The following is a 53,859-nucleotide window of genomic DNA, read 5'->3' as shown; positions in this document are numbered from 1 at the left end:
CGTAGGGTTGCGCGCGGCGCAGATCCCAAGCGACGCCCGACCCGCGCAGCACCGGGCCCGAAAAGCCCCACTGCCAGCACTCCTCAGCCGTCACGATGGCAATATCGACGTTGCGCTGCCTGAAGATGCGATTCTCAATGAACAGCGCCTCCAGATCGTCGCACAGCGCCAGGAACGGGTCGCACCAAGCGCAGATGTCGGCGACGAGCTTCTCGGGAAGGTCCTGATGGACGCCGCCGGGCCGGAAATAATTGGCGTGCATGCGCGCGCCCGACGCACGCTCGTAGAACACCATCAGCTTTTCACGCTGCTCGAAACCCGACAAAGGCGGGGTCAACGCGCCCACGTCCATCGCCTGCGTGGTGACGTTGAGCAGATGCGACAGGATGCGTCCGATCTCGCTGTAGTGCACGCGGATGAGCTGGCCGCGGATCGGCACCGTGATGCCCAGCAGCTTCTCCATCGCCAGGCAATAGGCGTGTTCCTGGTTCATCGGCGCGACATAGTCGAGCCGATCGAAATACGGCACCGCCTGGAGGTAGGTCTTGGCCTCGATCAGCTTTTCCGTGCCGCGATGCAGCAGGCCGATATGCGGATCGACGCGCGCGACGATCTCGCCGTCGAGCTCCAGCACCAGGCGTAAAACGCCATGCGCTGCCGGATGCTGCGGCCCGAAATTGATCTGGAAATTGCGCAGGTTCGGTTGGTCAGTCATGCGCAACTCCAAAAGGCGAGTAGCGAGTAGCGAATAGAGAGTAGCAGATTGTCGTCATGCCGGCTTCGCCTCCGTCCGGTTCTGCAGCGAACGAATGAGCGCGCGCAGCATGCGGCCAAGCTCGTCGCACTGGCCGAGCAGAACATCCATGTTCGTGGCCAATCCGACGCGGACTGCCAGAATCAGATGCGTCTCCAATTCCTTGAGAGAACCCTGAGCAATGCGGAGAAACTGAACGAACGCCCCTGTCTGCTGGCGGCCGTGGCCCTCAGCAATATTGGCGGCGATCGATGAAGCCGCGCGCCGGATTTGAGCCGTCATTCCGTACATTTCGTCCTTCGGAAATTCTCTTGTCAGCCGGTAGCAGGCCTCGGCCAAGTCCATCGCTTCTTGCCAAACCCGCAGATCGCGATAGGACTCGAATTTGGTTCCCGCCACCCTGCTACTCGCTATTCGCCACTCTCTATTCGCTCTTCAAACCTTCGCCTTCTCGTCGCCCGGCAGCACGTAATCCGTGCCTTCCCAAGGCGAAAGGAAATCGAAGTTGCGGAATTCCTGAGCCAGGCGCACCGGCTCATAGACGACACGCTTCTCCTGATCGTCGTAGCGCACCTCGACGAAGCCGGTCAGCGGGAAGTCCTTGCGCAGCGGGTGGCCCTCAAAACCGTAATCCGTCAGCAGGCGGCGCAGATCCGGATGCCCGTCGAACAGGATGCCGTACAGGTCATAAGCCTCCCGCTCGAACCAGTCCGCGCCGGGAAAGATGCTGGTGATCGAGGGCACCGCCGTCACCTCGTCGGTCTCCACCTTCACGCGGATGCGCCGGACATGGCGCGGGCTGAGCAGGTGGTAGACCACGTCGAAGCGCTTCTCGCGGGACGGATAGTCCGCGCCGCAGACATCGGTGATGTTCCAGCACAGGCACTTGTCGTCGTCGCGCAGGAACTGCACGACCTCGACGATGTCGGCCGCCTCGGCATGCACCGTCAATTCGTTGAAAGCCACCGTGACGCCGGTGACGCGGCCGGGCAGAGCGGCGGCGATATGCGCGCCGAGGGTCTGAAGATCATCGCTCATCGCTTCACCCTCAGCGCTCGATCGTGCCGGTGCGGCGGATCTTCTTCTGCAGCAGCAGCACGCCGTAAAGCAAGGCTTCCGCCGTGGGCGGGCAGCCCGGCACATAGATGTCGACCGGCACGACACGGTCGCAGCCGCGCACCACCGCGTAGCTGTAATGATAATAGCCGCCGCCATTGGCGCAGGAGCCCATCGAGATGACGTAGCGCGGCTCCGGCATCTGATCATAGACCTTACGCAGCGCCGGGGCCATCTTGTTGGTCAAGGTGCCGGCGACGATCATCACGTCCGACTGGCGCGGGCTGGCGCGCGGCGCGAAGCCGAAACGCTCGACATCGTAGCGCGGCATCGAGACCTGCATCATCTCGACCGCGCAGCAGGCGAGGCCGAAGGTCATCCACATCAGCGAGCCGGTGCGCGCCCAGGTGATCAGATCGTCCGTCGCGGTGACGAGAAAGCCCTTGTCGGCGAGCTGGTTGTTGATCTCGACGAAGAACGGATCGGTCGAGCCGACCGGCTTGCCGTCAGGCCCGAGCAGGCCGCGCGGCGCGGGCGCGGCGATCGCGGCGCCGCGATCGGTAGCGGTCAATCCCATTCCAGCGCCCCCTTCTTCCATTCGTAGACGAAACCGATCGTCAGCACACCGAGAAACACCATCATCGACCACATGCCAAGCCAGCCCACTTCCTTGAAGGCCACGGCCCAGGGAAACAGGAAGGCGACCTCCAGATCGAAGATGATGAACAAAATAGCCACGAGGTAAAAGCGGACATCGAATTTCATGCGCGCATCGTCGAAAGCGTCGAAGCCGCATTCGTAAGCCGAGAGCTTTTCCGGATCGGGGTTCCGATAAGCGACCAGAAACGGCGCCACCAGCAACGCCAAACCGATCACGATCGCAAGGGCAATGAAAAGAACGAGGGGCAGGTAATCGGCGAGGAGGTTTTGCATCAAAGGCAAGCCCGGTTTCATGTCTGCCGCGGCGCCACGAAAACGCCACCACACTGTTGCTGCTCTAAACTAGCCCTGTGACAGGCGCAAGGCGCAGACGTGTCGCAGCGCAGCATAGCGGAAATGCGGCTGGCGCGCGCGGGTCCGCCGAGCCTTTTTGGCGCGCCGGGGAAGCCAAATCGCCCTTGGGATTTCCGGGGATGACGCTATTGTGACGCTGGTGGAGGGGGAGCCCGGCGTGGCGCCAGCCAAATCCCGTTTCGACGCGGAAGCTTTCATCCGGGCGCGCATGCATGTCGCCCCGCTCTCCGCCGTGCCCGAGATTCGCCTTTACGTGGCGCATCCCGGCAGCCGGCTTTCGCTGCTTGCCAGGCCGGGCGAGGCCGGAGCCGGATCGCCGCCGCCTTATTGGGCCTACCCCTGGGCAGGCGGGCTGGTGCTGGCACGCTATTTCCTCGATCGGCCGGCAACGGTGCGCGGGCGCCGGGTGCTCGATCTCGGTGCCGGTTCGGGGCTGGTCGGCATCGCGGCGGCCAAGGCGGGAGCAAGCGCCGTCATCGCCACCGAAACCGATCGCAACGCGCTCGTCTCGATCGACCTCAACGCCCGGGAGAACGGCGTCGCGATTCAGATTCTCGGCGAGGACATCACCGGCGATCCGCCGCCGCCGGTGGATCTGCTCGCGGTCGGCGACATGTTCTACGATCCCGCGCTGGCCGAGCGCGTCACGGCTTTTCTCGGCCGCTGCCTGGATGCCGGCATCGAAGTGCTGATCGGCGATCCGGGGCGGGCCTATCTGCCGCGTGCCCGCCTGCGCGCGCTCGCCGAATATCGCGTGCCCGATTTCGGCACCGTCCGGCAGGCCGAGAGCAAACCCAGCACCGTCTTCACGCTGGAGCCGAGCCGGTGAGCCGCGCCAGGACCTTCCCGGAACCCGTTTATCCCTCCCCCTTCGACAAGCTCAACATGAGGTCGAAGGGCTTTCAAATATAGAAGCCTCTCAGCCGCCTGCCGCTGCGGCGACCGCCGCCTTGCCGGTCAGCCCCTGGACCTTGCGCTGGTGGGCCGTGGCGGCGCGGGCGGCCTCGGTGTGGGTCAGCAACTCGCGCACCTCCGCCTCCTCGGCGCCGACCGGCGTCAGCGCGGTGTCGGTATAGCTCCTCGCCTCCGGATCGAAGCGAAGCTGCTGGCGGATGCGATGATATTTGAGGATCATCTTCGCCATGGCCCAGTGTTTGCTCACGGTATGGGCGACGAACTTGGGATAGAAGGCCCAAGCCGGCTCGATCGGCAGGCCCTGGCGGCGGTCCTTGCGGAATTTCATGCGCAGCAGACCGCCTTCGAGCGGGTGGATCCTCTCGTAGGTGATACAGCCGTAGAAATACAGCATCAGGGACAGGATCTTGCCGGCGCTGATCCGGCAGGCGACCGCCCGGCGCATGACGCGCTCGATATGATCCGGCGTGTAAAAGGTTTCCCAGGCCAGGCGATAGGCGCCCTCCCACTCGACTTGCGTCATCTTGGCATGGCCAGTGACGACATGCTCCAGGTCGTATTTGTTCATGTCCGGGTCCATCGCGACGCCCTTGGCGGCGAGCTTCTGGTGGTCCTCGGAGCCGGGCAGCGGCGTCAGGCAGAAGAACTCCAACAGGTCGATCGGCAGCTCGCGCTTGATGATCTCGATGTCGCGGATGATGGTCTCGGGCGTGTCGTTCGGGAAGCCGAGGATGAAGCCGGCATAGGTGATGATGCGCTGCTTCTTCCAGGCCAGCAGCATCTGCCGGTATTCCGTGATCTTGTTCTGGCGCTTCTTGGCGGCGATCAGGTTCTCGGGATTGATGTTCTCCAGGCCGATGAACACGCTGGAGACCCCTGCCCGGCCGCATTTCTCGATGAAATTCGGGATGCGGTGGCAGAGCGTGTCGACCTGGATGACGAAGCGCAGCTTCTTCTTCTCGCCCTCGCGGATCGCGATGATCCGGTCGAGGATGATCTCCCAATCCTTGTTCCGCGCAAAATTGTCATCGGTGATGAAGAACTGGCGGATGTTCTGCGCGATGTTCTCGCGGATGATGCGCTCGACGTCATCAGGCGATCGGCGGCGGGATTTCCGTCCCTGCACGTTGATGATGGTGCAGAACGAGCATTGATAGGGGCAGCCGCGGCCGGCGTCGAAGCTGGTCTGGGTGTTGTAGGTGCGCTGCAGGAACCGCTTCGGCAGGATCGGCGACGGCGCACCCTCCAGCGACGGCAACTCGTTGAGATAATTGTACAGCGACTGCAATGTGCCGCCCGCGGCATCGCGCAGCAGCGCGTCGCAGCGGCCTTCGAGTTCGCCGGCATAGAGCGTGATGCCGAGATCGAGCGCTTCTTGCAGGTCCGGCTGAATCCCTGGCAGCATGGCGAGGCAGCCGGAGACGTGGAAGCCGCCGATCGCCACCGGCACGCCGGCTTGGCGCAGCGGCCGGGCGATATCCAGCGCGCGGGGAAACTGGTTGGATTGCACGCCGACCAGGAATACCAGCCCGAAATTGTCGTGGGCGCGGAACCGCTCGATGATCGCGCCCGGCTTGATCCTTGTGTTGATCTCGTCGGCCGCGGTGATGTCGATGGCGATGTCGTCGCCGAGCGCGCCGCGTTGCCGCGAGTCTTCCACCAGGCTGTAGACCACCGCCAGCGAATTCGACGGGACGAACGAGCGGAACCACTGGATCACGTAGCCGTCGTCGTCGTAATGCGATGGCTTGATCAGCGCGACCTGGAAGTGCCTGGGGTTTGGCGGCGCGGCCGCGGACGCGGCGGAGGGCGGCGATGAAATCTGCGATGCAGTCAAACCAATCTCCAATCCGTCTCAAGGGGCTGCAGATGTGTTGAAGGTGTCGCGGGTCGTGGCCTCGTTGATCGTGGTCGTGATGCGTCGGGCGCCGCGCAAAGCCGCGGGGATCGGCCGACAGGGTGGTTCAACCTGTTATTTCAGTGCGACGCGATCGAAATAGATCGGCGTCATCGGCAACCGGCAACGCGAACGCAACCAGCCGGTCCCCGTGGAGCCGGCTGGTTGACAATGTGGCGCAAAGCCGGACGGTTTAGCAAGCCCCCCGCCTGGATGGTCAGGGCTGGAGCTGCTGCGAATTACCCTGATACGCGGTTGCAGGCGAGCCTGGAGCGGCGTTTGGTTCCCGGCGCCGGTGCATGACGCGGCGCCGGGGCGGCTTTTGCTTGCTACGCGGCGCGTAGCGCCTCGAGGAACTGGCCGACTTCGCGCTTCAAGAGGTTGCTGTCGTTCGACAGCGACTTTGCCGCCGACAACACCTGGGCCGAGGCCGAGCCGGTCTCGGTGGCGCCGTGCTGCACGTCGACAATGTTGCTGGACACCTGCTGGGTGCCTTGCGCGGCCTGCTGCACGTTGCGGGAAATTTCCTGGGTGGCGGCGCCCTGTTCTTCCACCGCCGAGGCGATGGTGGAGGAGATTTCCGACATCCGGCCGATGGTGACGCCGATCTCCTGGATCGCGCCCACCGATTCCTGCGTCGCGGCCTGGATGCCGGTGATCTGCTGGCCGATCTCGCCGGTGGCCTTGGCGGTCTGCTCGGCCAAGGCCTTGACCTCGGAGGCCACCACGGCGAAGCCGCGGCCGGCGTCGCCGGCGCGGGCGGCCTCGATGGTGGCATTCAGCGCCAAGAGATTGGTCTGGCCGGCGATGGTGTTGATCAGCTCGACCACGTCGCCGATCCGCGCCGCCGCCTTGGCCAATTCGCCGACCCGCTCATTGGTCTTTTTGGCCTGGTCCACCGCTTCATTGGCGATCCGCGCGGATTCTTGGACCTGCCGGCTGATTTCGTTGACCGACGAACTCATCTCCTCGGTGGCGGAGGCCACCGACTGCACATTGGTCGAGGCCTCCTCCGAGGCCGCCGCGACCATCGTGGTGAGATCCTGCGAACGGACCGCGGTCGCGGTCAGCGTGCCGGCGGAGGCTTCCAGCTCGGTCGAGGACGACGAAAGTGAATCCACCAGTTCGCCGATCTGCGATTCGAAGTTGCGGGTGATCTTATCGACCCGGTGGCCGCGTTCGATCTTGGCGTTGGCCTCGAGCGCGGCCGCTTCGTCGGCCGCCTTCTTGGCGATCAGCGCCTGCTTGAACACCTGCAGCGTATCGGCCATCGAACCGATCTCGTTGCGCTCACCCTGATGCGGCACTTCGGCGGCAAGGTCGCCCTGGCCCAGCGCCTGCATCGGCTTCACGATCGAGGCGATACCGCGGGAGACGTCGCGCACCAGATAGATCGCGATGCCGGCGCCGACCACGATCGACACGCCGAGAATGGTCGCCAGCAGCATAAAGGCGAAGTTGAAGGTTGCGGTGGCCGCCCGACCGGCCGCGTCGGCACTTGCGTTGCTCAGCTCGATATTCTTGTTGAGCAGATCATCGGCATCGCGTCCGATCGGCATCACCTTGTTTTCGTTCAAGTCCTGCGCCTCGCGCGAGGTCTTGCCGAGGCTGTTGCGCGACAGTTCGAGCACCTGTTGGACGCTGGCCTTATAGAGGTCCCACTGCTTTGCCCACGAATTATAGAGCGCCCGTTGCTCGGCAGATTTCATCAGGCTCTCATAGATCTGCCGGTTCTTGACGTTGCCAAGGATCGTCGTCTCGAGCCGCTTTTCCGCGGCGGCTTTGCCTTCGGCGGTGTCCGACAGCAAATGGCCGCGGACGATGTTGCGATAGGTCCCAACTGCGGTGCGGATTTCCTCCAGCGCGCGAACGCTCGGCAGCACTTCGCTCTGGATCTCGACGGCGGCTGCGTTGATCGTTTGCATTTTGACAACCGCTAATAGACCCATTCCCGTCATCGCGACTAACAGAGCCGCCACGACGACGATGATCTTGGCGCGAATAGTAAGGTGCTTAAGCATGGTGCAGTGTCCCTCGGTCATGGACCGTTGGTTGGCGACGCGAAGGGGGGATCGAAAAGGCGCGGCGCAGGAGCGGTTGGTCACGCCGACAGGCGGCCAGCCCGGTGATGGCTTTTGCGAGCACCCTCGTCCCTGCGGAATGAATTTGGAGTAAATTGAAACTCTGGCATCTGCCGAAAATGCACATTCCGGAGTGCTCGCGGGGCAGTCATGCATATTCACGTCAAGCCCGACGCCGACCGGATAGTTTCGCCGACGCTGCAGACTACTCGATCGGTCGATTGAGTCTGACCTTTCGGATAGCCGGCGTCGCCTTTTCGGGATCATGCTCCAAGCAGCGGCGGTCCGGCGGCCGCGAAGACGTAGTGACCGCCGCAAAGTCCGACCGAACAAAGAGTCTCGAAAAAGCGATCGGCGCCATCGGGCGTTCAACGCGTCATGTGAGGAGTTATCATGACAACGCAATCCAGCGTACCGTGTGAGGCAGCTGGATTGCTTAGCTTCTCGGGGCGTGGCCGGTGTCGAGCTACGCCACGCGCAGCGCCTCGAGGAATTGGCCGACCTCGCGTTTCAAGAGGTTGCTGTCGTTCGACAGCGACTTTGCCGCCGACAAGACCTGCGACGAGGCCGAGCCGGTCTCGGTGGCACCATGCTGCACGTCGACGATGTTGGAGGACACCTGCTGGGTGCCGTGCGCGGCCTGCTGCACGTTGCGGGAAATTTCCTGAGTGGCGGCGCCCTGTTCTTCCACCGCGGAGGCGATGGTGGAGGAGATTTCCGACATCCGCCCGATGGTGTCGCTGATCTCCTTGATCGCGGCGACCGAGCCTTGCGTCGCGGCCTGAATGCCGGTGATCTGCTGGCTGATCTCGCCGGTCGCCTTCGCGGTCTGCTCGGCCAGCGCCTTGACTTCGGAGGCGACCACGGCGAAACCGCGGCCGGCGTCGCCGGCGCGCGCCGCCTCGATCGTGGCATTCAGCGCCAACAGATTGGTCTGGCCGGCGATGGTGTTGATCAGCTCGACTACGTCGCCGATCCTTGCCGCGGCTTGCGACAATTCCTCGACCCGATCATTGGTGGTCTTCGCCTGCACCACCGCCTCGTGGGCAATGCGCGCGGATTCCTGCACCTGCCGGCTGATTTCATTGACCGACGAACTCATTTCCTCGGTCGCCGAGGCCACCGACTGCACATTGGTCGAGGCTTCCTCGGAGGCTGACGCGACCATCCTGGTGAGCTCCTGCGAACGGACCGCGGTCGCGGTCAGAGTGCCGGCGGAGGCCTCCAGTTCGGTCGAGGACGACGACAGCGACTGCACCAGTTCTCCGATTTGCGATTCGAAGTTGCGGGTGATCTGGTCGACGCGATGGCCGCGCTGAATCTTGCTGTCGGCCTCCAACGCTGCGGTCTCGTCGGCGGCGCGTTTGGCGATCAGCGCCTGCTTGAACACCTGCAGCGTATCGGCCATCGAGCCGATCTCGTTACGCTCGCCCTGATGCGGCACTTCGGCGGTGAGGTCGCCCTGGCCCAGCGCCTGCATCGGCTTCACGATCGAGGCGATGCCGCGGGAGACGTCGCGCACCAGGTAGATGCCGACGCCGACCCCGATCACGACGGCGAGGCCGAGAATGATCAAGGTCAACTGAAAGGCCGAGTCGTAGGTCGCGATTGCCGCCGTGCCCGCGGCGTCGGCGGCCTTGTTGTTGAGATCGATATCCCGCTGCAGGATGTCGTCGGCCTTGATCGCGATCGGATTGACCATCTTGGTGTTCAACGCGTGGGCCTCCGTCGGAATCCGGCCGATGCTGTCGCGCGACAGCGCCAGCACTTCCTGGGTGCCGCGTTCATACTTGACCGAGGTATCGATCCATTCGTTGAAGATGGCGCGTTCTTCCGGCGACGAAATGGCCGCCTCATAGGCGGTGCGCGCCTTCGCGATGCGCTGGCTCACCGTGGCCAGCGTGGCCTCCGCGGCGCGTTTTTCGTCCGCGGTGTCCGACAGCATGTGTTCGCGGATCACATTGCGATAGGTGACGACGCTGACGCGCAGGTCGCCGAGTAGCCGCACGCTGGGCAGCGAATCGGTTCGGATCACGCTGGCGCTGGCGTTGATCGACTTCATGCTGGTGACGGCGAGCAGGCCGAGGCCGGCCAACGCGATCAGCAAAAAGGAGATCACGATCGAAATCTTGGCGCGGATCGAAAGCTGGGCAAACATATTGAAGTATCCATCGGTCGTGGACCGTTGTTCGTGGCGCCATGACCTGCCGGACGAAGCACGACGACGATGAAATGTAGCAATCAGCAAAGACCCTGACTTACCTATGGGTGAGATAAATTCACACACAGGGATACCTTCGATCGGGTGACGTAGCCGTGAACGAGAACGATGAAAATTGCCTTAATGTCGGCTCCACGGGCAAGCGGGAGAGCGAACTGACATGGCCTGCATCCGCTCGGCGGGACTATCGCGCGGACCGATTGTAGTCGGCCGAGATGAGCGATCTGTGAATCAAAAACGCCGCGATGGCCGAACCGACACGATCGGATGCACGTATCTTTGCGGGGAAAACCCGCTGCGGCCGCGGCCTGCATTGGCCGGCGATTGTTGCCGGGATCCAACCCGTCTCAGTCCGCGGTGACGTCGACCGCGTCCTGCTACGAGGATTCAGTCACAGCCGATACGCGGTGCGGAAGCCGCCCCAATGCCGGCCGCGGACCCGGATCGGCACGTCGATCTCGCGCATCATCACGGTGTTGCCGTTGCCCATGTCGCGGGCGTAGCTCTGGATCAGGTAGCTGCGGGTGTTGCGGCCGGCGGCAAGGCCCGCGGCATCGTTGAAGATCCGCCGGTTGCGGCAGTTCGCGGTGTTGAAGGCGAGGTCGCCGGGGCGCTGCGGCTGCGAGTAGACGGTGTTGTGCACCGGCAGATAGCCGTTGTGGTCGATCATCGCGCAGAACGCCATCCGCGGGTCCTTGGCCAGGAACGCCTCCTGGAACGGCGGCAGCGCGCGATCCGCCCAGTCCAGGATCCGGGTGCGATGCTGCAGCGGATTGGAGCCGGCGATCTCCACGTAGTTGTCGTCGAACATGTCGTCGAGCGAGATCGCGCCGCTCGCCACGCCGTCTTCGAAGATCTTGGTCAGCGCTACGCCGGCTTCCATCGCCCTGGTGACGAATTCGGTGTTCTCGTCGTGCAGCGCCCACAGCTTGTCCTCGATGCGGTCGCGCAGCGCGGCATCCGGCGCGTGGAAGCGCGCCCGCAGCCCGGCCGGGCCGCGCTCGCCGATCCGGATCCTGCAGGGCCCGACGCCGTCCAGCGTCGCCGCGAGAATCTCGGAGGCCGGCAGCGAGGCCAGATTGGGCCCGGAGAGCAGGATGTCCTCCATCGAGATTTCATACACCGGCGCCTTGATCAGCACGCCGGCTTTGTCGATTTCGATGCCGAGATGGCACGGCAGCGGCTTGCGGCCGTGATCGCCGCCGTTGCGGCCGAGCAGCACCGCGGTGCGGGTTTTCAGCTTTTCGGCAAACAGGGTGACGCTGGCGCCGGCCCGCGCCACTTCCTCGCCGTGGCTCTCGGCCTCGCGGGTGGCGCTGACGATCTCGGCGGCGCTGTCGCCGACCGATTCGATGAAGGTCGACGCCGACGCGGCGTTGCTCGACATGTCGCTGGTGGTTCGGTTCTGCTCGGCCACCGCGCCGTTGACGTTCTCGAACACCGGCCGGATCGCCTCGATCGCCTGCGAAATGCGGTGCACCGCGGCGACCGAACTGGCGGCGTCCTTCTGCAGCGCGTCGATCTTCTGCTTGATCTCCTCGGTGGCGGCCTGGGTCTGCACCGCCAGCGCCTTGACCTCGGTCGCCACCACCGCGAAGCCGCGGACGGCGGCGCCGGCGCGCGCCGCCTCGATGGTGGAATTCAGCGCCAGCAGCGTGGTCTGCTTGGCGATCTTGGCGATCAGGTCGACCACATTGCCGATTGCTGCGGAGGAATCCCGTAAGCGATCGACATTGGCGCTGGCCTCGGTGGCGGCGGCGCTGGCCTGGTCGGCCAGCGTCGAGGCCTGCCGCACCTGGGCGCCGATGCCCTCGGCGGAATGGGTGAATTTGTCGGCCGCCTGGGAAAACGTCGTGGCGGTGGATTGCGCGGCGCTGGTGCGCCCGGTCAAGGCGTCGGAGCGCTCGCGGATGGTGTGCAGCGTGGCGGCGGTGGATTGCGCCCCGCCTGCCACCGAGCTTGCGGCGCGCTCCAACTGGCGGATCAGCCCGCCGAGTTCGAGCTCCAAAAGACCCAGGATATCGCTGGCCGAATCGCCGGCTTCGGGCTCCGGTGCCGGCGGTGGGGCGGCTATTGCAGGCTTCGCCGGCGTCTGCGGCACTGCCGGGAGTTGTCGCGGCCGACGAAACACAGCAAACAGCATGGCACTCTCTTGACGGGGGCAATGGCCGCCACCCTGGCATCGCTCCGTGAAATGCCGGTTAATTTTCCCGCCTGGAGCGACGATCAGCCTAAATGCCACCCTGTTTCGGCGCCCGGCGGTTTTGATTTTGCCGGGGCCGCAGCCTATAACGCCGCGCGCCCGACAATGACATTTCGACGAACCCTTTAGAGAGACCGCATGGCCGGACATTCCCAGTTCAAGAACATCATGCACCGCAAGGGCCGACAGGATGCCCAGAAGTCCAAGCTGTTCTCCAAGCTGGCGCGGGAAATCACCGTGGCGGCCAAGCTTGGCACGCCGGACCCGGCGATGAACGCGCGGCTGCGCTCGGCGATCATCGCGGCGCGGCAGGAAAACATGCCGAAGGACAATATTGAGCGCGCGATCAAGAAGGCGATCGGCAGCGACGGCGAGAACTACGACGAGATCCGCTATGAGGGTTACGGCCCGGGCGGCGTCGCGGTGATCGTCGAAGCGCTCACCGACAACCGCAACCGCGCCGCCTCCGACATCCGCTCCTATTTCACCAAATCCGGTGGAAATCTCGGCGAAACCGGCTCGGTCGCCTTCATGTTCGACCGCACCGGCATCATCGAATTCGACGCCAAGGTGGCCTCGGCCGACGACATGCTGGACGCCGCTATCGAGGCTGGCGCCGACGACGTGCTGTCGTCCGATGCCGGCCACGAGGTCTATGCCGCGCAGGATTCCTTCCGCGAAGTCGCCAAGGCGCTGGAAGCCAAATTCGGCGAGGCCCGCAAGGCGGCTTTGACCTGGAAGCCGCAGAACACCGTGCCGGTCGACGACGAGACCGGCGAGAAGCTGTTGAAGCTGATCGACCTTTTGCAAGAGCACGATGACGTGCAGAACGTCTACGCTAATTTCGAGGTCTCCGACGCCTTGATGGCGAAGCTGGGCGGCTAGGCTAGCATCGCGATCCAAGGCTCTCCGCGGCCAAATTCTCATCCCGAGGAGCCCGGCGAAGCTCGAAGAGCGAGGCCGGGCGTCTCGAGGGATGGCGATTTGTCCCGGACGCCGGCCTCGCGCTTCCTTCACCTTTCCCATCGGGAGAGCTCGGATCGCTCTTGCGATCCGGGTGAAGGGTTTTTACCCTCTCGATAGGCGTCCCCCTTTACCCCAACCCTCTCCCCATGGGAGAGGGAACTGCCGCCGTGGACGGGCCACTCACCCCGCTTTGCCGGGGACGCGGCTTTGTTTCTGTTTCGTTCACTTTGCTGTGGCGTTATCACTCCACCATGAGTGTTCCACCGATTCGCCAAGCCATCCGTATTCTCGGCATCGACCCCGGTCTGCGCCGCACCGGCTGGGGCGTGATCGAGAGTTGTGGCAATCGGCTGGTTTTTATCGGCTGCGGCTCGGTGGAGCCCGATGATGCGTTGCCGCTGGCGAGCCGGCTGCTCGCGATCCACCACGGGCTGGCCCGGGTGCTGGCGGAGTTCGTGCCGGCCGAGGCCGCGGTGGAGCAGACCTTCGTCAACAAGGACGCCGGCGCCACGCTGAAGCTCGGCCAGGCCCGCGGCATCGCCATGCTGGCCCCGGCGCTGGTCGGCATCGCGGTCTCGGAATATGCGCCCAACCTGATCAAGAAGACCGTGGTCGGCGCCGGCCACGCCGACAAGGCGCAGATCCAGATGATGCTGAAGATCCTGCTGCCGCAGGCCGAGCCGAAGACCGCCGACGCCGCCGACGCGCTGGCGATCGCCATCACCCACGCGCATCATCGTGGCGGCGCGCTGTTGCGGCTGAAGGCGATGGGCGCATGATTGGCAGCGACGCGGTCCCGTCCCGCAAGCACGGTGCCCTCTCGCGCCCAAGGCATGGTACGCGCCCTTGCGGCGAATACAGCGCGCTCCCTCCCCGCAAGGGGGAGGGGAGTGTCCCCGCGTTGGAGCCCCCGGATGATCGGTAAGCTGAAAGGCCTGATCGACTCTTACGGCGAGGACTACGTGATCCTCGACGTGCAGGGCGTCGGCTATCAGGTGCATTGCTCGGCGCGCACGCTGCAGGCGCTGCCGGCCGCCGGCGAGGCGGCGGTGCTGTCGATCGAGACTTATGTCCGCGAGGACCAGATCAAGCTGTTCGGCTTTCGCAGCGATCTGGAGCGCGAATGGTTCCGTCTGCTGCAGACCGTGCAGGGCGTCGGCGCCAAGGTGGCGCTGGCGGTGCTCTCGACGCTGCCGCCGGCCGATCTCGCCAATGCCATCGCGCTGCGCGACAAGGCCGCGGTGGCGCGTTCCCCGGGGGTGGGGCCGAAGGTCGCCGAGCGCATCGTGACGGAACTGAAGGACAAGGCGCCGGGCTTTGCCAGCGTCGATCCGGCGGTGGTGGCGCTGTCCGGCGCGCTCGACGAGCGCAACGCGCCGCGCCCGGTCACCGACGCGATCTCCGCCCTGGTCAATCTCGGCTATGGTCCGCCGCAGGCAGCAGCCGCGATTGCCGCGGCCGCGCGCAGCGCCGGGGAGGCGGCCTCGACCGCGCAGCTGATCAAGCTCGGACTGAAGGAGTTGTCGAAGTGAGTTTCACCGATCAAGACCGCGCGCTGATCGAGACGGCCGCCGCGGCGATCCGGCAGCGCTATCGCAACGACTGGCAGGAGGTCGGCGCCGCGCTTCTCACCCGCAGCGGCAGGATCTTCGCCGGCGTCAATCTCGACGCCTATCTCGGCCGCATGGCGGTGTGCGCCGAGGCGGTGGCGCTCGGCCAGATGATCACCGAGCTCGGCGAGGCGGGCATCGCCACCATCGTCGCGGTGCGGCATCCGAAGCCGCATGAGGCCGACCGCGACGTCCATGTGGTGTCGCCCTGCGGCGCCTGCCGCGAATTGATTTTCGATTATGACCGCAACGCCCGCGTGCTGGTGCCCGGCTCTTCGGGCGTGGTCGCGGTCAGTATCGGCGAATTGCTGCCCAACAAGTACAGCCGGGAGCGGAATTTGTGATGGCGCCCGCCCCTTTGAAGCTCGTAAAGACCGGCTCCTCGGGATCGCGGCGCCTCTTCTCCCCTCCCCCTTGCGGGGAGGGGTCGGGGGTGGGGGGCTCGGAGTTTGTGCACTCGTACTACCCCCCACCCCAACCCTCCCCCGCAAGGGGGGAGGGAGCACGCCGTGCGCGCGGTGGCCATTCCAGCACGGGTCAAACGCGGCGTAGCGCATCGCCGCCCCTCGACGTGCTATCTTGATCCGATGACCACGCCCTCCCGCATCGTCACCCCGGAGCGCCGCGTCGACGACGTCGGCGACACCGCGCTGCGCCCGCAGCTGCTCGCCGAATTCGTCGGCCAGCAGCAGGCCCGCGCCAATCTGCAGATCTTCATCGACGCCGCCCGCAAGCGCGGCGAGGCGCTGGATCATGTGCTGTTCGTCGGCCCGCCCGGGCTCGGCAAGACCACGCTGGCGCAGATCGTGGCGCGCGAACTCGGCGTCGGCTTTCGCGCGACCTCCGGACCCGTCATCGCCAAGGCCGGCGATCTCGCAGCGCTCCTGACCAATCTCGAAGAACGCGACGTTTTGTTCATCGACGAGATCCATCGGCTCAGCCCTGCGGTCGAGGAAGTGCTGTATCCGGCGATGGAGGATTTTCAGCTCGATTTGATCATCGGCGAAGGCCCCGCCGCGCGCTCGGTGAAGATCGAGCTGTCGAAATTCACTCTGGTCGGCGCCACCACGCGCGCCGGCCTGCTCACCAATCCCTTGCGCGACCGCTTCGGCATTCCGGTGCGCTTGAACTTCTACACCATCGAAGAATTGGAGAGCATCGTCACCCGCGGCGCGCGGGTGCTGTCGATCGGCATCACGCCGGACGGCGCCAATGAGATCGCGCGGCGCGCCCGCGGCACGCCGCGGATCGCCGGGCGGCTCTTACGCCGGGTAAGGGATTTTGCCTCCGCTGCTGATAAGCCGGCGATCGATCGCGGCATCGCCGATCACGCGCTCTCCGCGCTTGAAGTCGACGCCGCAGGCCTCGACGCGATGGACCGCCGCTACCTCACGACGATCGCGATGAACTATGGCGGCGGCCCGGTCGGCGTCGAAACCATGGCGGCGGCGCTGTCGGAGCCACGCGACGCCATCGAGGACATCATCGAGCCGTTCCTGATCCAATGCGGTTACTTGCAGCGCACCCCGCGCGGCCGGCTACTGACCAGCCACGCCTTCAAGCACCTCGGCCTCGCCGAGCCGGCGCGCGACCCGGCGCAGTTCGGGCTGTTCGGGCAAAGCGGCGAGGAGGAATAGGCTTCGTCCTCGGATCGGACGTGTGCTAAACTTGTGTCATGAGTTCATGCAGTCGATAAAGCCATTGAAGCCCTTGAACTGTTTCCCGAAGAGATGCGGGAGGCGGCGGCGGACTATTTTCTGTCGCAGGCCAGGAAATTTCGCGCTCTGAAAGATGCGGTCGACGAAGGCATGGCCGACGTCGAAGCGGGGCGCGTTCGTCCCTGGGATTTGCAGGACTTTCTGACGCGGGCTCGGGCGCAAACCAAACGGTAGTTGCGGTGAAGGTCGTTATTTCTTCACGCGCTGAATCCGATCTTCTCGCCATCCACGCCTATTTTTCTGAACGGAATCCCGCTTCTGCGGATCGAATCATCACCAGGCTCTTTCAACGATTTGACGAATTGTGCGACTTTCCATTTCTCGGTGCGGATCGAAGCGAACTACGCCCCTCACTGCGAGGGATCCTGACGGATGGATATGTCTCCTTTTATATGATCGAGCCTGATCGGATCGTTATTGTCCGTGACTTGGACAGACGAATGAATATTGAGGAGAAGTTTGCGGAGTGAGTGCGTCGACATCCCCAAACCCGCGCCGCCCTTGGCGCGCGGGCTGAGAGGTCGCAACGTCAGTGCAGCAGCGTCTTGGTGGCGCCGAACAACACCGCGGGGTCGTACTGCGCCTTGTAGAGCGGCGAGACCTGCTTATCGAGGCCGAGCAGCGAATACACCGCGGTCTGCGCGCCGCGCACCGAATATTCCACGGTGAACACCACGTCGTCGGGGATCTCGCAATATTGCCCGATGAAGGCGAGGTTGGTGGTGCCGGCGGGCTTCACCTGCGGCCGGTCGCCCTGCACCCGCGGCATGAACTGGCTGGTGATGTAGGGCATCATGCAGGGGATGCAGTTCGAGGCCTGCAGGATCTGGGTCTTGTGCGCGTCGAACCGCAGGTGGCCGATCAGTTCGGTCATCAGCTCGGCGCCGTTGCAGTCCGACATCTTCTTCTTCACGAAGTTGCCGATCTGGTCGACGAACAGCCCGTAGCCCCAGAACACCTTGATTTGGTCCGGCTGGCCGATGAAATGCGGCTGCGCCGCCAGCACCACCGACATCAGCCAGTTGGAATCGGTGAAGGTGACAAGCCCGCCGGTGCCGGCGACATTGCCGGTGAACTTCTCCATCAGGTCGAAGAAGATCGGATCGGTCATCGTGGTGGTAAACGACAGCCATTTCGATTCGTCGACCTTGCCGTTGAACGCCGCGGGCCGGCCGAATTCTGAATGCTTGGCGACCAGATTTTCCCATAATTGCCAGGAGCCGTCGGTCTTGCCGTCGCGGGCATTGAGCGGCGCCGGCTTCGTCATCGAGCCGAGGCTGGAGGCGGTGGTCATCGAACCGTTGGTGACCAGCACCACGTCATGATCGCCGACCGCGACGGTTTCCGCCGCGCCATTGCGCAGCAGATGCAGCCGCTCGACGCCCTTGCCGCGCGGGCCGTATTTGAAATCGAGGTCGCTGACGCGCACCCCGGTGTCGAACTTCACGCCCTGCGCCGCGAGCCAGCTCGCCACCGGCCGCACGATCGAATCATACTGATTGTACGGCGTGCGGCGCACCCCGCCGAGCGTGTGGATGCGCGGGAATTCCTGGATGAAGCGATGCAGATAGCGCTTCAGCTCGACCGCCGAATGCCACGGCTGGAACGCAAAGGTCGTCACCCACATGTACCAGAAATTGGTCTGGAAGAAAGACGGCTGGAAAATGTCCTCGATCCGCTTGGCGCCCAATGAAGCTTCCGACACCGCGAGCAATTCGATGAGGTCGAGCCGGTCCTGGTTGGAGAATCCCATCACCGAGACGTCGACCTTCTGGCCGCCGCGCACCAGCCGCGCTTTCGATTCCGGAATGTGCTTGTCGTTGAAGTCGTGGATTTCGTCGCTTACGGTCTTGTTCGGATCGCTGAGCGAGGGAATGAACGACAACAGATCGAAGGTGCAGGTATAGGCCTCGTAAGTGAACATCCGGCCGCCGCGGATCACATAGCCCGCCTCGGGCGAGCCGGCGCCGTCGAGGCTGCCGCCGAGCAGCGGGGTCTCCTCGAACACCGTGATATTCGCGCCGGGCAGGCCGCCATCGCGGATCAAATAGGCGGCGCTGGCCAGCGACGCGATGCCGCCGCCGACCAGATAGGCTTTGACGTCGCCCCGCGACGCGGATCGTTCGGAATTGGCCATGAGAGCACCTTTTATTGTTGAGTTCATCGGAGTGATGTCTGCGACGAGGATGAAGTCTGATCATTGCAACGCTCGCGGCGTCGGCCGGGCGGCATGAAAAATCGTCGAATCCATAACGCGGGCGGCGCGATAATGTTGCACTGCCGGAAAGGCCGCGCACCAACGCATTGCGCGCGAGCCGAGCGGACCAGGCGAGGCGCCGCCGCGCGCCCCCGAGACGGCATAGAATCCGGCATCAAATGATGCTATCTTGCAATCTTGGCCGGAGTTGGAAGTGATGCGCACCACCATCGCGATCGATGACGAGTTGTTCGCCAAGGCGCAGCAATATAGCGGGCTCACGAAAAAATCGACGGTGGTCAGGGAGGCGCTGACGGCGCTGGTCGAGCGCGAGGCGGCGCGCCGTTTGGCGCGTCTCGGCGGCAGTGCGCCCGGTGCAAAAGCGCTGCCGCGGCGCAGGCCGAAGGGCTAGAGCCGTTCCGGTTCTGATAGAATCAGAACCGGAGCTCTAGATTGTTATTTTGACGCGTTTTCTTCACGCGAACCGGGCTCCACTTCGCTCGAAAACGCTATAGCCGCTGAGGTGGCAATACTGGTGGATACCTCGGTTTGGATCGACCACTTTCGCAAGTCAGATCCCGTTCTGTCCCGGCTTCTCTACAGCGGCGACGTGGTGATACATCCCTTCGTGATCGGCGAGTTGGTGCTCGGCCGCGTGCCTGGAATCATGAAAATGTTGACGGACTTGCAGGATCTGCCGCAGGCCAGGCGGGCCAGCGATCAGAAACCCTGGCGTTGATCATGGAGCGCAAGCTCTCCGGAGCCGGAATCGGCTATGTCGACGCGCACTTGCTCGCCGCCATCGTGCTGCCCCCGGAAACTCTGCTATGGACGCGCGACAAGCGGCTCAACGCCGCGGCGCAGCGGCTTTCATTGGCCGCCAACTTTCGGGATTGATCGATCATGAACTCGCTCGACGGCGCGATCGGAGACGGCCTGCATCGCATGCAAATCCGCGTCTATTACGAAGACACCGACTTCTCCGGCATCGTCTATCACGCCAACTATCTGCGCTTCATGGAACGGGGGCGGACCAACTATCTGCGGCTGCTCGGCGCCGAACAGAGCGCGCTGTTCGCCGAGGCGCAGAGCGAGGCGCCGGGCTTCGCCTTCGTGGTGCGGGCGATGCAACTCGACTTCCTCAAGCCGGCGAAGATGGACGACGTGCTGGAGATCGTGACGCGGCCGCTCGAGGTGCGCGGCGCTTCGATCACCATGCATCAGCAGGTCAAGCGCGGCGACGCCGTGCTGATCGAGGCCACGGTCAAAGTCGCCTTCGTCGCACAGGGCCGGGCGCGGCCGATCCCGAAGCCGCTGCGCGTGGCGATGGCGGCCGATCTCGGCTGAAGCGGCGCTATTGCGCCTATTTGTGCTTGGTCTTGGGGCGCGGCTCCGGCTTCAGGCCCTGCGGATCGAAGCCGATGTAGAACACGTAAGAATCGCCGGCCGCCGCCGACGGCGCCGGATAGACGATGTCCTCGGCGACCAGGCTGAACGGTTCGTTGCCGTCGGCCGCCATCGCCACTTTGGTCTGATACAGCTTGGTGAAGATGGTCTTAGGCTGCACGCCCTCCTGCACCACCGCGACGCGCAGCGGCACGTCGACGCTGCCCGGCGCGCCGGCCGGGCCGGCGATCACCCGGCCCTGGATGCCGATCTTGGCCTTGATCATGCCCTCGCCGAGATTGCACTCGCGTGCGGTGCGCCCGATCGTCACCTGAAACCGCAGGTCATTGCCGGCGGCGGTCTTGCCGGGCAGCCCGACCGCATAGGTCGAGGCGCCGGGGCGGATGCTGACCTCGGGGCAGGTCAGCTCGGTCTCGGCTTCGGAGGCCGGCGCGCCGCCGCTGGCGGTGCCGCTTTGCGCCGGCTCGGAGGAGCCGCCGAACAGGCTTTTGAAACGGTCGGTGATCGATTGCGCCGACGCCGGCGTCGCCAGCAGGGTGGCAAAAATCGTCAACGCAACCGCGGCGCGCCTCCTCGCGCCGCGCCGCCGCAACGATGCCGCGGCGGTTGTTGTCAGAGCTTGGTCCCGCATCGAAAATCCCCGGATGTCGTGGTCGACTAGCGCCGCCTTATAACAAAGCAATGGCGGCGAACCAAAGGCATCGACACGCCCTGACACACCGGATCAACCGCGAAAATCCTCGTGCAACAGGCCGAACAGCAGATGGTCCTGCCAGACCCCGTTGATGCACAGATAGCGCCGCGCCATTCCCTCGCGGGAGAAGCCGCATTTTTCCAGCACCCGGATCGAGGCGGCGTTGGTGGGAATGCAGGCGGCCTCAACGCGGTGCAGGTTGAGCTCGCCGAACAGCGTCGGCAGCAGCAGGCGCAGCGCCGCGGTCATGTAGCCGCGCCGCGCATGCGGCTCGCCGATCCAGTAGCCGATGGTGCCGGCCTGCACGATGCCGCGCCGGACGTTGGCCAGCGTCACCCCGCCGATCATCTCGCCGTCGGATTCCCGGAACACGATGAACGGATAGGCGCGGTCGCCGGCGATGTCCTCGGCGTAGCGCCGCAGCCTTCGCCGGAAGCCGGAGCGGGTGAGGTCATCGGATGGCCAGATCGGCTCCCACGGTGTCAGAAACCCCCGGCTCTGCTCGCGCAGCTGCGCCCATTGCGGAAAGTCGCCCATCTGCGGCGCGCGCAGCAGCAATCCGTTGCCGCGTGGCGCCAGGGCCGCCGGCCCGCTCGATGGCATCCGAAACAGCGCCATGGACCGAAACTCCCGTTCCATCAACAGATCCGTCGCAAACGTCGCGACGGCTCCGTTCAGTGATAGCTCGGCTTGGCCTTGCCTTGGGTCAAACCTTCGGCAAAACCGACCGCGGTGTCCAGCCCCCGGCCGCTGCCCAGCGCGACCACCGCCGGCCGGCTGCGCGACAACAGCGCGCGCGCCGCCTTGCTGGTCGACTCGACGCTGACGGCGTCGATCTTGGCCACCAGTTCTTCCACCGCCAGCGGCCGGCCATAGGCCAGCATATGCCGGGCGAGCTGCTCGGCGCGCGAGCTGCAGCTTTCCAGCGCCATCAGCAGCCCGGCCTTCATCTGCGCTTTGGCGCGGGAAATCTCGGCCTCGGTCAGAGTCTCGACCGCGTCGTTGATGACGTCGACGATCACTTCCATCATTTCCGGCGCGTCGGCCGGATCGGTGCCGGTGTACAGTCCGAAGAAGCCGGTGTCGGTGTAGGGCGCGTGGAAGGTGTAGATCGAGTAGCACAGCCCGCGCTTCTCGCGGACCTCCTGGAACAGCCGCGACGACATCCCGCCGCCCAGCACGTTGGTGAATACCTGCAGGCTGAACAGCGACAGGTCGGTCTGCGGCAGGCCTTCCAGCGCCAGCGTCAGATGCGCCTGTTCGAGATCGCGATGCACCACCTTGGTGCCGCCGGGCCCGAACAACGCCGGCAGCGGCGCCGGCGCCGGTGCGGCGTCGAAGCTCTTGAAACGGTGCTGTACCTCCTCGACGATCTGCTTGTGGTCGACCGCGCCGGCGGCGGCCACCACCATGTCGGGGCCGCGGTAGTGCTTCGACAGATAGCCCTGCAAAGTGTCGCGGTCGAAGCCCTTCAGAGTCTGCGGCGTGCCGAGCAGCGAGCGCCCCATCGGCTGCTCCGGATAGCACAGCTCGTTGAGGTGCTCGAACACCACGTCGTCCGGGGTATCCTGCGCAGCACCAATTTCCTGCACGATCACGCTCTTTTCGCGCTCGAGCTCGTCGGGCACGAAGGACGGATTGGCGAGGATGTCGCTCAACACGTCGAGCGCCAGCGGCACGTCGTCCTTCATCACCCGCGCGTAATAGGCGGTGGTCTCGGTCGAGGTGCCGGCGTTGAGATCGCCGCCGACCGCCTCGATCTCCTCGACGATCTCGCGTGAGGAGCGTTTGGTGGTGCCCTTGAACGCCATGTGTTCGAGAAGATGCGAGATGCCGTGCTCGTCGGGCTTCTCGTCGCGGCCGCCGACCCCGGTCCACACCCCGAGCGCCGCGGTCTGCAGATGCGGCATGGTGTCGGTGACCACCGTCAATCCGGAGGGAAGCTTGGTGACCTCGACGCTCATCCGGCAACTCCTTGTTTCGCGGCGCGGCTGACCGCAAGCACGTAGTTTTCCACGGCCGTCTGGTCGGGCTTCATGGTGGTGATCTGTTCCGGGCGGGTCATCAGACCTTCCAGCCACAGCGGCAATTCCGGCCGCACGCCGCAGGCCGCCTCGACCGCGTCGGGGAATTTCGCGGCATGCGCGGTGGACAGCACGATATTGGGAATGTTCACGTCGGTCTGGTCGCGATCGGCCACCGCCAGCGCCACCGCGGTATGCGGGTCGACCAGGTCGCCGGCCTCGCGCCAGGCGGTGCGGATCGCGGCCGCAGTCTCCTGTTCGTCGGCGCGGCCGGCGTCGAACTGTTCGCGGATCGCCGCCAGCACTTTGTCCGGCAGCACATAGCGGCCGGATTGATGCAGCGAGGCCATCAACCCGCGCACCAGTGCCGCGTCGCGGCCCGAGGCCTCGAACAGCAGCCGCTCGAAATTCGACGACACCTGAATGTCCATCGAGGGCGACGCGGTGGCGTGCACCTCGCGGACCTCGTGGATTCCGGTTTTCAGGGTGCGTGCCAGGATGTCGTTGACGTTGGCGGCGATGTTCAGCTTGCGGATCGGCAGTCCCATCCGCTTCGCCACATAGCCGGCGAAGATGTCGCCGAAATTGCCGGTCGGCACGGTGAAATCGACGCTGCGCCCGGGCGCGCCGAGCGCCACCGCGCTGGTGAAATAATACACCACCTGGGCGATGATCCGCGCCCAGTTGATCGAGTTGACCCCGGACAGCGCCACCCTGTCGCGGAATTGGTGATGGTTGAACAGCCCCTTCACGATCGCCTGGCAATCGTCGAAATTGCCCTGCAGCGCCAGCGCGTGGACGTTGCGGGAGGCCGACGTGGTCATCATCCGGCGCTGCACGTCGGAGATCCGGCCATGCGGAAACAGCACGATCAGGTCGACATTGTCGCGGCCGGCAAAGGCATCGACCGCGGCGCCGCCGGTATCGCCCGAGGTCGCCACCACGATGGTGATGCGCTGCTGGCGCTTCGCCAGCACGTGGTCCATCAGTCGCGACAACAATTGCATCGCGACGTCCTTGAACGCCAGGGTGGGGCCGTGAAACAATTCCATCACGAACTGGCTGGGCGCGGTCTGGCGCAGCGGCACCACGGCGGGATGCCGGAACGTGGCGTAGGCCTCGTTGGCCATCCGGCCGAGATCTTCGTCGGAGATTTCGCCGCCGATGAAGGGCCGGATCACCTCGACCGCGACCTGCCAATACGGCCGGCCGAAAAACCCTGCGATCGCCTCCGGCGTCAGTTGCGGCCAGAACTCGGGCACGTAGAGCCCGCCGTCGCGGGCGAGCCCGGTCAGCATGACGTCGCAAAAGCCGAGCTTGGGAGCCTCGCCCCTCGTCGAAATATACTGCGTCAACACGTCCTCCAAAGGCGCGCGTTTTCGCCAAGCCCTTGATATTGAGAGAAATTAAATCCACCCGCGGGGGATTCAACGGCACCTTACAATCTCGCCCCGAGCTTCACAAGGAAGCGCTGGCCTCATCGCCGCCGCGGCGCCGGCGCTGCCCGGCGAGCCAGACCGCAAAGGCCATCGCCACCGCTCCGGCTAGGCCGAACCAGGTGATGGCGTATTGCAGGTGGTCGTCCTTCAGATGCACGCCGAGCGGCCCCGGCTTCGGCACGCCTGCCGTCGGCACCGGCGCTTCGAGGTCGATATAGAACGGCGCCACGTCACCCCAGCCCAACATCGCCGCCATCGTGGCGGTGTCGCGGGCAAACCACAGCCGTTTGGCGGGGTCGGGCGCCGGCGTCAGCGCGCCGGGGTGTTCGGGAAACCGCAGATAGCCGGTCAGCGTCACCGCTTCGCCGCTGACCAGCGGCTTTACCGCGCGATCCTCCACCGCGCGGTCCTGCATGGTGTTGGGCACGAAGCCGGCATTGATCACCACGATCGGTCCGCCCGGCAGCCGCGCCGGCAGCATCGCCCAGGTGCCGGGTCCGGACACGTCGTCGCGGATCGCCGAGCCCGAGGAATACACCATGGCGTCGGGCAGCGCGGCATAGCGCGCGGAGAACGCCACGCGGCGGAATTCGTCCTGCGCCGGGGTGAGCTTGGCCCACTCCGCGACCGCCGGCAGTGCGCCGGGCGGCGAAGCCAGCCGCTCGGTGAGCGCTGCGATCAGCGCGTGCTTCTCGACCCGGCGCTGCAATTGCCAGACCCCGAGCGAGGCCAGCAGCGCCACCATCAATAGCGCGATCAAGCCCAGGCCGAGCCGGCCCCGCGGCCGCGGAAGGACGGTGCTCATTTCGGCGCGCGATCCACCAATTGGCCCTCTTGCGCCTTGTGATGGAATTGCAGCGCGATCAATAGCGCTTTCATCGAACGCAGCGGCAGCAGAGTGGTGGCCAGGATCAGCGGTAGCCACAGCGCGGCATGCACCCAGAACGGCGGCTGGTACTTTACCTCGACGATCAGCGCGCAGGCCACCACGATGGCGCCGGCGATCATGATGATGAAGATCGCCGGGCCGTCGCCGCTATCGATAAAGGCGTAGTCGAGCCCGCAAGCCGTGCAACACGGCGCCAAGGTGAGAAAGCCGGCATAAAGCTTGCCCTCGCCGCAGCGCGGGCAGCGACAGGCCAGCCCCCGCAACGCGCTTTGCAGGACGCCGGGGGGACTATCGGATTGCCGGTCGATCATACTGTGCGTCCTTCCCTCTCCACCAAGGGGAGAGGAAAGAAGTTGCGCGTTGCCCTTGTAACACGTCGGCGGTTCGATCGCGCCATATGATCAATGCGCGCCGTGCGCCATGGTCGCGGCGCCGTGGCCCCAGACATAGATGCAGACGAACAGGAATAGCCACACCACGTCGACGAAATGCCAGTACCAGGCGGCGAATTCGAAGCCGAGATGCTGGGTCGGCGTGAAATGTCCGGCATAGGCGCGGAATAGGCAGACGGTGAGGAAGATCGAGCCGACCAGCACATGGAAGCCGTGGAAGCCGGTCGCCATGAAGAAGGTGGCGCCGTAGATGTTGCCGGCGAAGGAGAACGCGGCGTGGCTGTATTCATAGGCCTGCACGCAGCTGAAGGTGACGCCGAGCGCGATGGTGAGGATCAGCCCCCATTTCAGCCCCTTGCGGTCGTTGTGCAACAGCGCGTGATGCGCCCAGGTCACCGTGGTGCCGGAGGTCAATAGGATCAGCGTGTTCAACAGCGGCAGGTGCCAGGGATCGAAGGTCTCGATGCCCTTCGGCGGCCACACCCCGCCGAACAGCGCCTCGCGGGTGGCGTGCACCGGATCGCCGGGAAACAGCGCCGAATTGAAGAACGCCCAGAACCAGGCGACAAAGAACATCACCTCGGAGGCGATGAACAGGATCATGCCGTAGCGGTGGCTGATCTGCACCACGCGGGTGTGGTCGCCCTTGACCTGGGCCTCGCGGATCACGTCGCCCCACCAGCTCGCCATGGTGTAGAGCACGCCGACGGTACCGGCGCCGAACAGGAACGGCGCGCCGGTAAACATGTCGTGCATCCAGGAGACCGCGCCGACCGCCATCACGAAGGCGGAGACCGAGCCGACCGCCGGCCATGGGCTCGGGTCGACGAGGTGGTAGTCGTGGTGCTTGGCGTGCGCCGTGGCCATGGCAGTGTCTCCGTGGGCGGGGCCGGCCGGAGCCGGCACGTGATCGGAAGCGGGCGGGATAGGCTCGGATGCGGCGGGCGCGGACGGCGGGCGATCCGGCGTGCCGGGGTCGATGGCGCTGCCAGCGGCGCTGGGGGAATGCGGTGGCGGATGATCGGTCATGAGCTCACAGCGCCCCCTTGCGGCGGTCCGGCTCGCCGGCGGCCACCGGCTTCGGCGCCGGCGTCCGCACCGGATAGAAGGTGTAGGACAGCGTGATGGTGTTGAGCCCGTCGTTCTCCGGATCGGCGGCCAGCGCTGGATCGACGTAGAACACCACCGGCAACTGCCGGGTCTCGCCGGCGGCAAATGCCTGTTCGGTGAAGCAGAAGCAGTTGATCTTCTGAAAATACGCCCCGACCGTCAGGGGTGCTACGTTGTACGCGGCCTGGCCGGAAGTCTCCTGGTTCGACAGGTTGGTCACGGTGTAGAACACGGTGATCACCTGGCCGATCGGGATTTCGATCTCGGTCTGCTCGGGCTCGAATTTCCACGGTAATCCGTTGACGTTGGAATCGAACCGCACCGCGATCCTGCGGGTCAGCGGCGCCGCACTCGGCGCCGCGGTCGCGACCTGGGTGGTGCCGTTGAAGCCGGTGGCGCGACAGAACCAGTTGTAGAACGGCACCGCAGCGTAGGAGGCGCCAACCATCAGCGCCACCACGAGGCCACAGACCGACGCCACCGCGGCGTCGCGGCCAAGCCCGCGGCGCTTGCCGTCGATACGGTCGGTGCTCGGTGTCTGGGTCATCGCTGCGCGCGCTCCATCACATCGGCCGGACCAGCACGGCGGCGCCCTTTACCATGGTGACGGCGAAGAACAGCACCACCAGCACGCCGAGCGACAGCGCGATGGCGACCGACCGCTCGCGCTGTGATTTCTTCTGCGCCGGGGTCAGCACCACGCCGTCGATGATTTGTCGGTGGGAATGTTGTCGATCGCTCATATTCGCCTCCTTCACGTCAACGCCGCGATCGCGCCGCGGGCGATGACATCGAGCAGCAGCACCGCGAACAGCGCGAACAGGTACAGGATCGAAAAGCGGAACAGGTTGCGGCTGGCGCGCAGCCCCGCGCTGCCATGGCGCTGCCGATACACCCGCAGCGCTAGCAGCAGCATCCAGGCGCCGAGCGCCAACGAGGTCACGCCATAGACCGCGTCGAAATAGCCGAGCGGCCACGGCGCCGCCGCCACCGCTACCAGCACGATGGTGTAGAGCAGGATCTGCAGCCGCGTGGCGTCGGGGCCGGCGGTCACCGGCAGCATCGGCACGCCGGCATGGGCGTAGTCGCCGGCGCGGAACAGCGCCAGCGCCCAGAAATGCGGCGGGGTCCAGAAGAAGATGATGGCGAACAACAGCATCGGCTCGACCGACAGCGAGCCCGCGGCCGCGGCCCACGCCACCACCGGCGGCAGCGCGCCGGCGGCACCGCCGATCACGATGTTCTGCGCGGTCCAGCGCTTCAGCCAGATGGTGTAGATCACGACGTAGAAGAAGATGGTGAAGGCCAGTAGCGCGGCGGCGAACCAATTCACCAGAATGCCGAGCGTGACCACCGAGAAGAACGCCAGCACCAAGCCGAAGGTCAGCGCTTCCGGCCTGGTGATGCGGCCACGCGGGATCGGCCGGTTGGCGGTACGGGTCATCTTAGCGTCGATGTCGTCCTCGTACCACATGTTCAGCGCGCCGGAGGCGCCGGCGCCGACCGCGATGCATAACAGCGCGGTGAATGCCAGCACCGGATGAAAATGCCCCGGTGCCAGCAGCAGGCCGACCAGGGCGGTGAAGATCACCAGCGACATCACCCGCGGCTTCAGCAGCGCGACGTAATCGGCGACGCTGGCCTCGGAGATCCGCGGCGCGGCAAACTCGATGTCGTGACTTTCAACAACCGACAAAGCGCATCTCCCTTTCCATTCCCGGCATCCGGCGTTTGGCGGATGCGTGGCCGCTTCGGCTCAGCGCACCCGCGGCAACACCTCGAACTGATGGAACGGCGGCGGCGACGACAAGGTCCATTCCAGCGTGGTGGCGCCCGGCCCCCACGGATTGTTCGGCGCCTTTTCCTTCTTGATGAAGGCCAGCACCATGCCGTAGAGGAAGATCAGCACCGCGAAGCCGGAAATGTAGGAGCCAATCGAGGAGACGAAATTCCAGCCGGCGAAGGCGTCGGGATAGTCGACGTAACGCCGCGGCATGCCGGCGAGGCCCAAGAAATGCTGCGGGAAGAACACCAGATTGACGCCGACGAAGGTGACCCAGAAGTGCAGCTTGCCAATGGTCTCGTTGTACATGTAGCCGGTCATCTTCGGGAACCAGTAGTACCAGCCGGCGAAGATCGCGAACACCGCGCCGAGCGACAGCACGTAGTGGAAATGCGCCACCACGTAGTAGGTATCTTGCAGCACGCGGTCGACGCCGGCATTGGCCAGCACCACGCCGGTGACGCCGCCGACCGTGAACAGGAAGATGAAGCCGATTGCCCACAGCATCGGCGTCCTGAATTCGATCGAGCCGCCCCACATCGTGGCGATCCAGGAGAAGATCTTCACGCCGGTCGGCACCGCGATCACCATGGTGGCGGCGACGAAATAGGCCTGCGTCGCGCTCGACATGCCCACCGTGTACATGTGGTGCGCCCAGACCACGAAGCCGATAACGCCGATCGCCACCATGGCGTAGGCCATGCCGAGATAGCCGAACACCGGCTTCTTGGAGAAGGTCGAGACGATCTGGCTGATCATGCCGAAGCCCGGCAGGATCAGGATGTAGACTTCCGGATGGCCGAAGAACCAGAACAGATGCTGGAACAGCACCGGGTCGCCGCCGCCTTCCGCCGAGAAGAAGGTGGTGCCGAAATTGCGGTCGGTCAAAAGCATGGTGATGGCGCCGGCCAGCACCGGCAGCGCCAGCAGCAGCAGGAACACGGTGACCAGGATCGACCACACGAACAGCGGCATCTTGTGCAGCGTCATGCCCGGCGCGCGCATGTTGAAGATGGTCGTGATGAAATTGATCGCGCCGAGGATCGACGAGGCGCCGGCGAGATGCAGCGCCAGGATCGCGAAATCGACCGCCGGCCCGGGATGGCCGGAGGTCGACAGCGGTGCGTACATCGTCCAGCCGGCGCCGACGCCGTTCGACGACGGCTCGCCCTCGACGAAGGTCGAGGTGAGTAGCAGCGCGAAAGACGCCGGCAGCAGCCAGAACGACACGTTGTTCATCCGCGGAAACGCCATGTCCGGCGCGCCGATCATCAACGGCACGAACCAGTTGCCGAAGCCGCCGATCATCGCCGGCATCACCATGAAGAAGATCATGATCAGGCCGTGCGAGGTGACGAACACGTTGTAGGTGTGGCTTTCGTGGAAGATCTGCACCCCGGGATACATCAGCTCGACGCGGATCGCGATCGACATCGCGCCGCCGATCAGGCCGGCGATGATCGCGAAGATCAGGTACATGGTGCCGATGTCTTTGTGGTTGGTGGAATAGACGTAGCGCCGCCAGCCGGTCGGATGCGCGTGGGCGTGGTGATCGGGAATGTGTTCGTCGTGAGCAACCCGTGCGGCTTCCATTACCATTTTTGTTATCCTGCCTTGCGGTCGTTCGAATCGTGCGGTTCGGGCGTTGCGGCGTGGCTCATTGCGCGGCTGCGCCTGCGGAGGCCAGCGAGGAGTTGCCGGCGCTGGCGGCGAGCTGTTTCTTCTTCCAGCTGGCGTAGTCCTCGTCGCTGACGACGTTGATCACGATCGGCATGAAGGCGTGGTCCTTGCCGCACAGTTCGGAGCACTGGCCGTAGAACTTGCCTTGCTTGGTCGCCTTGAACCAGGTCTCGTTGAGCCGGCCGGGGATGGCGTCGATCTTGATGCCGAAGGCGGGAATCGCGAAGGAGTGGATCACGTCGTTGGCGGTGGTCTGCACCCGCACCACCTTGTTGACCGGCACCACCACCTCATTGTCGACTGCGAGCAGCCGCGGCGGGGTCGGCGTGATCTTGGAGCGTTCCTCGTCGGTCAGCATGATCGAGGTGAAGTCGATCTTGTCGTCGGGGTAGGAGAACGCCCAGTTCCACTGGTTGCCGGTGGCCTTGATGGTGAGGTCGGCTTTCGGAATCTCCAATTCCTGAAACAGCAGCCGGAACGACGGCACCGCCACCGCGACCAGGATCAGCACCGGGATGATGGTCCAGGCCACCTCGATCAAAGTGTGGTGGGTGGTTTTCGACGGCACCGGATGCGCCTTGGCGTTGAACCGGACCACCACGGTGACCAGCAGCGCCAGCACGAACAGCGTGATGCCGATGATCAGCCAGAGCAGGAAATTGTGGAACCAGATGATGTTGTCCATCACCGGGGTGGCGGAGTCCTGCAGTCGGATTTCCCAGGGGGAGGGCTGGCCCAACCCGGCGAACGCCACGCCACCGGCCGAAATTGCAATCGCTGCGATAACCAGACTGAACGACAGCCGGCCGATCCGGCCTCTCGACATCTTCATGTCGCGCGCACTCCCTGTGATCACTTCTTCAATCTCGCTGAACCGCGAGAGTTGCGTAGGCGCTCACAAATCGGCGAACTTTGATATGCGAACGCTTCTTATTCCTTTTCTCAAACCATAATTTCCGCCCCCTCGCAATGCAGGATTGGACTTTCGGCGTAGGATCGCCGAGGTTTGTGCAGGGCTGCGTCGCGATGCCCGGCGCGGCCGCGGTCGGTACGCCGATGTGTGAACCATGCTTGACAGGCGCGCCGCCCGTTGTAGGCACTGGCCGAGCTTGCCGCTGCCGCCTGATTCGCGGCGCGGCCAGGCAATGCGGTGCCTTGGTGGCGCCGTGTTTGCCGTATCAGTCCGCCGTATCAGTCCATTGACCGGATCGTCATGCCATGGGATCGACCCTGATGGGCCTTTCGAAATTGCAGCGCCAGGATGAGCGCCAGGAAATCCGTCAGCGCGCGGCGCCGCGGCGGCGCTGGCTGATCGCGGCCTTGCTCGGTCTGGCGCTTGCCGGGTTCGGTGCGGGGGCCGCGGCGCAGGCGCAGGGCGCGGTGCGCTCGGTGCATGGCGACTGGCAGATTCGCTGCGACACCCCACCCGGCGCGCAATCCGAGCAATGCGCACTGATCCAGAGCGTGGTAGCTGAGGACCGTTCGAACGCCGGCCTCACAGTGATCATCCTGAAGACGGCGGATCAGAAGAGCAAGCTGATGCGGGTGGTGGCCCCGCTCGGCGTGCTGCTGCCCTCCGGGTTGGGGCTGAAGCTCGACAACGCCGATGTCGGCCGCGCCGGCTTCGTGCGCTGCCTGCCGAACGGCTGCGTTGCCGAAGTGGTGATGGACGACAAATTGCTCGGCCAGCTGCGCACCGCCAAGACCGCGACCTTCATCATCTTCGAGACCCCGGAAGAAGGCATCGGCTTCCCGCTCAGCCTGAACGGGATCGGCGAGGGCTACGACAAGCTGCCGTAGCGGCTGTACCGCTCTGGACCCATTCGCAGCGCGCTCTGACTCGTCATCCTGAGGCGCCCGAGCAACGCGAGGGCCTCGAAGGATGACGCCGCGAGGCAAGTGGATCGCGCGGTCCGCCCGCAGCCCGTCCTTCGAGACGCCCGGCTTCGCGCTCCGCGCTTCGCCGGGCCCTCAGGATGACGCGGAAATCGGGTCATGGCCCGATGCCGCCTCTTGGTGGCCCCTCGCGGAACGCTCGCACAACACCTATCTTGGGAGCCAGACCCAAGGGAACAGCGCCCATGACCGATTCCACGTCCACCTCGCTTCTCGACCGCGCTAAGCTCGACCGCGACGCCGTGCGCGGGGAAATCGCCCGCGGCCTGAAGGGCGCCGACGACGGCGAGTTGTTCCTGGAATATCGCCAGTCCGAAGCCCTGATGTTCGACAACGGCCGGCTGAAACAGGCGACCTACGACACCGCCCAGGGTTTTGGCCTGCGCGCGGTGAAGGACGACGCGGTCGGCTATGCCCACGCTTCCGACATGTCGCTGAAGGCGCTGATCCGCGCCGCCGACGCGGTGGCCGCGGTGCGCGGTGGCTATAGCGGCAATCTGGCGGCGGCGCCGGCGCACAGCAATGTGCGGCTCTATGGCGACGACAATCCGCTGGAAGCCCCGGGCTTCGAGGCCAAGGTCAAGCTGTTGGCCGAGATCGACGCCTATGTGCGCGAAAAGGACCCGCGGGTGCGGCAGGTTTCGGTGTCGCTCGGCGCCTCCTGGCAGGTGGTGGAGATTTTACGCCCGGACGGCGAGAGCTATCGCGACATCCGCCCTTTGGTGCGGGTCAACGTCTCTGTGGTCGCCGGCCAGGGCGACCGCCAGGAGAGCGGCAGCAAGGGCTATGGCGGCCGCGAGGGCTATGCTTGCTTCATCGAGACCAAGGCCTGGCGCGACGCCGCCGACGGCGCGATCCGCGAAGCTTTGGTCAATCTCGAATCGGTGCCGGCGCCGGCCGGCGAGATGGACGTGGTGCTCGGCCCCGGCTGGCCCGGCGTGATGCTGCACGAGGCGGTCGGCCATGGCCTGGAGGGCGATTTCAACCGCAAGCAGACCTCGGCGTTTGCCGGCCTGATGGGCCAGCAGGTCGCGGCCAAAGGCGTCACCGTGGTCGATGACGGCACCATTGCGGCGCGCCGCGGTTCATTGTCGATCGACGACGAGGGCACGCCGACCAGCCGCACCGTGCTGATCGAGGACGGCATCCTGGTCGGCTACATGCAGGACCGCCAGAACGCCCGGCTGATGAGCATGGCGCCCACCGGCAACGGCCGCCGCGAAAGCTACGCGCATCTGCCGATGCCGCGGATGACCAACACCTACATGACCGAAGGCGCGCGCGATCCGGCGGAAATTCTTGCCTCGGTGAAGCACGGCATCTATGCGGCGAATTTCGGCGGCGGCCAGGTCGATATCACCTCGGGCAAATACGTCTTCCAATGCACCGAGGCCTACCGAATCGAAAACGGCAAGCTCGGTGCGCCGCTGAAAGGCGCGATGCTGATCGGCAATGGTCCGACCGACCTGCATCGCATCTCGATGATCGGCAACGACGTGCAGCTCGACTCCGGCATCGGCACCTGCGGCAAGAACGGCCAGGGCGTGCCGGTCGGTGTCGGCCAGCCGACGCTGCGGATGGACCGTATCACCGTCGGCGGCACCGGCTCATGAGCATGATCCCGAAAAGTCGATCGCGGATTTCGGAGAACACCATGCTCCAGCAACACCCCCTGCAAAGCCATCCGATGATGGCGACGGCGCGGCGCTGGTCGTCGCAGCTGGTGCAGCTCGCCGCGGTGGTCGCGGTGGTGCTTCTCGCCAAGGGCGCGATCGCCGAGCCGTTCTACGTGCCGTCGGCCTCGATGGAGCCGACGCTGTTGATCGGCGACGCGCTATTGGCGTCGAAATTTCCCTATGGCTATTCCTCGGCCTCGCTGCCGATTCACGTCCCGGTGCCGCAGACCGGACGGCTGTTCGGCGCGACGCCTTCGCGCGGCGACGTCGTCGTGTTTCGCTGGCCGGGCGACCGCGCCCAGGTCTGGGTCAAGCGCGTCATCGGGCTGCCCGGCGACCGCATTCAATTGCGCGAAGGCCAAGTCTGGATCAACGGCGTCGCCGCGTCGATCAAGGCCGACGGCATCGGCGCGGCCGAGGACGACAATGGCGGCACCGAGCCGGCACGGCGCTATGTCGAGACGCTGCCCGGCGGCGTCGCGCATCCGGTGTTCAAGCTGTTCGACAACGGCCGGCTCGACAACACGCCGGAGATCACCGTGCCGGCGGGCCGGCTGTTCGTGATGGGCGACAACCGCGACAATTCCGCCGACAGCCGGGTGCCGGTGAGCCAGGGCGGCGTCGGGCTGCTGCCGCTCGACAATCTGGTCGGTCGCGTCGATTCGGTGGTAGGCTCCTGGGACCCCGGCGTCCGCAGCCAGCCGGTCGCCACTTGGCTGTCCGGCTTCCGCGTCGCACGGTTCTTTACTGGCGTGCATTGAGCGGGGTAGCGCCTCGCGCCGCCTGAGTGCGATCGATTTGGTGGAAACGGTCTGACTGTTACGCCCAATCAGAAACGAGGCGTCATTCCGGGGCGCGAGCAGCTTTAGCTGCGAGCGAACCCGGAATCTCGCAACACAACGCGCACCTGTCGCGCGCGCGCCGACTGCGCCTGCAGCAGGATTCCGGGTTCGCTCGGGCTTTCGCCCTCGCGCCCCGGAATGACGCCTTTCAACTGATGAAGCGCATCGCCGCGATCAGATCATTTGCTCGTCGTCGCAATCGCGACCGCGGCTACCCGCAATTGATCTGCCCGATCGCCGGGTCCGAGCCGTGGATCGCCAGCAGATTGAGCCCCATCGGAAACACCTGATAGCCGAGCCCGCCGACGAAATCGCGCAATTCGGTTTCGTTGGATTTGATCTTCTCGATCATCAGTTGCGGCCGGAACTGGCGTAGCGAGGCTTCGGCGCCGGTCAGCGCCTCGATCTCCATGCCTTCGATGTCGATCTTGATGAAATCGAGCCGCGGCAGCGCTAGGCCGTCGATGCACAGCATCTTGGTTTCGACCGTCGCGGTGTCGGAATAGTCGATCTCCTGGCCGATATATTCGGTGGTTTCGCGCTTGCGGATCTCCAGGCTGCCGAAGCTCGACGGCACCAGGTAGTTCGGTTTCGGCACCCGGATGTGACCGTCCTTGGCGCCGACCGCTGCCCACAGCGCCCGCGCATTCAGGCAATTGTTCAGCGTGATATTGCCGGCCAACGCATAGAACACCCGTTCCTGCGCCTCGATCGCGATCACCTCGCCCCAGCCGTGCATCAGCGCCGCCCATTCGATGCTGTGGACGCCGATATTGGCGCCGCAATCGATCGCCACCACGCCGTCGCCGAAGTGCTTGCGCCGGGTCAGCAGCAATTGCCGCGCGATGTTGACCTCGTCCGGATCGAACGCCGAGCGGGTCAGCAGTTGATAGCCGACACCGAAACCGCCGCCCGGCGTCAGCCGGTAGTCGAAGCGGTTGACCAGCATCGATCCATGCGCGGTGGACAGCATCACGAAGGCGGCGGGGCGCGCGGTGGAAGCGTTCATCGGCAGGGGGACCTTGTGCAGAGAGGGGCTGACACAGTCGCAGCGGGGGGCGGTGGGAAATCACAAAAGGCGGGCACGCGCGCCGTTTCGCGCATCGTCGATTATACGCATCAGCTGCGTGAATCAGGCGCAGAGCGCGTCGACCAACAATGACCAGTCATTCCGGGGCGCGAGCAGCTTTGCTGCGAGCGAACCCGGAATCTCGCAACGCACGCCGACTCTCTTGCGCGGCGGCATTGCACCCGCAGCGAGATTCCGGGTTCGCTCGGGCTTCCGCCCTCGCGCCCCAGAATGACATATTCCTATCTGCGGGGGCCACCCGACGAAAAAAGAGCAACGCGGTGAGCGGTTGGTCAGCGCAGCGAAACAGCGCGACGCTCCCACCGCCCGGCACACCGCGCCGCTACGGGCAGGTCGGCGGGGTGTCGTCGCTCCATTCCGGCGGCGCGGCGCTGAGCTCGTCGAGGCCCAGAAGCCCGATGGCGCGCAGCGCCATGTGGTCGATCATTTCGCTTAAAGATTGCGGCCGCTGGTAGAACGCCGGCGCCAGCGGCGCGACGATCGCGCCATATTCGGTGACGGCCGCCATCGAACGCAGATGGCCGAGATGCAGCGGGCTTTCCCGCACCAGCAGGATCAGCTTGCGGCGCTCTTTCAATTGCACGTCGGCGGCGCGGGTCAACAGCGTGTCGAGATTGCCGGTGGCGATTGCCGACAGCGAGCGGATCGAGCACGGCGCCACGATCATCCCGGCAGTGCGGAACGAGCCCGACGCGATCGAGGCGCCGATCTCGTCGATGTCGTGGTGGCGGTCGACCAAGTCGGCGGTGCGCGCCAGCGCGCTGGCGCCGACCTCATGGGCGATGGTGCGCTGCGCCGCGCGGGTGACGACGAGATGGATCTCGCACGCGCCGGTCGAAGCCAAAAGTTCGACGATGCGGATGCCGACCGCGGCGCCCGAGGCGCCGCTGATGCCGACGATGACGCGCGGGATGCTCATCGCGCGATTCGGCGCAGCGCCGGCGCCGCCGCGGGGCCGAGCCCGAGCGACGACCACATCGCGTCGACCCGCGCCACCACCGCTTTGTCCATGGTCAGCACCTCGCCCCATTCGCGCTGCGTCTCGGCGCCGATCTTGTTGGTGGCGTCGATGCCGAGCTTGCCGCCGAGCCCGGATTTCGGCGAGGCGAAGTCGAGATAGTCGATCGGGGTGTCGGTGATCGACACCATGTCGCGCGAGGTGTCTGAGCGGGTCGACACCGCCCACATCACGTCGGCCCAGTCACGCACATTGATGTCGTCGTCGACGATGATCAGAAGCTTGGTATAGCTGAACTGCGGCAGCATCGACCACAGCCCCATCATCAGCCGGCGCGCCTGGCCGGGGTAGCGCTTTTTGATCGAAGCCACCGCGATGCGGTAGGAGCAAGCCTCCGGCGGCAACCAGAGGTCGACGATTTCCGGAAACTGCCGCTTCGCCACCGGCAGGAAGATGTCGTTGAAGGCCTCGCCGAGCCGCGACGGCTCGTCCGGCGGCCGCCCGGTATAGGTCGACAGATAAACCGGGTCCTTGCGGGTGGTGATCGCGGTGACGGTCAGCACCGGAAACTGCTCGACCGAATTGTAATAGCCGGTGTGGTCGCCGTAAGGCCCCTCCGGCGCAGTCTCGGTGGCCGAGACGATGCCCTCGATGACGATCTCGGCGTCGGCCGGCACTTGCAGCGGCACGCTGACGCAGGGCGTCAGCACCGGGCGCTCGCCGCGCAACAGCCCGGAGAATTTGATTTCGGAGAGGTCTTCCGGCAGCGGCAGCACGGCTGCGAGAATCATCGCCGGGTCGGCGCCGATCACGATCGCCACCGGCATGTCGCGACCCTGCTTCTGCCATTGGTGGTGATGCTTGGCGCCGCCGCGATGCGCCAGCCAGCGCATGATCAGGCGGTCGCGGCCGAGCACCTGCATCCGGTAGACCCCGACATTGTCGGCGCCGCCGTCGTCCTCCGGCGGCTTGGTGAACACCAGCCCCCAGGTGATCAACGGCGCGGGCTCGTTCGGCCACGGAATCTGCACCGGCAGCCGGCCGAGGTCGATCTCATCGCCGCGCCAGATCACACTTTGCACGGCGGCGGTTTTGGCGGTCTTCGGCCGCATCGCCAGCGCGGCGCGGGCCATCGGCAATTTGCTGAGCGCGTCGGACAGGCTCTGCGGCGGCACCGGGGCGCGCATTTCGGCCAAGGCCTCGCCGAGTTCGCCCAATTTGTCCGGGGTAATGCCGAATCCGCAGGCGACCCGTTCCACGGTGCCGAACAGGTTGACCAGGATCGGCATCTCGGACGGCGTGCCGTCGGCCTTGATCGGGTGTTCGATCAACAGCGCCGGGCCGTTCTCGGCCAGCACGCGGCGGTGGATTTCGGTGAGATCATGCACCACCGACACGGGTCTGCGGATTTTGACCAATTGACCGCGGGACTCAAGATACGCCATGAACGCGCGTAAGTCCGGGAAGGGCGGTTTAACGCGGTTCAGCATGTGTTCTCCGTGGGACAGCACTGGTCAGCACGCAGCCCAGGTGCTGTCTTTGATCCTGCGCAAAGAACTTCCTTCCCCGGCAATGGTAACGAGATCATTCAAAGGTGGCCCATGTCGGTATCCAATTCTTCCGTCACAAGGATGCCAGTGCCGCTTGCGCTGGCGGCGCGCGTCCTGCCGCTGTTGCCATTGCAGGTGTTGCTGAACATCTGCCTCGGCGAAATCCGTTCACGGCATCCCCGCATTTTCGATCGTCTCGGTTCGCACACCAGCAAGCGGTACGGGCTCGATCCCACCGACTTGCCGATTTCCTTCGTGCTGGAGCCGCGGCGAATGAACCCGCGAATCACCGCGGTGCGCAACCTGCCGTCCAATCTCGACGCCCGCATCGCCGGGCCGCTGTCGGCGCTGATCGGCATGACCGACGGCTCCTATGACGGCGACGCGCTGTTTTTTTCGCGCGACATCCATGTCGACGGCGACATGGAGGCGGTGGTGGCGCTGCGCAATGCAATCGACGATTCCCGCGTCGATTTTCTGTCTGAATCGGTGGTCTGGCTCGGGCCGCTCGCAGCGCCGATCGAACGGCTGCTGCGGAGCATCGTCGGCTCCTCGTCGCTTCGCCACGAGATGGGCGCCGGAAGCGGAGGATAATCCATGGAATTGATTTGCCCGGCGGGCACTCCGTCGGCTCTGCGTGATGCGGTGGCGGCGGGCGCCGACGCGATCTATTGCGGCTTCAGCGACGAGACCAACGCGCGGAATTTCCCGGGGCTGAATTTCAGCCGCGTGGAAATGGCCGAATCCATCGCCCATGCCCATGACGCGGGCGCCACGGTGCTGGTCGCGATCAACACCTTCGCGCGCGCCGGCGGTTTCGAGCTGTGGCAGCGCGCGGTCGACGACGCGGTCGACGCCAAGGCCGACGCCTTGATCGTCGCCGATGTGGGCGTGATGGAATATGTGGCGCGGGCCCATCCGCAGCAGCGGCTGCACGTCTCGGTGCAGGCCGCCGCCGCCAATCCCGACGCCATCCAGTTTTACGTCGACCGCTTCAATGCCAAGCGCGTGGTGCTGCCGCGGGTGCTCAGCGTGCCGGAGATCGCCGCGATCGCCAAGGCGGTGAAGTGCGAGACCGAAGTGTTCATCTTCGGCGGGCTGTGCGTGATGGAAGAGGGGCGCTGCTCGCTGTCGTCCTACGCCACCGGCAAGTCGCCGAACATGGACGGGGTGTGTTCGCCGGCCAGTCACATCCAGTACCGCGAAGAGAACGGCATGCTGGTGTCGCGGCTCGGCGAGTTCACCATCAACAAATTCGCCAATGGCGAGGCCGCGGCCTATCCGACGCTGTGCAAGGGCCGCTACCAGACCTCCGAGGGCGCCGGCTATCTGTTCGAGGATCCCTCCAGCCTCGACGCCACCACGATGCTGCCGGAGCTGAAGAAGGCCGGGGTGTCGGCGCTGAAGATCGAGGGCCGCCAGCGCGGCCGCGCCTATATCGAGCGGGTGGTGCGCACCTTCCGTCAGGCGCTCTCCGCGCTCGACGAGGGCCTGCCGATTCCGAGCGATGCGTTGCGCGGGCTCAGCGAAGGCCAGTCGACCACGGTCGGCGCCTACAAGAAGACCTGGCGCTGAAGACTGGCGATCATCATGCGGCGGCCGTGACGGCCGCCGAGCAAGAACTGGCGACACGAGAACTGGCGATCACGGCGATGGGCGAAGCAGAGCAACACAAAGCGGGGCCGGAGATGAAGCTCACACTGGGACCTGTGCTTTACAACTGGAAGCCCGAGGCGTGGCGCGATTTCTACTTCCGCATCGCCGAGGAAGCCCCGATCGACACCGTGGTGGTCGGCGAGATCGTCTGCTCGAAGCGTGCGCCGTTCATCGCCGAGCATATCCCGGCGGTGGTCGAGCGTCTGGCATCCTGCGGCAAGGACGTGGTGATGGGGTCGCTGACCTTGATGTCGCTGACCCGCGAGCGCAACGCGATGGCGGAACTCGCCGCGGCGCCCGAGCTGACCATGGAGGTCAACGACCTGTCCTGCCTCGGCATGCTGGGCGACCGGCCGCACGCCATCGGGCCGTTCGTCAACATCTACAACGAGGCCACCGCGAAGTATTTCGCCTCGCACGGCGCCAAGCGGATCTGTCTGCCGCCGGAATTGCCGCTGAGCGCGATCCGCACCATCGCCGCGGCCTTGCCTGACGTCACCTTCGAGGTGTTCGGCTTCGGCCGCGCGCCGCTGGCGATTTCGGCGCGCTGCTATCACGCTCGGCTCAACAAGCTGTCGAAGGACAATTGCAAGTTCGTCTGCGAACAGGATCCGGACGGGCTTGCGGTGTTCACGCTCGACAACGAGCCGTTCCTGGCGATGAACGGCGTGCAGACGCTGTCCTATGCCTGCACCAGCGTGCTCGGCGAAATCGACGATCTCACCGAGGCAGGGGTGCGCTCGCTGCGGCTGTCGCCGCAGCAGTGCGACATGGTCGAAGTGGCCAAGCTGTATCGCGACGTGATCGACGGCAAGCGCAGCGTCGCCGAGGGCGCCGCGGCGCTGACCGCGATCTATCCGGTCCCGGTCGCCAACGGGTTTCTCTACGCCAAGCCCGGCTCGACGTTCATCAATAGCGTCGCCGAGGCTCAACGGACCGCCAGGGCGCTCTGACCCCAGCGGCCGCGCGTTTGCGGCAGCGGTCGGGTCGACCCGCGAGGGGGATTTGCGATGGCCGACCCAAGTGCCGACGGCGACTCGCTCGAACTGGTCGAGCGGATGCGGATCGTGATCCAGGGCACCAATATGGACGGCCACTGCCGGGAGATGCTGTCCTCGGCGTTCGACCGCTTTCTCAGCATGGAAGCGCGGCGGCTGTCGAAGCGGCTGCTCACCCGGGTGCGCGGCCAGCGCGAACGGATCGCCGCGATCGTCACGCTGTTGTCGGAGCTCGATCATCTCAACGAGAACGAAAGCGACCGCAGCGTGTTCGCCGAGATGGCGCTATTGTTCGACGAGATCAGCCTGACCGCGGTGGCGGGCTCGGCGGCGCTGCGCGAGATCGACCGGGTCAAGGCCGAGTTTCCGCTGGAGGACCGCGCCGAGCCGCTGGAGGAGCCGATCGCGCAATGGTCGCCCGGCTGCGCCACGCCGACGAAATAGCGGGCGGCTGAGTTATCGGGCTGGCCAAGCCAAGCGCTGCGCGCTGCCATTGTTGAGCATCGCCTCCCCGCGAGTCGTCCCTGCGCACGCAGGAACCCATACCCCCTGGCGCCGGCGGCGAACAAGCGGCCTTTGCCACCGTGCAACAACGCGGCTCCGCGCCGTATGGGTCCCTGCCTGCGCAGGGACGACCCGCTGAAATGCGGGTGCGCGGATCAGTCGGAGAACCATAGGCCATCGCCCTCCCGCAACGGAAGGGGCGCAGAGGCGCGCAGGGAGGCGGGTGATTACTTCAGCGGCCGCAGGATGCGGGTCAGTTCGCCGTGGACGAATTCGTTGCCGCAGACCACGTTGCCGGTCTTCAAGAGATCGCCGCCGTCGATTTCGCCGACGGTGCCGCCGGCCTCCTTCACCATGACGATGCCGGCCGCGATATCCCAGGCCGACAGGTTGCGCTCCCAATAGCCGTCGAAGCGGCCGGCGGCGACCGCCGCCATGTCGAGCGACGCCGCGCCGAAGCGGCGAAAGCCTGCGACCTTGGGCTGCAACGCGCCCATCTCTTTCAGGGCCAACGGAAAGTCGCCGCGGCCGATATGCGGCAGGCCGCAGGCGATCACGCATTCGTTGAGCTGGCGGCGGCCGGCAACCCGCAGCCGCTGGTCGTTGAGGAAGGCGCCGCCGCCGCGCTCGGCCATGTAGAGCTCGTCGTTGGCGGGGTTATAGATCAGCCCGGCGATGATCTGGTCGTCGCGCTGCAGCGCAATCGAGATCGCGAATTGCGGAATGCCGTGCAGGAAGTTGGTGGTGCCGTCGAGCGGGTCGACGATCCAAGTGTGGCTCTTGTCGGTGCCTTCGCGGATGCCGCCTTCCTCGCCGAGAAAGCCGTAGCCGGGCCGCGCCTTGGTGAGGTCGCTGTACAGCATCTCCTCGGCGCGCTTGTCGGCGAGGGTGACGAAATTCGCCGGCCCCTTCATCGACACCTGAAGGTTCTCGACCTCGCCGAGATCGCGTTTGAGGCTGCGGCCGGCGCGGCGCGCGGCCTTGACCATGACGTTCATGAGGGCGGAATGCAGCATGATCTCGGTCCGAACGACCTGAGCGTCAGGTCTCTTGGGAAAAGGAAGGGGTGGGGATTGCCCTGCCGGGGGGGCGACGTCAAGGGCGCATCACTTGGCGCCGAGCCATTTGCGCGCCGCGCCGTCGACCTTGGCGCGATCCTCGGCGTTGAGCTGGGCCAAAGCCTCGTCGAGCATCAGGTCGCCCTTGCCGGCGGTTTTCGAAATCACGTGCCATTTCAGGCCTTCCAGGCGGTCTTCCGGCGGGCCATTGCCGGTCACCAGCACCCGGGCCAGGCGGTTCTGCGCGATCGGATTGTTCTGCCGGGCTGCCTTGCGCAAAAGCGCCACCGCGGCGGCCTCGTTCTTCGGCGTGCCGGTGCCGTTGTAGAGCGCGATGGCATATTCGACCTCGGCGTCGATATTGCCGGCCAGCGCCGCCGCCTGCAGCAGCCGCACCGCCTGTTCGACGTTCTTCTCGACCCCGGTGCCTTCCTTGTAGAACGTCGCCAGCGCGTATTGCGCCTCCGGATTGCCGGCGTCGGCGGCCAGCCGCAGCAATTCGGCGGCGCGGCGGGTGTCCTGCGGGAAGGTCTGGCCGTCGAGATAAAGCAGCGCCAGATTATAGGCCGCCTTCGGATTGCCGAGCTTGGCCGAGGAGGCGAGCCAGCGCGCCGCGTCCTCGCGGTTGGCGGGGCCGCCGCGGCCGGACAGCCGCAGCATCGCCAGCGCGAACATCGCTTCGCGGTCGCCGAGTTCGGCGGCGCGTTGATACCATTCCGCGGCCTTGGGATAGTCGCGCTTGACCCCGAGGCCGGCGGAGTAGAGCTCGCCCAGCATGGTCATCGCCTTAGGGTCGCTGTAGTCCTCGGCGCGGCGGGTGGCGAGGTCGAACGCGGTCTTGTAGTGGCCGCGCTGATAGGCGCCGAACACCAGATCGACGCGGGATTCATCGATCGGCTCGGGCGGCGGCGCCGGCTCGGCGGGTTTGTCGCCGGGTTTCTTGGCCGTTGCGGCGCCAGGTTTCGGCTTGCTGGCGTCCGGCTTCGGCTTCGGCGGCGCGAGCGGCTTTGCGGCGGGTTTCGCCGGCGCCGGTCTGGGCTGCGCCGGCCGGTTCTGCGGCGCGGCCGGAATCGGCGCCGGCGGCGACAACGAGATTTGCGCCGGCGCCGGCTGCGCCAGCAGCGCACAGCCGAGCAGCGTCGCGATCGCCGGCAGCGCCGTCTTCATCCTCATTGCTGGCCGACCTTGGCGGGTCCCGCGAGTTGCACCAGCAATGCCTGATAGCCTTGCGCGATCGCGGCGCGGGCGTCGCCGAGCGCGGCATTGGCGCCGCGCGGATCGTCCCAGATCACATCGCCGACCAGCACGAAATCGGCGCCGGCGGCGGCGAACTCCCGCGCTTCTGCGAGTGAGGCGGCGTAGCCGACACAGGGCGGCTCGAACAGTTCGGCCCACCATTGCAGCCGCTCGGCGATGGCGTCCGGCGCTGGCCGCTGGCCGTCGGCGTCGGACTCGCCGAACAGCACGTAATCGGCGCCGGCTTCGCCCGCCAGCATCGAATCATGGCGCGTGCGCAAGCCGCCGACCCCGCCGATGCGGTCGGGCTGCAGTTCGGAGAGATGCTCCTGCATCGCCGCGACGCCGTCGAGATGCGCGCCGTCGGCGCCGGCGCGCGCCACCAGTTCGGGATGGCCGTCGAGCAGCAGCGCCGCGCCGGCGGTCTGCACCGGCTGCGCCAACGCCTTGGCGCGCGAGATCATGCCGCGCTGATCGGTCAGCTTCAGCCGCAGCAGCACCGCGGCGACGTCGTGGGCTGAGATCAGCCCGGGCAGGCTGGCCGCGAGCGCCGCGGCATCCTCGACCATGGGGGTGGCAAGATACAGCCGCGGAGCCGGCGGGGGTGGGGCTGGTTTGGCGGCCATCGGGGATCAAGCAGCCTTTTTCTGTTCAAGCTCGGGGGTCCACCGGCCTTGGCTGGCGAGCGAATTCATCCGGGCGCGATGGGCGAAGGCCTGCTGGCCGGCGGCGACGTTCTCGGGCTTGCCGGACCACGCCTGTTGCGGCGCCGCCTGCAGGGCGCGGCCATAGGAGAAGGTCACCGGCCAGGGCAGGCCGCCGATCTTATTGATGGCGTCGAGATGCGCGGTGGCGTCCTCATCCGATTGCCCGCCGGACAGAAACGCGATGCCCGGCACCGCGGCCGGCACGCAGGCCTTCAACAGCCGCACGGTCTTTTCGGCGACTTCGTCGATTGCGGCCTGTTTGGCGGATTTCTTGCCGGCCACCGCCATGTTCGGTTTCAGGATCATGCCTTCCAGCGCGACTTTCTGCAGATACAGCTCCTGGAAGGTTTCCTTGAGCACGAATTGCGTCACCTCATAGCAGCGATCGATGTCGTGGTCGCCGTCCATCAGCACCTCCGGCTCGACGATCGGCACGATCTGCGCGGCCTGGCACAACGCGGCATAGCGCGCCAGCGCGTGGGCGTTGGTGTGGATCGCGGCATAGCTCGGGATCGCCTGCCCCGACGCATTCTGCCCGATGTCGATCACCGCGCGCCATTTCGCGAACCGCGCGCCCTGCTTGTAATATTTCGCCAGCCGCTCGGCGAGCTTGTCGAGCCCGAGCGTAATGGTCTCGCCGGGGCAGTTCGGCAGCCCCTGGGTGCCCTCGTCGACCTTGATGCCGGGGATCGCGCCGGACTGCTCGATCAGCTTGATCAGCGGGGTGCCGTCCTTGCCGTCCTGCCAGATCGTCTCGTCATACAGGATCACTCCGGAGATCGACTGCGCCATCGCGTCCTTGGCGCGGAACAGCATCTCACGGTAGTCGCGGCGGGATTGTTCGGTCGAGGTGACGCCGATGGCGTCGAACCGCTTCTTGATGGTGCCGCCGGATTCGTCGGCCGCCAGCAGCCCCTTGCCGGGCTGCACCATGGCTTTCGCCACCTTGTTGAGGTCAGTGAGATTCATCGGTGTCTCCTGGGGCTTGTCATGGCCGAAAATGCGACGGATGTCAGACGAAACCCAGGAAAATCGCAAGCGCGCGATTGACCAGGGTCATGTCGGAGTCATCGAGATGGCCGATCCGGCGCGAGACCCGCCGCAGCGCTACCGCGGTGATCTTGTCGACCATCACCTGTGACCGCTGCATCAGCCCGTTGCTTGGGTCCGGCTCTATGGGGATTCGAACCGCGGGCACGTCGCGCAATTCCGTTGTCAAAGGCAGCACGGCAAGCGACGGGATCTCTGCGAAGGCGTCCGATTGAATGATGACGGCCGGCCTCGGTTTGCCAAAGTCTCCCTGCATCACGACAAGGACGATATCGCCTCTGGTCACGTCCAACCTTCAGGATCGAACCAGTGCTCCAGTTCCGCGAGAATCTCTTGCTCATGCGGATCGGCGTTCAGTCTCAGGCATTGCCGCTTGATGTCTGCCTTGAACGCCGGCGAATGGACGTCGGGGACCCACAGCGTCACCGGCTTCAGACCCATCGCCTTCATCTTGTCGCGGTGCTTGCGGACCCGCTTGGCGGCGTCGCTGCGCTTGGCAGCCTCCGCCGACTTGGCGCTGTCGTCCATGGCGCGTCTCCCGGAAGTGTTACATGTAACATACTCCCGGGAGCGTCTCGCTTCAAGCGCGGCGCTTTGGCGCGGCCTATTTCGGCCGCAGCACTTCGACGCCGGGCAACGGCTTGCCCTCCATCCATTCCAGGAAGGCGCCGCCGGCGGTCGAAATGTAGGTGAAGTCGGCGGCGACGCCGGCCTGGTTCAGCGCCGCCACGGTATCGCCGCCGCCGGCCACCGACACCAGCTTGTGCGCCTTGGTGCGGGCCGCGGCGTGCTGGGCTGCGGCCACGGTGCCGGCGTCGAACGGATGCAGTTCGAAGGCGCCGACCGGGCCGTTCCAGACCAGGGTGGCGGCGTCGTCGATCGCGGCGTTGATCCGCGCCACCGAGCGCGGGCCGACGTCAAGGATCATGCCGTCCGCTGGGATCGAGTCGAGGCCATAGGCGAAGGCCGGCGCGTTGGGAGCGAAGTGATAGGCCACGGTGGCGTCGACCGGCAGGATGATCGCGCAATTGGCGGCCTCGGCCTTGGCGATGATGCGCAGCGCGGTGGGCGCCAGCTCCTTTTCGCACAACGACTTGCCGACATTGACGCCCTGGGCGTGCAGGAAGGTGTTGGCCATGCCGCCGCCGATCACCAGCGCGTCGACCTTGGCGACCAGGTTTTCCAACAGGTCGATCTTGCTCGACACCTTGGCGCCGCCGACGATGGCGATCACCGGGCGCTTCGGCGCTTCCAGCGCCTTGTTCAGCGCGTCGATCTCGAGCTGCATGGTGCGCCCAGCATAGGCCGGCAGCTTGTGGCCGACGCCCTCGGTCGAGGCATGGGCGCGGTGCGCGGCGGAAAACGCGTCGTTGACCCAGAGGTCGCCGAGCTTGGCCAGTTCGTCGACAAATTCCGGGTCGTTCTTTTCCTCGCCCTTATGGAAGCGGGTGTTCTCCAGGCACAGGATGTCGCCGTCCTGCAGCTTGGCGATCGCCTGCGCCGCGACCTCGCCGATGCAGTCGTCGGCGAAGCCGACCGGGCGCTTGATCACCTCGGCGAGCGCGGCCGCGACCGGGCGGAGAGACTCCTTGGGGTCGACGCCTTTCGGCCGGCCGAAATGCGCCAGCAGGATCACCTTGCCGCCCTTGTCGGCGATTTCCAGGATGGTGGGCGCGATGCGGTCGAGCCGCGTGGTGTCGCTCACGGCGCCGTTTTCCATCGGCACGTTGATATCGACGCGCAGCAGCACGCGTTTGCCCTTCACGTCGGCGTCATCGAGGGTGAGGAATGATTTTTTCATTTTCTGAGTACATTCAGTGCGAAGATGAGGATACCGGAGCCGATGCCCCAGGTGGTGAAGGTGATGGCGAGAAGTGTCCAGGTGGTGGGCAGGCTCGAGAACCGTGCGTCGATGCCGGTTAGACGACCCTTCACCTCTGCCACGTCGGCGTGAATTGAACTGTAGTCCGCGGCTTTCGGCAAATGTTTCAGTTCGGCTTCGATGCCGGCCAAACGCTGCTCGATCCGGCCGAACATATCTTCCAGTTTTCCGACGCGCTGTTCGAGCATGGGATCCTCCGGGCCATCTCCACCGGACTGACCGCCGCCGCTGGTCGGAAACGGCAGAATTTCAGCCACGACGTCAATCCTTTGGAATGGGCTTGGTAGCTTGGCGCAAAAGTCCCGTCAGATGTTGTTCAATATGGCCGCAGCGGGTGCAAGCCAAGGTCACCACAGGCCGGAGCGGATCGTTGAAGATGCTGTGGAGGAGCCGCATCCCATCGATTCCGCCCTGATCATCGAGATAGAACTGATCATGACCGCAACGAAGACAGCGTAGCTCGGGGAAGCTGGCCTTCACCAGGCCGGCCAGCTCCTCGAACTTTGGTGCGTTGTCAGTCGCGTCGGCCATGATCCTCGCTGCAAGGGTCCGTCGGCGTCACCGCTATCTTGTTAGATCAGCTTGCCGATCGCCACGGCGGTGTCGGCCATGCGGTTGGAGAAGCCCCACTCATTGTCGTACCAGGACATCACCCGCACCGAGGTGCCGTTCTGCACCTTGGTCTGGTCCATGTGGAAGGTGGACGAGTGCGGATCGTGGTTGAAGTCGATCGAGACGTTGGGCGCGTTGGTGTAGCCGAGGATGCCCTTGAGCTGCTGCTCGGCGGCGCGCTTCATGGCGTCGTTGATCTCGTCCTTGGTGGTGGCGCGCTGCGCGATGATCTTGAGGTCGACCACCGAGACGTTGGGGGTCGGCACCCGGATCGCCACGCCGTCGAGCTTGCCCTTCAGCTCCGGCAGCACCAGGCCGATCGCCTTGGCGGCGCCGGTCGAGGTCGGGATCATCGACATCGCAGCAGCCCGGCCGCGGTAGAGATCCTTGTGCATGGTGTCCAGCGTCGGCTGATCGCCGGTATAGGCGTGGATCGTGGTCATGAAGCCGGTCTCGATGCCGACCAGGTCGTTCAGCACCTTGACCACCGGGGCCAGGCAGTTGGTGGTGCAGGAGCCGTTGGAGACCACCAGGTGGTCGCGGCTCAGCTTGTCATGGTTGACGCCGAATACCACGGTGAGGTCGGCGCCGTCCGAGGGCGCCGAGACCAGCACCCGCTTGGCGCCCGCGGTCAGATGCAGCGCCGCCTTGTCGCGCGCGGTGAAGATGCCGGTGCATTCCAGCGCGATGTCGACGTCGAGTTCCTTCCAGGGCAGCGTCGCCGGATCCTTGACGGCGCAGACCTTGATCTTGCCGCGGCCGATGTCGATGGTGTCGCCCTCGACGGTTACGGTGCCGGGGAAACGGCCGTGCACCGAATCGAAGCGCAGCAGATGCGCGTTGGTCTCGACCGGGCCGAGGTCGTTGATGGCGACGACCTCGATGTCGTCGCGGCCGGACTCATAAATTGCCCGCAGCACATTGCGACCGATGCGGCCAAATCCATTGATCGCGACCCGAACTGCCATTCAACTTCTCCTCAAGGGCAAGACTAAAGACGTTGTTGTTTGTGATAGCTGATGGGTCGGTTTCATGCCCTGAATGACGGCTGCTGGCAATGCGTCAATGTTGTAAGGGTTATTTTCCGGCCCGCTTTCTCGGATCGCGGCGTTAGTTCCGCTGCAGCCGGGCGGTGGCGGCGGCCACCACGGCCTCGGCGGTGATGCCGAAATGCTTGTAGAGGTCCTTGGCCGGGGCGCTGGCGCCGAACGAACTCATGCCGACGAAGCCGCCGTCCGGCCCGATCACCGCGTCCCAGCCAAACCGCACCGCGGCTTCGACCGCGACCTTGGCCCTCGCCTCGCCGATGATGCCGTGGCGGACCTCGTCCGGCTGTAGCAGCAGGAGGTCGAGCGAGGGCACCGAGACCACCCGGGTCGGGATGCCGCGCTCGGCCAATTGCTTTTGTGCCGCGACCGCGATCTCCACCTCGGAGCCGGAGGCGAACAGCGACACCTCGGCCGTGCCTTTGGCGGCGACCAGCTCATAGGCGCCCTGCGCGCACCGATTGTCCGGATGGGCGGTGGTGCGAACGGGTTGCAGGTTCTGCCGCGACAGTGCCAGCACGGTCGGCCCGGTGCTGTATTCCAGCGCCAGCTGCCAGCATTCCGCTGTCTCCACCGGATCGGCCGGGCGGAACAGCCGCAGATTCGGCATCGCCCGCAGGCTCGCCAGATGCTCCACCGGCTGGTGGGTCGGGCCGTCTTCGCCGAGCCCGATCGAGTCGTGGGTCATGATGTAGACTACCGGGGTATGCGACAGCGCGGCGATCCGCATCGACGGCCGGGCATAGTCGGTGAAGCACATGAAGGTGCCGCCGGCCGGCGCGAAGCCGCCATGCGCGGAGAGGCCGTTCATTGCCGCCGCCATGCCCATTTCGCGAATGCCGTAATGAATGTAGCGGCCGGAGAAATCCCCCGGCTTGACGTCCTTGGCGGACTTGATCCTGGTGTTGTTGGACGGCGTCAGATCGGCCGAGCCGAGCAGCAGTTCCGGCATGATCGGCTCGACCGCCTCCAGCACCAATTCGCTGGCCTTGCGGGTGGCGATGGTCTGCGGCTCGGCGACCAGCCTGTCCTTCAACGCGCGGATGGTGTCGCCGAGCACCGCCGGGCGCTTGCGGTCGACCACCCGGCGCTGGAACTCGCTGCGCTTGGTCTCCTCCATCGCCTCGAAGCGCTGCCGCCAGTCGGCGTGGGCGCTGGCGCCCTCGCGGCCGACATTGCGCCAGGCGTGCAGCACGTCCTCGGGAATTTCGAACGGGCCGTAATTCCAGCCCAGCGCCTTCTTGGCGCCGGCCAGTTCCTCAGGCCCGAGCGCCTCGCCATGGGCCTTCGAGGTGCCGGCTTTGGTCGGCGCGCCGAATCCGATCGTGGTCTTGCAGGCGATCAGGGTCGGCCGGTCCGAACTCTGCGCCTGGGTGATCGCCGCGGCGATCGCCTTCTGGTCGTGGCCGTCGACATGTACCGCGTTCCAGCCGTGCGCCTTGAAGCGGGCGACCTGGTCGACGCTGTCGGACAAGGTCAGCGGGCCGTCGATCGAGATGCCGTTGTCGTCGTAAAGGAAGATCAGCTTCGACAGTTTGAGATGGCCGGCGAGCGCGATCGCCTCATGGCTGACGCCTTCCATCAGGTCGCCGTCGGAGCACAGCACGTAGGTATAGTGGTCGACGATGTCGTCGCCGAATTCCGCCGCCAACAGCCGTTCGGCCAATGCCGTGCCGACCGACGACGCCACGCCCTGGCCGAGCGGGCCGGTGGTGGTCTCGACGCCGGCGGTGATGAAGTTCTCCGGATGGCCCGGGGTCTTGGAATCGAGCTGGCGGAAGTTCTTGATCTGGTCGAGCGTCACGTCCTCGTTGCCGATCAGATAGAACAGCGCGTAGAGCAGCATCGAGCCGTGCCCGGCGGACAGGATGAAGCGGTCGCGATCCGGCCAGCGCGGGTCCTCGGCGTCGAATTTCAGGAACTGGGTGAACAGCACGGTGGCGATGTCGGCGGCGCCCATCGGTAATCCGGGGTGGCCGGACTTCGCCTTTTCCACGGCGTCCATCGCGAGCGCGCGGATTGCATTGGCCATACGGGAGGAATCGACCTGCGTCATGAGAACTACCGCCTGAATGAGAGGATCATGAACGTTGCGGCCCGCCGTACCGACCGGCTGCCATCGCATCAGATGGTGCGGCCGGGCCAATTCTGAAAGACAAGTCGGGGACAAGTCTGCAACATGGGTCTGGAACAGCTGTTGGTCAGCTAAGCGTCGACCAGCAGCTGAATAGCATCTGCATCGGTTCAAGTCCAAATGCCCGCACTGCTCATTCCGCCTTGCGGGAGAAGCGCGCTCGCGCCGCCCGATACCAGCAGATTTGCCGCTTTACGGTGCATAGTTTTGCCATGACGTTGCGCTTGGCTGCGTTGCTGCGTAAATTTAACCCCGTAAAGGCTTGCTCAGACGCCGCTTTTGTCAGGCTTTCGGAGGAAGGCGCGCGCCGCGATGATCGATCGTCCAACAGGTTCCCTGGCTCAGACGTTGTCGTCGGACATTGCCGCGGCGACGCGGCGGTTGCAGGCCGCGCTCGACGCGCTGGAAAGCGCCGCCGAGCGGCGTAGCGAGGCCGACCGCGACGAGGACGAACTGGCATCGCGGATTCACGCGCTCGGCATCGACCGCTCGCGGCTGGCCGATGAGCTCGACGGCTCGCTGGTGCGCTCGCGCAAGCTGGAACGCGCCAATCGCGAGATCGCCGAGAAGCTCGATGCCGCGATCGGCACCATCCGTTCGGTGCTCGATGCCGAGGATTCCGCATGAGCGAGGCCACCAGCCACGTCAATGTCACCATCAACGGCCGGCAATACCGCATGGCCTGCGAGGAGGGCCAGGAGGAGCGGCTGATCCGGCTGGCCGACGATCTCGCCTCGCGCATCGTCGGCTTGCGGGGAAAATTCGGCGAGATCGGCGACGCCCGGCTGATCGTGATGGCGGCGCTGACGGTGGCCGACGAATTGCTCGACGCGCAAGGTCGCATCGTTGCGCTGGAGCAGGAGCGCGACGCGCTGCGCCAGGGCGGCGCCGCGGCGAAGGTGGTGGAGACCGCGGTGGTGGCGGCGCTAAATTCCGCCGCCGAACGCATCGAGAAGACCACCCAGGTGCTCAACCGCACCATCGGCGGCGGCATCGCGATCGGTTAGCGCACGCCGCCGCGTGGCCCGCCCGGCGCGGCCTCACAGCGCGTCGGCGACGCTGAACTGTTCGCTGCGCGCCTTGATCATCTGATGGCATTCGCAGGCGCGGAGCCTCAGCCCGGCGGGGTCGATGATCGTCAGCAGGCCGCGGCTGTAGCGCAGGATGCCGGCGCGCTGCAGCGTGATCGCCACCGCCGAGACGCTGTTGCGCTGCACGCCGAGCATATGGGCGAGGCCGTCCTGGGTCAGTTGCAGCACGTCGCTGCGCGCCAGATCCCGCGCCAGCAGCAACCGCCAGCACAGCCTGGCCTCAACGCCGTGCGAGGCGTTGCAGGCGGCGATCTGTTCGGATTGCATCGCCTGGGCGCGCTGCGCGTGCTGCAAGGCCGCGCGCAACGCCGGGCTGCGCTGCAGCACCTTGTGGAAATGCGCGGCGTAGATGATCGAGGCCCGGCCGGGAAATCGCACCACGCCGCCCATCGAGGAGACCGCGCCGGCCAGCATGCTCGCACCGCCGAACACGCCTTCGCGGCCGATCATCGCCACGTCGATCTTCTCGCCGTCGGCGAAGCTGATGATCTTGGAAATGATGCCGCAATGCGGGAAGTACACCTGGGTCAGCGGCGTGCCGGCTTCCACCAGCACCGCGCCGAGTTTCAGCTCAACCGTGCGCAAATAAGGCATCAGCAGTTCGAAGGCGTCGAGCGGCAGCGCCGCGAGGAACTCGTTGGGTGACTGATTCACCGAGCCCATGGGATCCTTCCGGGGAGCGGTGGGCCGCCCCTCACACGTGAATTCACGATTCTTGATTGCCCCGCCATCGGGGACTCCTGCCAAACGCGACGCGAGTCGATCAAGGGAATATACGCTCTCCGACACTAGTATTAATACATACGCGTGGTGCGGCTTCAAGTTGCATCACCGAACCGACATAATTGCAGCGGCGGGAGATGCGCTAAGGCCTGCACGGCGCCGCGGCGCCATCGACGTGTTGGCTGATCGATATTGCACAGCCGGCCGCGGAACTGCTGCAACGATCGGGCACTCTGCTAGCATGGCGGTTAGCATAGCGCCGTCGCCACCGCGGCCTCGCGCCGGGTCTGTCCGAATGTCCAATCCGCCCGATCGATCCCAGGAGACTTACGATGCAGGTCAATCCCTATCTGTTCTACGACGGCAATTGCGAGGAAGCTTTCAACTATTACGCCCGCGTGCTCGGCGGCGAGATCGAGGCGATGCTGACCCATGAGGGCACCCCGGCGGCCGAGCAGGTGCCGGCGGACTGGGTGAAGAAGATCATGCACGCCCGGATGTCGATCGACGGCGAGGTGCTGATGGCCTCCGACGCACCGCCTGGCAGTTCGGGCAAGCCGGCCGGGTTCTCGGTGTCATTGCAGGTCGAAGAGCCGGCCCGCGCCGAGCAGGTGTTCGCAGCATTGGCCGATGGCGGCGTCATCAAGCTGCCGATCGCACAGACCTTCTGGGCCAAGCGCTTCGGCATGTGCGTCGACCGCTTCGGGATTCCGTGGATGATCAATTGCGATTAGTCTGCGATTAGTGGCTACGCGCCCTCATCCTGAGGAGTCCGGCGAAGCGCTGTAGCGCGAAGCCGGGCGTCTCGAAGGATGGCTGCTGGCATAGCTGCGCTGAGGTCTGGTGCAGCCGTGCCGTTCGGCGCGCCCGCGTTCGTGGCCGCATCCTTCGAGGCCCTCGCTCCGCTCGCGCGCCTCAGAGTCTGACCGAAAAAAGCACAGAGCAAAATAGGGGTCTTGTCGTCATTGCGAGCCGAGGGCGGCGCGCAGCGCCGACTGAGAAGCGAAGCAATCCAGGGGCTTCATGCGTGGCCCTGGATTGCTTCGTCGCAAGAGCTCCTCGCAATGACGCGTTTAACGTCTGATTTCATTGATCACTTT

At 65.4% G+C, this 53,859-nt stretch carries 57 protein-coding genes and 1 pseudogene; 21 read left to right on the top strand and 37 right to left on the bottom strand.

What is annotated here, in order from left to right:
* From VGC77_RS16540 to VGC77_RS16520, 5 genes and pseudogenes are all read right to left on the bottom strand, one after another.
* A pseudogene (locus VGC77_RS16540) lies at positions 1 to 715 on the bottom strand (NADH-quinone oxidoreductase subunit D); the annotation flags it as partial.
* 54 nt (positions 716 to 769) lie between these two features.
* Complete coding sequence (locus VGC77_RS16535; protein WP_331172655.1) at positions 770 to 1,153, bottom strand: four helix bundle protein; 384 nt, start codon at positions 1,151 to 1,153, stop codon at positions 770 to 772.
* A gap of 36 nt (positions 1,154 to 1,189) precedes the next feature.
* Positions 1,190 to 1,792: an NADH-quinone oxidoreductase subunit C gene (locus tag VGC77_RS16530; RefSeq protein WP_331172654.1), complete on the bottom strand. Its 603-nt coding sequence runs from the start codon at positions 1,790 to 1,792 to the stop codon at positions 1,190 to 1,192.
* A gap of 10 nt (positions 1,793 to 1,802) precedes the next feature.
* A complete protein-coding gene (locus VGC77_RS16525; RefSeq protein WP_331172653.1) occupies positions 1,803 to 2,387 on the bottom strand; it encodes an NADH-quinone oxidoreductase subunit B in 585 nt (194 codons plus the stop codon).
* The gene (locus VGC77_RS16520; RefSeq protein WP_331172660.1) at positions 2,378 to 2,743 is read right to left on the bottom strand and encodes an NADH-quinone oxidoreductase subunit A; all 366 of its coding nucleotides are present in this window, start codon (positions 2,741 to 2,743) and stop codon (positions 2,378 to 2,380) included. Before VGC77_RS16520 ends, VGC77_RS16525 begins: the two co-directional genes overlap by 10 nt.
* A 211-nt stretch (positions 2,744 to 2,954) precedes the next feature.
* Between VGC77_RS16520 and VGC77_RS16515 the strand changes: the two genes are divergently transcribed.
* Positions 2,955 to 3,653, top strand: coding sequence for a class I SAM-dependent methyltransferase (locus VGC77_RS16515; protein ID WP_414709688.1), 699 nt, complete (start codon positions 2,955 to 2,957; stop codon positions 3,651 to 3,653).
* Between the two features lie 90 nt (positions 3,654 to 3,743).
* On the opposite strand, the gene VGC77_RS16510 is transcribed toward VGC77_RS16515, so the two are convergent.
* The 4 genes from VGC77_RS16510 to VGC77_RS16495 all read right to left on the bottom strand — a co-directional run bounded on the left by VGC77_RS16510 (position 3,744) and on the right by VGC77_RS16495 (position 12,081).
* The gene (locus tag VGC77_RS16510) at positions 3,744 to 5,576 is read right to left on the bottom strand and encodes a radical SAM protein (protein ID WP_331172652.1); all 1,833 of its coding nucleotides are present in this window, start codon (positions 5,574 to 5,576) and stop codon (positions 3,744 to 3,746) included.
* A 389-nt stretch (positions 5,577 to 5,965) separates the two neighbouring features.
* Positions 5,966 to 7,657: a methyl-accepting chemotaxis protein gene (locus tag VGC77_RS16505; RefSeq protein WP_331172651.1), complete on the bottom strand. Its 1,692-nt coding sequence runs from the start codon at positions 7,655 to 7,657 to the stop codon at positions 5,966 to 5,968.
* A 526-nt stretch (positions 7,658 to 8,183) separates the two neighbouring features.
* Positions 8,184 to 9,875, bottom strand: coding sequence for a methyl-accepting chemotaxis protein (locus tag VGC77_RS16500; RefSeq protein ID WP_331172650.1), 1,692 nt, complete (start codon positions 9,873 to 9,875; stop codon positions 8,184 to 8,186).
* A 454-nt stretch (positions 9,876 to 10,329) separates the two neighbouring features.
* Positions 10,330 to 12,081 carry a methyl-accepting chemotaxis protein gene (locus VGC77_RS16495; RefSeq protein ID WP_331172649.1) on the bottom strand — a complete coding sequence of 584 codons (1,752 nt, stop codon included), beginning with the start codon at positions 12,079 to 12,081 and terminating at the stop codon, positions 10,330 to 10,332.
* A 198-nt stretch (positions 12,082 to 12,279) separates the two neighbouring features.
* On the opposite strand from VGC77_RS16495, the gene VGC77_RS16490 reads away from it, so the two are divergent.
* From VGC77_RS16490 to VGC77_RS16465, 6 genes are all read left to right on the top strand, one after another.
* Positions 12,280 to 13,026: a YebC/PmpR family DNA-binding transcriptional regulator gene (locus tag VGC77_RS16490; protein WP_331172648.1), complete on the top strand. Its 747-nt coding sequence runs from the start codon at positions 12,280 to 12,282 to the stop codon at positions 13,024 to 13,026.
* A gap of 332 nt (positions 13,027 to 13,358) precedes the next feature.
* Positions 13,359 to 13,886 carry a crossover junction endodeoxyribonuclease RuvC gene (gene ruvC / locus VGC77_RS16485; protein ID WP_331172647.1) on the top strand — a complete coding sequence of 176 codons (528 nt, stop codon included), beginning with the start codon at positions 13,359 to 13,361 and terminating at the stop codon, positions 13,884 to 13,886.
* A gap of 135 nt (positions 13,887 to 14,021) precedes the next feature.
* Positions 14,022 to 14,639 (top strand): Holliday junction branch migration protein RuvA, encoded by a 618-nt coding sequence (gene ruvA / locus VGC77_RS16480; protein ID WP_331172646.1) that lies wholly within the window; start codon positions 14,022 to 14,024, stop codon positions 14,637 to 14,639.
* The gene (locus VGC77_RS16475; RefSeq protein ID WP_331172645.1) at positions 14,636 to 15,061 is read left to right on the top strand and encodes a cytidine deaminase; all 426 of its coding nucleotides are present in this window, start codon (positions 14,636 to 14,638) and stop codon (positions 15,059 to 15,061) included. The genes ruvA and VGC77_RS16475 overlap by 4 nt, the downstream gene beginning before the upstream one ends.
* Before the next feature lie 243 nt (positions 15,062 to 15,304).
* Positions 15,305 to 16,354, top strand: a complete 1,050-nt coding sequence (ruvB, locus tag VGC77_RS16470) for a Holliday junction branch migration DNA helicase RuvB (RefSeq protein WP_331172644.1) — start codon at positions 15,305 to 15,307, stop codon at positions 16,352 to 16,354.
* A 260-nt stretch (positions 16,355 to 16,614) separates the two neighbouring features.
* Positions 16,615 to 16,905, top strand: a complete 291-nt coding sequence (locus tag VGC77_RS16465) for a type II toxin-antitoxin system RelE/ParE family toxin (protein ID WP_331172643.1) — start codon at positions 16,615 to 16,617, stop codon at positions 16,903 to 16,905.
* Between the two features lie 59 nt (positions 16,906 to 16,964).
* Here the strand turns inward: VGC77_RS16465 and VGC77_RS16460 are convergent, their stop codons facing one another.
* The gene (locus tag VGC77_RS16460; RefSeq protein ID WP_331172642.1) at positions 16,965 to 18,572 is read right to left on the bottom strand and encodes an oleate hydratase; all 1,608 of its coding nucleotides are present in this window, start codon (positions 18,570 to 18,572) and stop codon (positions 16,965 to 16,967) included.
* 277 nt (positions 18,573 to 18,849) lie between these two features.
* Here VGC77_RS16460 and VGC77_RS16455 point away from each other — a divergent pair, with 277 nt between their 5' ends.
* The 4 genes from VGC77_RS16455 to ybgC all read left to right on the top strand — a co-directional run bounded on the left by VGC77_RS16455 (position 18,850) and on the right by ybgC (position 19,979).
* Entirely contained in the window at positions 18,850 to 19,044 is a 195-nt protein-coding gene (locus VGC77_RS16455) for a type II toxin-antitoxin system VapB family antitoxin (RefSeq protein ID WP_331172641.1), read from the top strand.
* A gap of 123 nt (positions 19,045 to 19,167) precedes the next feature.
* Positions 19,168 to 19,371, top strand: coding sequence for a hypothetical protein (locus tag VGC77_RS16450; RefSeq protein WP_331172640.1), 204 nt, complete (start codon positions 19,168 to 19,170; stop codon positions 19,369 to 19,371).
* Between the two features lie 2 nt (positions 19,372 to 19,373).
* Positions 19,374 to 19,529: a hypothetical protein gene (locus VGC77_RS16445; protein WP_331172639.1), complete on the top strand. Its 156-nt coding sequence runs from the start codon at positions 19,374 to 19,376 to the stop codon at positions 19,527 to 19,529.
* A 6-nt stretch (positions 19,530 to 19,535) separates the two neighbouring features.
* The gene (ybgC, locus tag VGC77_RS16440; protein ID WP_331172638.1) at positions 19,536 to 19,979 is read left to right on the top strand and encodes a tol-pal system-associated acyl-CoA thioesterase; all 444 of its coding nucleotides are present in this window, start codon (positions 19,536 to 19,538) and stop codon (positions 19,977 to 19,979) included.
* A gap of 16 nt (positions 19,980 to 19,995) precedes the next feature.
* Here ybgC and VGC77_RS16435 read toward each other — a convergent pair whose 3' ends face one another.
* The 12 genes from VGC77_RS16435 to coxB all read right to left on the bottom strand — a co-directional run bounded on the left by VGC77_RS16435 (position 19,996) and on the right by coxB (position 30,882).
* Complete coding sequence (locus tag VGC77_RS16435) at positions 19,996 to 20,670, bottom strand: hypothetical protein (protein WP_331172637.1); 675 nt, start codon at positions 20,668 to 20,670, stop codon at positions 19,996 to 19,998.
* Between the two features lie 93 nt (positions 20,671 to 20,763).
* Positions 20,764 to 21,351, bottom strand: coding sequence for a GNAT family protein (locus VGC77_RS16430; protein ID WP_331172636.1), 588 nt, complete (start codon positions 21,349 to 21,351; stop codon positions 20,764 to 20,766).
* A 56-nt stretch (positions 21,352 to 21,407) separates the two neighbouring features.
* Positions 21,408 to 22,697 (bottom strand): pitrilysin family protein, encoded by a 1,290-nt coding sequence (locus tag VGC77_RS16425; RefSeq protein ID WP_331172635.1) that lies wholly within the window; start codon positions 22,695 to 22,697, stop codon positions 21,408 to 21,410.
* On the bottom strand, positions 22,694 to 24,112 hold the full coding sequence (gene thrC / locus VGC77_RS16420) for a threonine synthase (RefSeq protein ID WP_331172634.1): 1,419 nt from the start codon (positions 24,110 to 24,112) through the stop codon (positions 22,694 to 22,696). Before thrC ends, VGC77_RS16425 begins: the two co-directional genes overlap by 4 nt.
* Before the next feature lie 103 nt (positions 24,113 to 24,215).
* A complete protein-coding gene (locus VGC77_RS16415; protein ID WP_331172633.1) occupies positions 24,216 to 25,001 on the bottom strand; it encodes an SURF1 family protein in 786 nt (261 codons plus the stop codon).
* Entirely contained in the window at positions 24,998 to 25,396 is a 399-nt protein-coding gene (locus VGC77_RS16410; RefSeq protein WP_331172632.1) for a DUF983 domain-containing protein, read from the bottom strand. The genes VGC77_RS16415 and VGC77_RS16410 overlap by 4 nt, the downstream gene beginning before the upstream one ends.
* A gap of 90 nt (positions 25,397 to 25,486) precedes the next feature.
* A complete protein-coding gene (locus VGC77_RS16405; protein ID WP_331172631.1) occupies positions 25,487 to 26,344 on the bottom strand; it encodes a cytochrome c oxidase subunit 3 in 858 nt (285 codons plus the stop codon).
* Between the two features lie 166 nt (positions 26,345 to 26,510).
* Positions 26,511 to 27,134 carry a cytochrome c oxidase assembly protein gene (locus tag VGC77_RS16400; protein WP_331172630.1) on the bottom strand — a complete coding sequence of 208 codons (624 nt, stop codon included), beginning with the start codon at positions 27,132 to 27,134 and terminating at the stop codon, positions 26,511 to 26,513.
* Positions 27,135 to 27,150: 16 nt separating this feature from the next.
* The gene (locus VGC77_RS16395) at positions 27,151 to 27,330 is read right to left on the bottom strand and encodes a CoxF protein (RefSeq protein WP_331172629.1); all 180 of its coding nucleotides are present in this window, start codon (positions 27,328 to 27,330) and stop codon (positions 27,151 to 27,153) included.
* An 11-nt stretch (positions 27,331 to 27,341) separates the two neighbouring features.
* On the bottom strand, positions 27,342 to 28,283 hold the full coding sequence (locus VGC77_RS16390) for a heme o synthase (RefSeq protein ID WP_331172628.1): 942 nt from the start codon (positions 28,281 to 28,283) through the stop codon (positions 27,342 to 27,344).
* 60 nt (positions 28,284 to 28,343) lie between these two features.
* Positions 28,344 to 29,969, bottom strand: coding sequence for a cytochrome c oxidase subunit I (ctaD, locus tag VGC77_RS16385; RefSeq protein WP_331172627.1), 1,626 nt, complete (start codon positions 29,967 to 29,969; stop codon positions 28,344 to 28,346).
* Between the two features lie 58 nt (positions 29,970 to 30,027).
* The gene (gene coxB / locus VGC77_RS16380; protein WP_331172626.1) at positions 30,028 to 30,882 is read right to left on the bottom strand and encodes a cytochrome c oxidase subunit II; all 855 of its coding nucleotides are present in this window, start codon (positions 30,880 to 30,882) and stop codon (positions 30,028 to 30,030) included.
* Positions 30,883 to 31,268: 386 nt separating this feature from the next.
* Here coxB and VGC77_RS16375 point away from each other — a divergent pair, with 386 nt between their 5' ends.
* The 3 genes from VGC77_RS16375 (at position 31,269) to lepB (ending at position 34,383) form a co-directional block, all read left to right on the top strand.
* Positions 31,269 to 31,850, top strand: a complete 582-nt coding sequence (locus VGC77_RS16375) for an invasion associated locus B family protein (protein WP_331172625.1) — start codon at positions 31,269 to 31,271, stop codon at positions 31,848 to 31,850.
* Positions 31,851 to 32,131: 281 nt separating this feature from the next.
* Positions 32,132 to 33,559, top strand: coding sequence for a metalloprotease TldD (gene tldD, locus VGC77_RS16370; protein ID WP_331172624.1), 1,428 nt, complete (start codon positions 32,132 to 32,134; stop codon positions 33,557 to 33,559).
* A gap of 41 nt (positions 33,560 to 33,600) precedes the next feature.
* Positions 33,601 to 34,383 carry a signal peptidase I gene (gene lepB / locus VGC77_RS16365; protein WP_414709687.1) on the top strand — a complete coding sequence of 261 codons (783 nt, stop codon included), beginning with the start codon at positions 33,601 to 33,603 and terminating at the stop codon, positions 34,381 to 34,383.
* Positions 34,384 to 34,675: 292 nt separating this feature from the next.
* Here lepB and VGC77_RS16360 read toward each other — a convergent pair whose 3' ends face one another.
* From VGC77_RS16360 to VGC77_RS16350, 3 genes are all read right to left on the bottom strand, one after another.
* Positions 34,676 to 35,473 (bottom strand): FkbM family methyltransferase, encoded by a 798-nt coding sequence (locus VGC77_RS16360; RefSeq protein ID WP_331172623.1) that lies wholly within the window; start codon positions 35,471 to 35,473, stop codon positions 34,676 to 34,678.
* A gap of 403 nt (positions 35,474 to 35,876) precedes the next feature.
* Positions 35,877 to 36,473, bottom strand: a complete 597-nt coding sequence (locus tag VGC77_RS16355; protein ID WP_331172622.1) for a UbiX family flavin prenyltransferase — start codon at positions 36,471 to 36,473, stop codon at positions 35,877 to 35,879.
* Entirely contained in the window at positions 36,470 to 38,002 is a 1,533-nt protein-coding gene (locus VGC77_RS16350; protein ID WP_331172621.1) for a UbiD family decarboxylase, read from the bottom strand. The genes VGC77_RS16355 and VGC77_RS16350 overlap by 4 nt, the downstream gene beginning before the upstream one ends.
* Before the next feature lie 111 nt (positions 38,003 to 38,113).
* Here VGC77_RS16350 and ubiT point away from each other — a divergent pair, with 111 nt between their 5' ends.
* The 4 genes from ubiT (at position 38,114) to VGC77_RS16330 (ending at position 41,160) form a co-directional block, all read left to right on the top strand.
* The gene (gene ubiT / locus VGC77_RS16345; protein ID WP_331172657.1) at positions 38,114 to 38,656 is read left to right on the top strand and encodes a ubiquinone anaerobic biosynthesis accessory factor UbiT; all 543 of its coding nucleotides are present in this window, start codon (positions 38,114 to 38,116) and stop codon (positions 38,654 to 38,656) included.
* A 3-nt stretch (positions 38,657 to 38,659) separates the two neighbouring features.
* A complete protein-coding gene (gene ubiU, locus VGC77_RS16340) occupies positions 38,660 to 39,637 on the top strand; it encodes a ubiquinone anaerobic biosynthesis protein UbiU (protein WP_331172620.1) in 978 nt (325 codons plus the stop codon).
* A 113-nt stretch (positions 39,638 to 39,750) separates the two neighbouring features.
* Complete coding sequence (locus VGC77_RS16335; RefSeq protein WP_331172619.1) at positions 39,751 to 40,671, top strand: U32 family peptidase; 921 nt, start codon at positions 39,751 to 39,753, stop codon at positions 40,669 to 40,671.
* A 57-nt stretch (positions 40,672 to 40,728) separates the two neighbouring features.
* Positions 40,729 to 41,160, top strand: coding sequence for a hypothetical protein (locus tag VGC77_RS16330; protein ID WP_331172618.1), 432 nt, complete (start codon positions 40,729 to 40,731; stop codon positions 41,158 to 41,160).
* 287 nt (positions 41,161 to 41,447) lie between these two features.
* On the opposite strand, the gene VGC77_RS16325 is transcribed toward VGC77_RS16330, so the two are convergent.
* The 11 genes from VGC77_RS16325 to tkt all read right to left on the bottom strand — a co-directional run bounded on the left by VGC77_RS16325 (position 41,448) and on the right by tkt (position 50,867).
* The gene (locus VGC77_RS16325) at positions 41,448 to 42,236 is read right to left on the bottom strand and encodes an inositol monophosphatase family protein (RefSeq protein ID WP_331172617.1); all 789 of its coding nucleotides are present in this window, start codon (positions 42,234 to 42,236) and stop codon (positions 41,448 to 41,450) included.
* A 90-nt stretch (positions 42,237 to 42,326) separates the two neighbouring features.
* Positions 42,327 to 43,445: a tetratricopeptide repeat protein gene (locus VGC77_RS16320; RefSeq protein WP_331172656.1), complete on the bottom strand. Its 1,119-nt coding sequence runs from the start codon at positions 43,443 to 43,445 to the stop codon at positions 42,327 to 42,329.
* A gap of 2 nt (positions 43,446 to 43,447) precedes the next feature.
* Positions 43,448 to 44,140, bottom strand: coding sequence for a thiamine phosphate synthase (locus VGC77_RS16315; RefSeq protein WP_331172616.1), 693 nt, complete (start codon positions 44,138 to 44,140; stop codon positions 43,448 to 43,450).
* A gap of 6 nt (positions 44,141 to 44,146) precedes the next feature.
* Complete coding sequence (locus VGC77_RS16310) at positions 44,147 to 45,190, bottom strand: class I fructose-bisphosphate aldolase (protein ID WP_331172615.1); 1,044 nt, start codon at positions 45,188 to 45,190, stop codon at positions 44,147 to 44,149.
* A 43-nt stretch (positions 45,191 to 45,233) separates the two neighbouring features.
* Positions 45,234 to 45,557, bottom strand: coding sequence for a type II toxin-antitoxin system PemK/MazF family toxin (locus VGC77_RS16305; RefSeq protein ID WP_331172614.1), 324 nt, complete (start codon positions 45,555 to 45,557; stop codon positions 45,234 to 45,236).
* Positions 45,554 to 45,799, bottom strand: coding sequence for an antitoxin MazE family protein (locus VGC77_RS16300; protein WP_331172613.1), 246 nt, complete (start codon positions 45,797 to 45,799; stop codon positions 45,554 to 45,556). Before VGC77_RS16300 ends, VGC77_RS16305 begins: the two co-directional genes overlap by 4 nt.
* 76 nt (positions 45,800 to 45,875) lie before the next feature.
* On the bottom strand, positions 45,876 to 47,072 hold the full coding sequence (locus VGC77_RS16295; RefSeq protein WP_331172612.1) for a phosphoglycerate kinase: 1,197 nt from the start codon (positions 47,070 to 47,072) through the stop codon (positions 45,876 to 45,878).
* The gene (locus VGC77_RS16290) at positions 47,069 to 47,410 is read right to left on the bottom strand and encodes a DUF2730 family protein (protein ID WP_331172611.1); all 342 of its coding nucleotides are present in this window, start codon (positions 47,408 to 47,410) and stop codon (positions 47,069 to 47,071) included. The genes VGC77_RS16295 and VGC77_RS16290 overlap by 4 nt, the downstream gene beginning before the upstream one ends.
* A 4-nt stretch (positions 47,411 to 47,414) precedes the next feature.
* On the bottom strand, positions 47,415 to 47,684 hold the full coding sequence (locus VGC77_RS16285; RefSeq protein ID WP_331172610.1) for a hypothetical protein: 270 nt from the start codon (positions 47,682 to 47,684) through the stop codon (positions 47,415 to 47,417).
* Positions 47,685 to 47,725: 41 nt separating this feature from the next.
* Positions 47,726 to 48,733, bottom strand: coding sequence for a type I glyceraldehyde-3-phosphate dehydrogenase (gene gap, locus VGC77_RS16280; RefSeq protein ID WP_331172609.1), 1,008 nt, complete (start codon positions 48,731 to 48,733; stop codon positions 47,726 to 47,728).
* 142 nt (positions 48,734 to 48,875) lie between these two features.
* On the bottom strand, positions 48,876 to 50,867 hold the full coding sequence (gene tkt, locus VGC77_RS16275; protein WP_331172608.1) for a transketolase: 1,992 nt from the start codon (positions 50,865 to 50,867) through the stop codon (positions 48,876 to 48,878).
* Positions 50,868 to 51,257: 390 nt separating this feature from the next.
* On the opposite strand from tkt, the gene VGC77_RS16270 reads away from it, so the two are divergent.
* Positions 51,258 to 51,572: a DUF4164 domain-containing protein gene (locus tag VGC77_RS16270; protein WP_331172607.1), complete on the top strand. Its 315-nt coding sequence runs from the start codon at positions 51,258 to 51,260 to the stop codon at positions 51,570 to 51,572.
* A complete protein-coding gene (locus tag VGC77_RS16265; RefSeq protein ID WP_331172606.1) occupies positions 51,569 to 51,952 on the top strand; it encodes a cell division protein ZapA in 384 nt (127 codons plus the stop codon). The genes VGC77_RS16270 and VGC77_RS16265 overlap by 4 nt, the downstream gene beginning before the upstream one ends.
* 33 nt (positions 51,953 to 51,985) lie before the next feature.
* On the opposite strand, the gene VGC77_RS16260 is transcribed toward VGC77_RS16265, so the two are convergent.
* Positions 51,986 to 52,699, bottom strand: a complete 714-nt coding sequence (locus tag VGC77_RS16260; RefSeq protein ID WP_331172605.1) for a Crp/Fnr family transcriptional regulator — start codon at positions 52,697 to 52,699, stop codon at positions 51,986 to 51,988.
* A 392-nt stretch (positions 52,700 to 53,091) separates the two neighbouring features.
* On the opposite strand from VGC77_RS16260, the gene VGC77_RS16255 reads away from it, so the two are divergent.
* On the top strand, positions 53,092 to 53,493 hold the full coding sequence (locus VGC77_RS16255; protein ID WP_331172604.1) for a VOC family protein: 402 nt from the start codon (positions 53,092 to 53,094) through the stop codon (positions 53,491 to 53,493).
* Positions 53,494 to 53,859 lie beyond the last annotated feature (366 nt).

It is taken from the genome of Rhodopseudomonas sp. (assembly GCF_036404135.1).
Classification (GTDB): domain Bacteria; phylum Pseudomonadota; class Alphaproteobacteria; order Rhizobiales; family Xanthobacteraceae; genus Rhodopseudomonas_A.
The sequence above is the reverse complement of the archived record's forward strand: the minus strand, read 5'-3'. Positions and strand labels throughout refer to the sequence as shown.

What these genes read in the sequence shown, in the direction of transcription:
- ubiT (WP_331172657.1), top strand. Translation starts at nt 38,114, where the DNA reads ATGTCGGTATCCAATTCTTCCGTCACAAGGATGCCAGTGCCGCTTGCG.
- VGC77_RS16495 (WP_331172649.1), bottom strand. Translation starts at nt 12,081, where the DNA reads ATGCTGTTTGCTGTGTTTCGTCGGCCGCGACAACTCCCGGCAGTGCCG.
- VGC77_RS16500 (WP_331172650.1), bottom strand. Translation starts at nt 9,875, where the DNA reads ATGTTTGCCCAGCTTTCGATCCGCGCCAAGATTTCGATCGTGATCTCC.
- tldD (WP_331172624.1), top strand. Translation starts at nt 32,132, where the DNA reads ATGACCGATTCCACGTCCACCTCGCTTCTCGACCGCGCTAAGCTCGAC.
- VGC77_RS16460 (WP_331172642.1), bottom strand. Translation starts at nt 18,572, where the DNA reads ATGGCCAATTCCGAACGATCCGCGTCGCGGGGCGACGTCAAAGCCTAT.
- coxB (WP_331172626.1), bottom strand. Translation starts at nt 30,882, where the DNA reads ATGAAGATGTCGAGAGGCCGGATCGGCCGGCTGTCGTTCAGTCTGGTT.
- VGC77_RS16260 (WP_331172605.1), bottom strand. Translation starts at nt 52,699, where the DNA reads ATGGGCTCGGTGAATCAGTCACCCAACGAGTTCCTCGCGGCGCTGCCG.
- ybgC (WP_331172638.1), top strand. Translation starts at nt 19,536, where the DNA reads ATGAACTCGCTCGACGGCGCGATCGGAGACGGCCTGCATCGCATGCAA.
- ctaD (WP_331172627.1), bottom strand. Translation starts at nt 29,969, where the DNA reads ATGGTAATGGAAGCCGCACGGGTTGCTCACGACGAACACATTCCCGAT.
- VGC77_RS16265 (WP_331172606.1), top strand. Translation starts at nt 51,569, where the DNA reads ATGAGCGAGGCCACCAGCCACGTCAATGTCACCATCAACGGCCGGCAA.
- ruvC (WP_331172647.1), top strand. Translation starts at nt 13,359, where the DNA reads ATGAGTGTTCCACCGATTCGCCAAGCCATCCGTATTCTCGGCATCGAC.
- VGC77_RS16400 (WP_331172630.1), bottom strand. Translation starts at nt 27,134, where the DNA reads ATGACCCAGACACCGAGCACCGACCGTATCGACGGCAAGCGCCGCGGG.
- VGC77_RS16270 (WP_331172607.1), top strand. Translation starts at nt 51,258, where the DNA reads ATGATCGATCGTCCAACAGGTTCCCTGGCTCAGACGTTGTCGTCGGAC.
- ruvA (WP_331172646.1), top strand. Translation starts at nt 14,022, where the DNA reads ATGATCGGTAAGCTGAAAGGCCTGATCGACTCTTACGGCGAGGACTAC.
- VGC77_RS16490 (WP_331172648.1), top strand. Translation starts at nt 12,280, where the DNA reads ATGGCCGGACATTCCCAGTTCAAGAACATCATGCACCGCAAGGGCCGA.
- lepB (WP_414709687.1), top strand. Translation starts at nt 33,601, where the DNA reads ATGCTCCAGCAACACCCCCTGCAAAGCCATCCGATGATGGCGACGGCG.
- VGC77_RS16410 (WP_331172632.1), bottom strand. Translation starts at nt 25,396, where the DNA reads ATGATCGACCGGCAATCCGATAGTCCCCCCGGCGTCCTGCAAAGCGCG.
- VGC77_RS16300 (WP_331172613.1), bottom strand. Translation starts at nt 45,799, where the DNA reads ATGGACGACAGCGCCAAGTCGGCGGAGGCTGCCAAGCGCAGCGACGCC.
- VGC77_RS16425 (WP_331172635.1), bottom strand. Translation starts at nt 22,697, where the DNA reads ATGAGCGTCGAGGTCACCAAGCTTCCCTCCGGATTGACGGTGGTCACC.
- VGC77_RS16525 (WP_331172653.1), bottom strand. Translation starts at nt 2,387, where the DNA reads ATGGGATTGACCGCTACCGATCGCGGCGCCGCGATCGCCGCGCCCGCG.
- VGC77_RS16375 (WP_331172625.1), top strand. Translation starts at nt 31,269, where the DNA reads ATGGGATCGACCCTGATGGGCCTTTCGAAATTGCAGCGCCAGGATGAG.
- VGC77_RS16335 (WP_331172619.1), top strand. Translation starts at nt 39,751, where the DNA reads ATGAAGCTCACACTGGGACCTGTGCTTTACAACTGGAAGCCCGAGGCG.
- VGC77_RS16505 (WP_331172651.1), bottom strand. Translation starts at nt 7,657, where the DNA reads ATGCTTAAGCACCTTACTATTCGCGCCAAGATCATCGTCGTCGTGGCG.
- VGC77_RS16415 (WP_331172633.1), bottom strand. Translation starts at nt 25,001, where the DNA reads ATGAGCACCGTCCTTCCGCGGCCGCGGGGCCGGCTCGGCCTGGGCTTG.
- VGC77_RS16285 (WP_331172610.1), bottom strand. Translation starts at nt 47,684, where the DNA reads ATGGCCGACGCGACTGACAACGCACCAAAGTTCGAGGAGCTGGCCGGC.
- VGC77_RS16395 (WP_331172629.1), bottom strand. Translation starts at nt 27,330, where the DNA reads ATGAGCGATCGACAACATTCCCACCGACAAATCATCGACGGCGTGGTG.
- tkt (WP_331172608.1), bottom strand. Translation starts at nt 50,867, where the DNA reads ATGACGCAGGTCGATTCCTCCCGTATGGCCAATGCAATCCGCGCGCTC.
- VGC77_RS16445 (WP_331172639.1), top strand. Translation starts at nt 19,374, where the DNA reads ATGGAGCGCAAGCTCTCCGGAGCCGGAATCGGCTATGTCGACGCGCAC.
- VGC77_RS16355 (WP_331172622.1), bottom strand. Translation starts at nt 36,473, where the DNA reads ATGAGCATCCCGCGCGTCATCGTCGGCATCAGCGGCGCCTCGGGCGCC.
- VGC77_RS16325 (WP_331172617.1), bottom strand. Translation starts at nt 42,236, where the DNA reads ATGCTGCATTCCGCCCTCATGAACGTCATGGTCAAGGCCGCGCGCCGC.
- VGC77_RS16295 (WP_331172612.1), bottom strand. Translation starts at nt 47,072, where the DNA reads ATGAAAAAATCATTCCTCACCCTCGATGACGCCGACGTGAAGGGCAAA.
- VGC77_RS16255 (WP_331172604.1), top strand. Translation starts at nt 53,092, where the DNA reads ATGCAGGTCAATCCCTATCTGTTCTACGACGGCAATTGCGAGGAAGCT.
- VGC77_RS16520 (WP_331172660.1), bottom strand. Translation starts at nt 2,743, where the DNA reads ATGCAAAACCTCCTCGCCGATTACCTGCCCCTCGTTCTTTTCATTGCC.
- VGC77_RS16310 (WP_331172615.1), bottom strand. Translation starts at nt 45,190, where the DNA reads ATGAATCTCACTGACCTCAACAAGGTGGCGAAAGCCATGGTGCAGCCC.
- VGC77_RS16320 (WP_331172656.1), bottom strand. Translation starts at nt 43,445, where the DNA reads ATGAAGACGGCGCTGCCGGCGATCGCGACGCTGCTCGGCTGTGCGCTG.
- ruvB (WP_331172644.1), top strand. Translation starts at nt 15,305, where the DNA reads ATGACCACGCCCTCCCGCATCGTCACCCCGGAGCGCCGCGTCGACGAC.
- VGC77_RS16435 (WP_331172637.1), bottom strand. Translation starts at nt 20,670, where the DNA reads ATGCGGGACCAAGCTCTGACAACAACCGCCGCGGCATCGTTGCGGCGG.
- ubiU (WP_331172620.1), top strand. Translation starts at nt 38,660, where the DNA reads ATGGAATTGATTTGCCCGGCGGGCACTCCGTCGGCTCTGCGTGATGCG.
- VGC77_RS16430 (WP_331172636.1), bottom strand. Translation starts at nt 21,351, where the DNA reads ATGGCGCTGTTTCGGATGCCATCGAGCGGGCCGGCGGCCCTGGCGCCA.
- VGC77_RS16350 (WP_331172621.1), bottom strand. Translation starts at nt 38,002, where the DNA reads ATGCTGAACCGCGTTAAACCGCCCTTCCCGGACTTACGCGCGTTCATG.
- VGC77_RS16360 (WP_331172623.1), bottom strand. Translation starts at nt 35,473, where the DNA reads ATGAACGCTTCCACCGCGCGCCCCGCCGCCTTCGTGATGCTGTCCACC.
- VGC77_RS16315 (WP_331172616.1), bottom strand. Translation starts at nt 44,140, where the DNA reads ATGGCCGCCAAACCAGCCCCACCCCCGCCGGCTCCGCGGCTGTATCTT.
- VGC77_RS16455 (WP_331172641.1), top strand. Translation starts at nt 18,850, where the DNA reads ATGCGCACCACCATCGCGATCGATGACGAGTTGTTCGCCAAGGCGCAG.
- VGC77_RS16530 (WP_331172654.1), bottom strand. Translation starts at nt 1,792, where the DNA reads ATGAGCGATGATCTTCAGACCCTCGGCGCGCATATCGCCGCCGCTCTG.
- VGC77_RS16405 (WP_331172631.1), bottom strand. Translation starts at nt 26,344, where the DNA reads ATGGCCACGGCGCACGCCAAGCACCACGACTACCACCTCGTCGACCCG.
- gap (WP_331172609.1), bottom strand. Translation starts at nt 48,733, where the DNA reads ATGGCAGTTCGGGTCGCGATCAATGGATTTGGCCGCATCGGTCGCAAT.
- VGC77_RS16330 (WP_331172618.1), top strand. Translation starts at nt 40,729, where the DNA reads ATGGCCGACCCAAGTGCCGACGGCGACTCGCTCGAACTGGTCGAGCGG.